At 65.6% G+C, this 55,476-nt stretch carries 55 protein-coding genes (2 of these 55 cut by a window edge); 33 read left to right on the forward strand and 22 right to left on the reverse strand.

What is annotated here, in order from left to right; translation table 11 throughout:
• Positions 1-198, forward strand: the 3' end of a protein-coding gene (locus SIN08_RS18830; protein ID WP_322453137.1) for a thermonuclease family protein. It extends 258 nt beyond the left edge of the window; the window shows 198 of its 456 coding nt (coding positions 259-456); its start codon lies beyond the left edge, outside the window; the stop codon is at positions 196-198.
• Positions 199-265: 67 nt separating this feature from the next.
• Here SIN08_RS18830 and SIN08_RS18835 read toward each other — a convergent pair whose 3' ends face one another.
• Entirely contained in the window at positions 266-967 is a 702-nt protein-coding gene (locus SIN08_RS18835; protein WP_322453138.1) for a DUF1013 domain-containing protein, read from the reverse strand.
• A 218-nt stretch (positions 968-1,185) separates the two neighbouring features.
• Here SIN08_RS18835 and SIN08_RS18840 point away from each other — a divergent pair, with 218 nt between their 5' ends.
• The 3 genes from SIN08_RS18840 to SIN08_RS18850 all read left to right on the forward strand — a co-directional run bounded on the left by SIN08_RS18840 (position 1,186) and on the right by SIN08_RS18850 (position 5,101).
• Complete coding sequence (locus SIN08_RS18840; RefSeq protein WP_322453139.1) at positions 1,186-3,387, forward strand: esterase-like activity of phytase family protein; 2,202 nt, start codon at positions 1,186-1,188, stop codon at positions 3,385-3,387.
• Positions 3,388-3,596: 209 nt separating this feature from the next.
• The gene (locus tag SIN08_RS18845; RefSeq protein ID WP_322453140.1) at positions 3,597-3,782 is read left to right on the forward strand and encodes a DUF1192 domain-containing protein; all 186 of its coding nucleotides are present in this window, start codon (positions 3,597-3,599) and stop codon (positions 3,780-3,782) included.
• A 62-nt stretch (positions 3,783-3,844) separates the two neighbouring features.
• Entirely contained in the window at positions 3,845-5,101 is a 1,257-nt protein-coding gene (locus SIN08_RS18850; protein ID WP_322453141.1) for an MFS transporter, read from the forward strand.
• A 157-nt stretch (positions 5,102-5,258) separates the two neighbouring features.
• Here the strand turns inward: SIN08_RS18850 and SIN08_RS18855 are convergent, their stop codons facing one another.
• Entirely contained in the window at positions 5,259-5,438 is a 180-nt protein-coding gene (locus SIN08_RS18855; protein WP_322453142.1) for a YdcH family protein, read from the reverse strand.
• A 229-nt stretch (positions 5,439-5,667) separates the two neighbouring features.
• Between SIN08_RS18855 and SIN08_RS18860 the strand changes: the two genes are divergently transcribed.
• From SIN08_RS18860 to SIN08_RS18880, 5 genes are all read left to right on the forward strand, one after another.
• Entirely contained in the window at positions 5,668-5,886 is a 219-nt protein-coding gene (locus tag SIN08_RS18860) for a YdcH family protein (RefSeq protein WP_322453143.1), read from the forward strand.
• 65 nt (positions 5,887-5,951) lie between these two features.
• Entirely contained in the window at positions 5,952-6,449 is a 498-nt protein-coding gene (gene purE / locus SIN08_RS18865) for a 5-(carboxyamino)imidazole ribonucleotide mutase (RefSeq protein ID WP_322453144.1), read from the forward strand.
• A 2-nt stretch (positions 6,450-6,451) separates the two neighbouring features.
• Positions 6,452-7,552, forward strand: coding sequence for a 5-(carboxyamino)imidazole ribonucleotide synthase (locus SIN08_RS18870; RefSeq protein ID WP_322453303.1), 1,101 nt, complete (start codon positions 6,452-6,454; stop codon positions 7,550-7,552).
• Positions 7,553-7,778: 226 nt separating this feature from the next.
• The gene (gene ykgO, locus SIN08_RS18875) at positions 7,779-7,904 is read left to right on the forward strand and encodes a type B 50S ribosomal protein L36 (RefSeq protein ID WP_322453145.1); all 126 of its coding nucleotides are present in this window, start codon (positions 7,779-7,781) and stop codon (positions 7,902-7,904) included.
• A 73-nt stretch (positions 7,905-7,977) separates the two neighbouring features.
• The gene (locus SIN08_RS18880; RefSeq protein ID WP_322453146.1) at positions 7,978-8,547 is read left to right on the forward strand and encodes a tetratricopeptide repeat protein; all 570 of its coding nucleotides are present in this window, start codon (positions 7,978-7,980) and stop codon (positions 8,545-8,547) included.
• Between the two features lie 258 nt (positions 8,548-8,805).
• On the opposite strand, the gene pyk is transcribed toward SIN08_RS18880, so the two are convergent.
• The gene (gene pyk / locus SIN08_RS18885) at positions 8,806-10,242 is read right to left on the reverse strand and encodes a pyruvate kinase (protein ID WP_322453147.1); all 1,437 of its coding nucleotides are present in this window, start codon (positions 10,240-10,242) and stop codon (positions 8,806-8,808) included.
• The gene (locus SIN08_RS18890) at positions 10,239-10,715 is read right to left on the reverse strand and encodes a DUF1036 domain-containing protein (protein ID WP_322453148.1); all 477 of its coding nucleotides are present in this window, start codon (positions 10,713-10,715) and stop codon (positions 10,239-10,241) included. Before SIN08_RS18890 ends, pyk begins: the two co-directional genes overlap by 4 nt.
• Before the next feature lie 161 nt (positions 10,716-10,876).
• Here SIN08_RS18890 and SIN08_RS18895 point away from each other — a divergent pair, with 161 nt between their 5' ends.
• The 11 genes from SIN08_RS18895 to SIN08_RS18945 all read left to right on the forward strand — a co-directional run bounded on the left by SIN08_RS18895 (position 10,877) and on the right by SIN08_RS18945 (position 20,305).
• On the forward strand, positions 10,877-11,674 hold the full coding sequence (locus SIN08_RS18895; protein WP_322453149.1) for an N-formylglutamate amidohydrolase: 798 nt from the start codon (positions 10,877-10,879) through the stop codon (positions 11,672-11,674).
• A 13-nt stretch (positions 11,675-11,687) separates the two neighbouring features.
• Positions 11,688-11,996, forward strand: coding sequence for a DUF1244 domain-containing protein (locus tag SIN08_RS18900; protein ID WP_322453150.1), 309 nt, complete (start codon positions 11,688-11,690; stop codon positions 11,994-11,996).
• Between the two features lie 113 nt (positions 11,997-12,109).
• Entirely contained in the window at positions 12,110-12,370 is a 261-nt protein-coding gene (locus SIN08_RS18905; protein WP_322453151.1) for a DUF2312 domain-containing protein, read from the forward strand.
• A 103-nt stretch (positions 12,371-12,473) separates the two neighbouring features.
• Complete coding sequence (locus tag SIN08_RS18910) at positions 12,474-13,463, forward strand: DUF72 domain-containing protein (protein WP_322453152.1); 990 nt, start codon at positions 12,474-12,476, stop codon at positions 13,461-13,463.
• Between the two features lie 57 nt (positions 13,464-13,520).
• Positions 13,521-13,760 carry a hypothetical protein gene (locus SIN08_RS18915; protein ID WP_322453154.1) on the forward strand — a complete coding sequence of 80 codons (240 nt, stop codon included), beginning with the start codon at positions 13,521-13,523 and terminating at the stop codon, positions 13,758-13,760.
• A gap of 239 nt (positions 13,761-13,999) precedes the next feature.
• Positions 14,000-15,427, forward strand: coding sequence for a hypothetical protein (locus SIN08_RS18920; protein WP_322453155.1), 1,428 nt, complete (start codon positions 14,000-14,002; stop codon positions 15,425-15,427).
• Between the two features lie 110 nt (positions 15,428-15,537).
• Positions 15,538-16,839 (forward strand): ABC transporter substrate-binding protein, encoded by a 1,302-nt coding sequence (locus SIN08_RS18925; protein ID WP_322453156.1) that lies wholly within the window; start codon positions 15,538-15,540, stop codon positions 16,837-16,839.
• Positions 16,840-17,033: 194 nt separating this feature from the next.
• Positions 17,034-17,915 carry a branched-chain amino acid ABC transporter permease gene (locus SIN08_RS18930; RefSeq protein WP_322453157.1) on the forward strand — a complete coding sequence of 294 codons (882 nt, stop codon included), beginning with the start codon at positions 17,034-17,036 and terminating at the stop codon, positions 17,913-17,915.
• Entirely contained in the window at positions 17,912-18,871 is a 960-nt protein-coding gene (locus SIN08_RS18935) for a branched-chain amino acid ABC transporter permease (protein ID WP_322453158.1), read from the forward strand. Before SIN08_RS18930 ends, SIN08_RS18935 begins: the two co-directional genes overlap by 4 nt.
• The gene (locus SIN08_RS18940) at positions 18,868-19,596 is read left to right on the forward strand and encodes an ABC transporter ATP-binding protein (protein ID WP_322453304.1); all 729 of its coding nucleotides are present in this window, start codon (positions 18,868-18,870) and stop codon (positions 19,594-19,596) included. The genes SIN08_RS18935 and SIN08_RS18940 overlap by 4 nt, the downstream gene beginning before the upstream one ends.
• A 1-nt stretch (position 19,597) precedes the next feature.
• Positions 19,598-20,305 (forward strand): ABC transporter ATP-binding protein, encoded by a 708-nt coding sequence (locus SIN08_RS18945; RefSeq protein ID WP_322453305.1) that lies wholly within the window; start codon positions 19,598-19,600, stop codon positions 20,303-20,305.
• Between the two features lie 89 nt (positions 20,306-20,394).
• On the opposite strand, the gene SIN08_RS18950 is transcribed toward SIN08_RS18945, so the two are convergent.
• The 7 genes from SIN08_RS18950 to tesB form a co-directional block, all read right to left on the reverse strand.
• Positions 20,395-21,159: a DUF1223 domain-containing protein gene (locus SIN08_RS18950; protein WP_322453159.1), complete on the reverse strand. Its 765-nt coding sequence runs from the start codon at positions 21,157-21,159 to the stop codon at positions 20,395-20,397.
• A gap of 117 nt (positions 21,160-21,276) precedes the next feature.
• Complete coding sequence (gene xth / locus SIN08_RS18955; protein ID WP_322453160.1) at positions 21,277-22,077, reverse strand: exodeoxyribonuclease III; 801 nt, start codon at positions 22,075-22,077, stop codon at positions 21,277-21,279.
• Between the two features lie 91 nt (positions 22,078-22,168).
• Positions 22,169-22,828: an outer-membrane lipoprotein carrier protein LolA gene (locus tag SIN08_RS18960; RefSeq protein WP_322453161.1), complete on the reverse strand. Its 660-nt coding sequence runs from the start codon at positions 22,826-22,828 to the stop codon at positions 22,169-22,171.
• 136 nt (positions 22,829-22,964) lie between these two features.
• Entirely contained in the window at positions 22,965-25,520 is a 2,556-nt protein-coding gene (locus SIN08_RS18965) for a DNA translocase FtsK (RefSeq protein ID WP_322453162.1), read from the reverse strand.
• Between the two features lie 266 nt (positions 25,521-25,786).
• Positions 25,787-27,148, reverse strand: coding sequence for an ammonium transporter (locus SIN08_RS18970; RefSeq protein WP_322453163.1), 1,362 nt, complete (start codon positions 27,146-27,148; stop codon positions 25,787-25,789).
• A 29-nt stretch (positions 27,149-27,177) separates the two neighbouring features.
• Positions 27,178-27,516 carry a P-II family nitrogen regulator gene (locus SIN08_RS18975; RefSeq protein WP_322453164.1) on the reverse strand — a complete coding sequence of 113 codons (339 nt, stop codon included), beginning with the start codon at positions 27,514-27,516 and terminating at the stop codon, positions 27,178-27,180.
• Between the two features lie 214 nt (positions 27,517-27,730).
• Entirely contained in the window at positions 27,731-28,597 is an 867-nt protein-coding gene (gene tesB / locus SIN08_RS18980) for an acyl-CoA thioesterase II (RefSeq protein ID WP_322453165.1), read from the reverse strand.
• A 94-nt stretch (positions 28,598-28,691) separates the two neighbouring features.
• Here tesB and SIN08_RS18985 point away from each other — a divergent pair, with 94 nt between their 5' ends.
• Together SIN08_RS18985 and SIN08_RS18990 are read left to right on the forward strand one after the other, a co-directional pair.
• Complete coding sequence (locus SIN08_RS18985) at positions 28,692-29,939, forward strand: ubiquinone biosynthesis hydroxylase (protein ID WP_322453166.1); 1,248 nt, start codon at positions 28,692-28,694, stop codon at positions 29,937-29,939.
• 42 nt (positions 29,940-29,981) lie between these two features.
• On the forward strand, positions 29,982-30,422 hold the full coding sequence (locus SIN08_RS18990; protein WP_322453167.1) for an OsmC family protein: 441 nt from the start codon (positions 29,982-29,984) through the stop codon (positions 30,420-30,422).
• Between the two features lie 67 nt (positions 30,423-30,489).
• Here the strand turns inward: SIN08_RS18990 and SIN08_RS18995 are convergent, their stop codons facing one another.
• Positions 30,490-31,281, reverse strand: a complete 792-nt coding sequence (locus tag SIN08_RS18995; protein ID WP_322453168.1) for a hypothetical protein — start codon at positions 31,279-31,281, stop codon at positions 30,490-30,492.
• Positions 31,282-31,325: 44 nt separating this feature from the next.
• Positions 31,326-31,682, reverse strand: coding sequence for a hypothetical protein (locus SIN08_RS19000; RefSeq protein ID WP_322453169.1), 357 nt, complete (start codon positions 31,680-31,682; stop codon positions 31,326-31,328).
• Positions 31,683-31,838: 156 nt separating this feature from the next.
• On the opposite strand from SIN08_RS19000, the gene SIN08_RS19005 reads away from it, so the two are divergent.
• The 6 genes from SIN08_RS19005 (at position 31,839) to msrA (ending at position 36,682) form a co-directional block, all read left to right on the forward strand.
• Complete coding sequence (locus tag SIN08_RS19005) at positions 31,839-32,300, forward strand: GNAT family N-acetyltransferase (RefSeq protein ID WP_322453170.1); 462 nt, start codon at positions 31,839-31,841, stop codon at positions 32,298-32,300.
• A 176-nt stretch (positions 32,301-32,476) separates the two neighbouring features.
• Entirely contained in the window at positions 32,477-32,884 is a 408-nt protein-coding gene (gene sdhC, locus SIN08_RS19010) for a succinate dehydrogenase, cytochrome b556 subunit (protein ID WP_322453171.1), read from the forward strand.
• A 1-nt stretch (position 32,885) separates the two neighbouring features.
• The gene (sdhD, locus tag SIN08_RS19015) at positions 32,886-33,269 is read left to right on the forward strand and encodes a succinate dehydrogenase, hydrophobic membrane anchor protein (protein ID WP_322453172.1); all 384 of its coding nucleotides are present in this window, start codon (positions 32,886-32,888) and stop codon (positions 33,267-33,269) included.
• Positions 33,270-33,276: 7 nt separating this feature from the next.
• Positions 33,277-35,109: a succinate dehydrogenase flavoprotein subunit gene (gene sdhA, locus SIN08_RS19020; RefSeq protein ID WP_322453173.1), complete on the forward strand. Its 1,833-nt coding sequence runs from the start codon at positions 33,277-33,279 to the stop codon at positions 35,107-35,109.
• Positions 35,110-35,122: 13 nt separating this feature from the next.
• Positions 35,123-35,902 (forward strand): succinate dehydrogenase iron-sulfur subunit, encoded by a 780-nt coding sequence (locus SIN08_RS19025; protein ID WP_322453174.1) that lies wholly within the window; start codon positions 35,123-35,125, stop codon positions 35,900-35,902.
• A gap of 135 nt (positions 35,903-36,037) precedes the next feature.
• Positions 36,038-36,682, forward strand: coding sequence for a peptide-methionine (S)-S-oxide reductase MsrA (gene msrA / locus SIN08_RS19030; protein ID WP_322453175.1), 645 nt, complete (start codon positions 36,038-36,040; stop codon positions 36,680-36,682).
• Between the two features lie 6 nt (positions 36,683-36,688).
• Here the strand turns inward: msrA and SIN08_RS19035 are convergent, their stop codons facing one another.
• On the reverse strand, positions 36,689-37,813 hold the full coding sequence (locus SIN08_RS19035; protein WP_322453176.1) for a Glu/Leu/Phe/Val family dehydrogenase: 1,125 nt from the start codon (positions 37,811-37,813) through the stop codon (positions 36,689-36,691).
• Positions 37,814-38,023: 210 nt separating this feature from the next.
• Here SIN08_RS19035 and SIN08_RS19040 point away from each other — a divergent pair, with 210 nt between their 5' ends.
• A complete protein-coding gene (locus tag SIN08_RS19040) occupies positions 38,024-38,329 on the forward strand; it encodes a hypothetical protein (RefSeq protein ID WP_322453177.1) in 306 nt (101 codons plus the stop codon).
• 5 nt (positions 38,330-38,334) lie between these two features.
• Here SIN08_RS19040 and SIN08_RS19045 read toward each other — a convergent pair whose 3' ends face one another.
• Together SIN08_RS19045 and SIN08_RS19050 are read right to left on the reverse strand one after the other, a co-directional pair.
• The gene (locus SIN08_RS19045; RefSeq protein WP_322453178.1) at positions 38,335-38,790 is read right to left on the reverse strand and encodes a cyclic nucleotide-binding domain-containing protein; all 456 of its coding nucleotides are present in this window, start codon (positions 38,788-38,790) and stop codon (positions 38,335-38,337) included.
• Positions 38,791-38,843: 53 nt separating this feature from the next.
• The gene (locus tag SIN08_RS19050) at positions 38,844-39,527 is read right to left on the reverse strand and encodes a response regulator transcription factor (RefSeq protein WP_322453179.1); all 684 of its coding nucleotides are present in this window, start codon (positions 39,525-39,527) and stop codon (positions 38,844-38,846) included.
• An 85-nt stretch (positions 39,528-39,612) separates the two neighbouring features.
• On the opposite strand from SIN08_RS19050, the gene SIN08_RS19055 reads away from it, so the two are divergent.
• From SIN08_RS19055 to SIN08_RS19065, 3 genes are all read left to right on the forward strand, one after another.
• Complete coding sequence (locus SIN08_RS19055; RefSeq protein WP_322453180.1) at positions 39,613-40,227, forward strand: L,D-transpeptidase family protein; 615 nt, start codon at positions 39,613-39,615, stop codon at positions 40,225-40,227.
• 137 nt (positions 40,228-40,364) lie between these two features.
• Positions 40,365-45,146, forward strand: a complete 4,782-nt coding sequence (locus SIN08_RS19060) for an NAD-glutamate dehydrogenase (protein ID WP_322453181.1) — start codon at positions 40,365-40,367, stop codon at positions 45,144-45,146.
• Between the two features lie 65 nt (positions 45,147-45,211).
• Positions 45,212-46,537, forward strand: a complete 1,326-nt coding sequence (locus SIN08_RS19065) for an MFS transporter (RefSeq protein WP_322453306.1) — start codon at positions 45,212-45,214, stop codon at positions 46,535-46,537.
• 107 nt (positions 46,538-46,644) lie between these two features.
• On the opposite strand, the gene SIN08_RS19070 is transcribed toward SIN08_RS19065, so the two are convergent.
• Both SIN08_RS19070 and SIN08_RS19075 read right to left on the reverse strand, forming a co-directional pair.
• On the reverse strand, positions 46,645-47,646 hold the full coding sequence (locus SIN08_RS19070) for a 4-hydroxyproline epimerase (RefSeq protein ID WP_322453182.1): 1,002 nt from the start codon (positions 47,644-47,646) through the stop codon (positions 46,645-46,647).
• 1 nt (position 47,647) lies between these two features.
• Positions 47,648-48,898 carry an NAD(P)/FAD-dependent oxidoreductase gene (locus SIN08_RS19075; protein ID WP_322453307.1) on the reverse strand — a complete coding sequence of 417 codons (1,251 nt, stop codon included), beginning with the start codon at positions 48,896-48,898 and terminating at the stop codon, positions 47,648-47,650.
• Positions 48,899-49,394: 496 nt separating this feature from the next.
• Here SIN08_RS19075 and SIN08_RS19080 point away from each other — a divergent pair, with 496 nt between their 5' ends.
• The gene (locus SIN08_RS19080) at positions 49,395-50,054 is read left to right on the forward strand and encodes a GntR family transcriptional regulator (RefSeq protein WP_322453183.1); all 660 of its coding nucleotides are present in this window, start codon (positions 49,395-49,397) and stop codon (positions 50,052-50,054) included.
• A gap of 6 nt (positions 50,055-50,060) precedes the next feature.
• On the opposite strand, the gene SIN08_RS19085 is transcribed toward SIN08_RS19080, so the two are convergent.
• The 4 genes from SIN08_RS19085 to SIN08_RS19100 form a co-directional block, all read right to left on the reverse strand.
• Positions 50,061-50,378, reverse strand: coding sequence for a hypothetical protein (locus SIN08_RS19085; RefSeq protein WP_322453184.1), 318 nt, complete (start codon positions 50,376-50,378; stop codon positions 50,061-50,063).
• Between the two features lie 236 nt (positions 50,379-50,614).
• The gene (typA, locus tag SIN08_RS19090) at positions 50,615-52,438 is read right to left on the reverse strand and encodes a translational GTPase TypA (RefSeq protein WP_322453185.1); all 1,824 of its coding nucleotides are present in this window, start codon (positions 52,436-52,438) and stop codon (positions 50,615-50,617) included.
• A 478-nt stretch (positions 52,439-52,916) separates the two neighbouring features.
• The gene (locus tag SIN08_RS19095) at positions 52,917-53,798 is read right to left on the reverse strand and encodes an MBL fold metallo-hydrolase (RefSeq protein WP_322453186.1); all 882 of its coding nucleotides are present in this window, start codon (positions 53,796-53,798) and stop codon (positions 52,917-52,919) included.
• 217 nt (positions 53,799-54,015) lie between these two features.
• Positions 54,016-55,476, reverse strand: the 3' portion of a protein-coding gene (locus SIN08_RS19100) for an alkaline phosphatase (RefSeq protein ID WP_322453187.1). It continues 102 nt past the right edge of the window; 1,461 of the gene's 1,563 nt are visible here — the last part of the coding sequence; the start codon falls outside the window, past its right edge; the stop codon is at positions 54,016-54,018.

The following is a 55,476-nucleotide window of genomic DNA, read 5'->3' on the forward strand; positions in this document are numbered from 1 at the left end:
TTGCGCTCGCGCGACGCGCTCGAGCGCCTGATCGGCGGCGCTACCGTCGAGATCCGCAACATCACGGGCGGGAAGTACTACGGCCGCGTCCTCGCCGACGTGACGACGTCCCAGGGCGAGTCGGTGGGCGCCAGACTCCTGGAACGCTCCCTCGCCCGCGCCTATGAGGGCGGCCGCCGCCGGAGTGCCTGCGGCTGAGCGCCGCTGACGCGGAGAGGTCCGTGCCAGACCGGTTCCACAGGAACAGCGGTCAAAGGCCGTCGCCTCAGTCCTCGTCGTCGTTGCGCTCCGACTTCAGGGAGGAGAGCTTGGCGAACACCGCGTCGGCGTCGAGTTCCTTCTCCTCCTCTTCCCGAGCCTCCTGTCTGCCCGTCTCGGATACGGGCAGGTCCTCGGTCTCGGAGGCGGGCAGAAGGGTATCGCCGGTAGGCGCTGCAGGCGGCGCATTGCGCGCGGCGCGGCCGACCTCCATGTCGAGGTCGATCTGCGAGCAAAGGCCGAGGGTGACCGGATCCATCGGCACCAGATTGGCCGAGTTCCAGTGCGTGCGGTTGCGGATCTGCTCGATGGTCGACTTGGTGGTGCCGACCAGACGCGAGATCTGCGCATCCTTCAGCTCGGGGTGATGGCGCACCAGCCACAGAATGGCGTTCGGCCGGTCCTGGCGCTTGGACAGTGGCGTATAGCGCGGTCCCTTGCGCTTGGCCTCCGGCACGCGCACCTTCGGCTCCGAAAGCTTGAGCTTGTGGTTCGAGTCCGCCTCGCCCTTGGCGATCTCCTCGCGTGTCAACTGCCCCGTCATTACCGGGTCCATGCCTTTGATGCCCTGCGCCGCGTCGCCGTCGGCGATCGCGCTCACCTCGAGCGGGTGGAGCCTGCAAAATTCGGCGATCTGGTCGAACGTCAGCGCCGTGTTGTCCACCAGCCAGACGGCGGTTGCCTTGGGCATGAGAAGCGTATTGGCCATAGCAAATTATCCTGTCCTCGCCCGCGTCCCGGGCGCGGGCGGTGGTCATGCCACCTATTTTTGGGAATGCCCGCTATATAGGACCATTCGCCTTTCGAGGCAAGGAAAGTGTGGCAAAGCCATGCACAGGAACGGTCACCGAAACGTCATCTATCCGTCATGCGCCTGCAATCCCCCTCGGCCACTAAACGTTGTTCCAGTGATTGAGGGAGACAAGGATGACACGACATTCGCTGCTGTGCGCGCTCGTGGCGGGACTTTCGGCGTCGACGGCGATGCCGGCCCTGGCCGATTCGGCGTTCAGCCGGATCGCGACCTTCGCCGTCGCGGAGAACCTGCCGGCCGACACGGATCCGGCCGCGCAGACCTCCTCCGAGATCATTACGGCGAGCGAGGACGGCAACACGCTGATCTATTCCGACAGCCCGCTGGGCGCCGTCGGCTTCGTCGACATCACCGATCCCGCGGCACCGAAAGGCCTCGGCACCGTCAAGGTCGACGGTGAACCCACCTCGGTCAGCGTGGCCGGGGAAAAGGCCATCGCCGCCATCAATACCTCGGAAAGCTACACCGCCCCCTCCGGCAACCTGCTGGTGATCGACATCGCCACCCGCACGGCCGAGCCCTCCTGCGACCTGGCCGGCCAGCCCGATTCCGTGGCCGTCAGCGGTGACGGCCGCTTCCTCGCCGTCGCCATCGAGAACGAGCGCGACGAAGATCTGAACGATGGCGCCATTCCGCAGATGCCGGCCGGCGCGCTGCAGATCTTCTCGCTCAACGAAGGCGTTCCCGATTGCGACAGCGTCAAGACCGCGGCGCTGACGGGGCTCGCGGAGGTCGCGCCGGAGGATCCCGAACCCGAATTCGTGGACTTCAACAGCCGCGGCGAGATCGTTGTGACCCTGCAGGAGAACAACCACATCGCCATCGTCTCGGCGGAGACGGGCGAGGTGGTGAGCCACTTCTCCGCCGGTGCCGGCAGCGTCGAGAATGTCGACCTGTCCGACGACGGCGCGCTGCGCTTCGACGAGGCGGCCGAAAGCCTTCCGCGCGAGCCCGACACCGTGCAGTGGCTGGACGACGAGCGCCTCGTGATCGCCAACGAGGGCGACTATGAAGGTGGTGCGCGCAGCTTCACGATCTTCTCGCGTGAGGGCGAGGTCCTGTTCGATTCCGGCGCCGCGCTGGAGCATCAGGCAGCCCTCGCCGGCCACTATCCCGACAAGCGCTCCGACGCCAAGGGCGCGGAACCCGAGGGCCTGGAGATGGCCGCCTACGGTGACGAACGCTTCTTCTTCGTCGCTCTGGAGCGTGCTTCTCTGGTGGCCGTCTATCGCGATGCGGGCGAGGAACCCGAACTGGTTCAGGTGCTTGCGTCCGGCATCGGTCCGGAAGGCGTCCTGGCCATCCCCTCGCGCAATCTCCTCGTCACCGCCAACGAGGAAGACCTCATCGAGGACGGCGCCGCCCGCTCGCACGTGATGGTCTATGCGCTTCAGGACGGCGCGCCAGGCTATCCGATGATCCGGTCGGTCATGCAGGACGGAAAGCCCATCGGCTGGGGCGCCCTGTCGGGCCTTGCCGCCGATCCGTCCGAACCGGGCCGCCTCTACGCCGTTTCCGATTCCTTCTACCGCGCGCAGCCGGCCATCTTCGTCATCGATGCCAAGAAGACGCCCGCCGAGATCGGTCGCAAGATCATTGTCTCCCGTGACGGCGCGCCTGCGCAGAAACTCGATCTGGAAGGCATCGTCGGCGACGGCCAGGGCGGCTTCTGGCTCGCCTCCGAAGGCAACAGCGGCAAGCTCGTTCCCCACGCGCTCCTGCATGTGGACGCCGAGGGGCGGATCCAGGAGGAGATCGGCCTGCCGGCGGAACTCCTCGCCCATGAGCAGCGCTACGGCATGGAAGGCGTGACCCTGATTGGTGAAGGCGACGACCGGATGCTGATCATGGCCATCCAGCGCGAATGGAAGGACGACCCCGAGGGCCAGGTCAAGCTCCTCGCCTACAGGCCAGCGACCGAGGAGTGGTCGGCCGTCCGCTATCCCTTGGACAGACCCGAGAAGGGATGGATCGGCCTGTCCGAGATCACCGCCCATGACGGCATGCTCTACATCGTCGAGCGCGACAACCAGATCGGCGCCGACGCCGCCGTCAAGAGGCTCTACGCGGTGGCAATGGACGACTTCCGGCCGGCATCGCTCGGCGGCGATCTGCCCCTGGTCGAAAAGGCGCTCGTCCGCGACCTCCTCGAAGACATGCGTGCAGCAGACAACGGTTACGTGGTCGACAAGATCGAGGGCTTCACCATCGACGCGGGCGGCGAGGCGTATTTCGTCACGGACAATGACGGCGTGGACGATTCGTCCGGCGAGACGATCTTCGTGCACCTCGGAAGCCTCGACGCCCTCAACTGACGGCGATTCTATGAGCACATCGCATGCCCCGGCGCCTGCGCCGGGGCATTTTTTATCCGGTGCCCAAAAAAACACGAAATTCGCACCTTCCAAGCTCGGCGCACGGCATGCGGCGCGCACCTGAATGTTTAACCGTTGCTTGCCGGTACCCGGTTTATGTACTCTTCCCGAGATTGCGATGATGACGAAACGATGGTGGAAAGGGCGTTATGGAGGAAGATGTCCCCAAAGGTCGGTCGCACTATGCGATCGGTCAGGATATTTCAGCACTTTCCGTGGAGGAGTTGAAGGAGACGGTCGCTCTCCTGAAGGAGGAGATCGCCCGGCTCGAACGCGAACTTCAAGCCAAGGACACGACCCGGGCAACCGCCGACGCGCTGTTTCGGCGCAACTAGCACTTGTCTTCGCACACCGCCTGCCATAGGCGGCTGGCTGGCACCACGGCGGACCCGCTTTCATGCTCTCATCCTTCGGCTCCATCATCGCCCTGCTTTGCGGCACGGCGTTCCTGCTGGCCGCGTCCGGCCTTTACGGGCTTCTCCTGCCACTGCGCGGCCAGGTGGAAGGTTTCTCCACCACCGCGCTGGGCCTCCTGGGCACCGCCTGGGCGGGCGGGTTCATCGCCGCCTGCTTCATCGCCCCGCGGCTCGTCCGCCGCGTCGGCCATGTGCGCGCCTTTGCCGCCTTCGCCGCCACCGGCGCCATCGTTTCGCTGATCAGCGGCATGTGGATCGACGTGGTGGCCTGGATCGTCCTGCGGGCCTTCACCGGCTTCACCATGGCCGGCGCCTACATGGTCATCGAAAGCTGGCTCAACGAGCGCTCGACGAACGAGACGCGCGGCACGGTCTTCGGGCTCTACATGATGGTCACCCATGCTTCGCTCATGGTGGGGCAAATGGTGGTGACGCTGAGTGACGTCTCCACCGCCGTCCTCTTCATGGTGACGGGCATCCTATTCTGCCTAGCGCTCCTGCCCACCGCCATTTCGACGGCGGTCACGCCGGCGCCGCTCGCCGATGTCTCGATCGATCTCAAGGGGCTGTTCGCCAACTCCCCCGTGGCGTTCGTCGGATGCACCCTGATCGGTCTTGCCAACGGCGCCTGGGCCACGCTCGGCGCCGTCTACGGGGCGGAGATCGGCATCTCCACCTTCGAGATCGCCGTCATGATGAGCATCGCCGTTTTCGCCGGGGCCGCGGCGCAGATGCCGGCCGGGCGCCTGTCCGACCGCACCGACCGGCGCTTCGTGATCGGCGGCGTGGCTTTCGGCTCGGCGATCGTCGGCCTCGCCATCTTTCTCACCGCGCCGCGCGCGGGCGGCATCATCATCGTCATGACGGGAATTTACGGCCTCCTGTCATACACGCTCTATTCCATCATCGTCGCCCACGCCAACGACCATGCCGCCTCGAACGATTTCGTGAAGATTTCCAGCGGCCTCCTCCTCCTTTACGGAATCGGCACCATGGCCGGCCCACTGGTGGCGGGCACGATGATGCAGTGGCTCAGGCCGGAAAGCCTTTTCCTGGTCACCGCCGCCGCGCATATCGGCCTTGCCGGCTACGCCGCCCTGCGCATCTCCAAGCGTCCCCCTGTGCCGCTCGACGAGAGAGAGGCTTTCAAGACATTGCCCACCGAGCGTGCGGTCACGCCGCAAACGGTTCTCCTCGACCCGCGCACCGATGACGAGGAAAACGAGAACGGCGCATAGGGCCGCGACCCCGCCATGTGCAGGGTCCGACAGGCACCTTCATGCGTCCGAACAGACGCATGAAGCCGGCGGCCGCACGCGGCAGGGATCGACCATTATAGGGGAATTTACGGCGCAGGCAGCGCTTGCCGGGTGTCCGGCAGCGCTTCCTGCTGGATCAGTGCCGTGTCCGCTCGGACTTGATTTTTTCCATCTCGTCCTTGAGAGCCAGCTTGCGTCTCTTGAGTTTGGCAATCTCGAGCGCGTCCACCGAGGGATGCATCATCGCATCGTCGATCTCGCGCTGGAGATCGCCGTGCTTGCGTTGCAACTCTGCAAGATGGGATTCAAGCGACATCGTGGTCTCCATCAGGTTCCTCGCTACCGTCCGGACCGCCCGCCCGTCCATGACGGCACGATGACAGTCTGCCATTGTCTGTCGCCGATGTCGAACACCATTCGAGCAGCGTTTATTACAAGCGCGAAATATGGTATGAAACCGGATTGTTCCCGAGCGGGGAACGGCTTCAACGCCGCCATGTAGGAGGTTTGACGGGTGCATGGGGCGGTGTCCTGCACCGGAGGCTATGCAGACCGTGAACACATCGGAACAGGAACAGGCCGAAATTCGCCTCGAATTCGCCCGTTTGAAGCAGGATCACGCCGATTTCGACGCCGCCATCAACGCCATGATCGCGTCCGGCTGCGACCCGCTGCAGATCCAGCGCATGAAGAAGAAGAAGCTGGCGCTGAAGGACCGGATGCAGGAGCTGGAAGACCGGATCATTCCCGACATCATCGCCTGACCGTCGGCTTGCAGCACGCCGCCCGATTGGCTAGAGCGACCTCAGTATAAAGCCGGGATGGTTCCATGAACGCAAAGCAGCCGGACGTTGCCATCATTATGGGAAGCCAGTCGGACTGGCAGACGATGCGTCATGCCGCCGAGACGCTGGAGGCGCTCGGCGTCGGCCATGACGTGCGTATCGTTTCCGCCCACCGCACGCCGGAAAGGCTCTATGCCTTCGCCAGGGGCGCGCGGGAAGAGGGATTCCGGGTCATCATCGCCGGGGCGGGCGGCGCGGCGCACCTGCCGGGCATGACGGCGGCACTCACCCCGCTGCCGGTCTTCGGCGTTCCGGTGGAATCGCGCGCGCTTTCGGGGCAGGACTCCCTTCTGTCCATCGTGCAGATGCCGGCCGGCATCCCAGTCGGAACGCTGGCCATCGGCCGTGCCGGCGCCGTCAACGCGGCGCTTCTGGCGGCGGCGGTGCTTGCACTTTCCGACCCGGCGCTGGCCGAGCGGCTCGACGCCTGGCGTGCGGCGCAGACGGACAAGGTGGCAGAGCGCCCGGCAGCCGACACATGAAGATGCCTCTTGCGCCCGGCGCGACGATCGGAATCCTCGGCGGCGGCCAGCTCGGGCGCATGCTCGCCATGGCCGCGGCGCGGCTCGGCTACCGCACCGCCGTCCTGGAACCCGACCGGCACTGCCCGGCCGCCCAGGTCACCGGCACGCACATCGCCGCCGCCTACGACGATCCACGGGCGCTGGAACAACTCGCCGCCGCGAGCGACGTGGTGACCTACGAGTTCGAGAACGTGCCGGTCGGCGCCGCCCGCTTCCTCAGCGAGCAGGTGCCGCTGTACCCGCCGCCCGAAGCGCTCGAGGCCGCGCAGGACCGCCTTTCGGAAAAGATCTTCCTGAATTCCACAGGCATATCCACAGCCCCCTTCGTTTCTGTGGATAGTGATGAGGACCTGGTGCGAGGTCTCGCCGGCTTCGGAGGCAGCGGCGTCCTGAAGACCAGGCGCATGGGCTATGACGGCAAGGGGCAGATGGTCTTCCGCCCCGAGCGGCAAAAAGGCGTGAAGGGCAGCTTCTCCCGCATGGGCGCGGTCCCCCTCGTTCTTGAAGGATTGGTCCCATTCAGCCGCGAGATCTCGGTCATCGCCGCGCGCGGGATCGACGGTGCCATGATCGCCTATGATCCGGCCGAGAACGTCCACCGCGACGGCATTCTCTTCCGCTCCACCGTGCCGGCGTCGGTGTCTCCGGCCACGACCCGCGCCGCGCACCAGGCGGCCTTCGCGATTCTGGCGGCGCTCGACTATGTGGGCGTCATCGGCGTCGAGTTCTTCGTGCTCGAGGACGGCGCGCTCCTCGCCAACGAGATCGCTCCACGGGTTCACAATTCCGGCCATTGGACGGAAGCCGCGTGCACGGTATCGCAGTTCGAGCAGCACATCCGCGCAATCTCCGGGCTGCCGCTCGGCGACACGCAACGCCATTCCGACTGCGTGATGACGAACCTTCTCGGCGCGAGCCAGGACAAGGCGCCCGAGCTCCTGCGCCGATCGGACGTGGTGCTGCACCTTTACGGCAAGGTGGACGCCCGGCCGGACCGCAAGATGGGGCACTTCACGAAGCTTTTCCCGCTCGGCGCGGGAGCCGAGGGCCGGAACGGGTAAGGCTGCCGTCCTGGCGGGTCGGAATTCCGCGCAACGCTTCCGTTAGACGAGTCAGTGTCGCCTGGAGTGCAGCGCATCCGGAATCGGCAAGCCGAAACTTGACACGACCGGCTTTCCTCGTCTATGTGCCGCATCGAATTGCGGCGCGCCGGAACGGGCGCGTCTTTCGTTTCGGCCCTCGGGCCGCCACACTTTTCGGGCCTCAAGGCTCGCGACGGGCAAGACAATGAAGATCAAGAATTCGCTCAAAGCACTGAAGAGCCGCCACCGCGAGAACCGTATGGTTCGCCGCAAGGGCCGCGTCTACATCATCAACAAGACGAATCCGCGCTTCAAGGCCCGCCAGGGCTGACACGGGCGCCCACGGCGGCGCGCTCACGCGGATTTCACTTTTCTCGACGGCCGCGGACGGCTAGGTTCGTCCCATGCGGTATCGTCTTTTTCCCGGTCTGCTTTCTTTCGCGCTCCTGACCGCGCCGGTCGCCGCGCAGGAGCCTTCCGACGCGGCCTTCGGGCCGGATCGGCTCGAGCAGCTTTTCACCGAGTTGAAGCAGGAGACCAACGAAGCGGCCGCCCGGCGGATCGCCCGGCGCATCCGCGAGCAGTGGCTGGATTCTGGCGGCGCGACGGCGGATCTCCTGATCGAATGGGCGCGCGACGCCGCTGCCGAGGAAAAATATCACGTTGCCCTCGACCTGCTGGACCAGGCGGTCGTGCTCTATCCCGATTATGTGGAGGGCTGGAGCAACCGTGCCATGGTGTTTCTGCAGATGCAGGACTACGAACGTGCCATGTCCGACCTGGCGCGGACGCTCGCCATCGAGCCGCGCCATTTCGGAGCGCTCAGCGGGCTGGCCGGCATTCTGCGCGCCAGCGGGCACGAGGAGCGCGCACTCGAGGTCTATCGCCGCATGCTGGAAGTCTACCCCATGCAGCGCAGCGCCCAGCGCGCCCTCATGACGCTCGTCGAGGACCAGACCGACGAGCGTCTGTGACGGGTCTTCCTTGTCGCATCTTCACGAGCTCGGCGCTCTCAGCGCCCCGTCTTCTGACTTGAGCGATAGAAAGGCCGAACATGTCCCGCCGCCTTCACGTCATCCCGGAAGCCGCAGCGAAGCGGAGGCTGTCCGGGATTCCATTCCGGAATGTGGACGAGTCACGGAATGGATCCCGGCTCGCGGTCGCTTACGCTCTCTTGGCCGGGATGACGATGTGGAAGCGCGAGGGGCGCCGGCCACGATCGGGAAGAAAACCTACAATCCGCCCAGCCCATCGGAGCCGATATAGGCGATCCGCAGCATGTTCGTGGCGCCGGGCGTCCTGAGCGGCACACCGGCCGTGATGATCACCCGGTCGCCGGGCTTGGCGAATTGCTCCTCATAGGCGATGCGGCAGGCGCGATCGACCATGTCGTCGAGATCGGACGCATCCTCCGAAACCACGCAATGCGTGCCCCATACGAGGCTCAGCCGCCGCGCCGTCTCCACCACGGGCGAGAGCGCGATGATCGGCACGTGCGGCCGCTCGCGGGCCGCACGCAGGCCCGTCGTGCCGGACGAGGTGTAGGTGATGATGGTCGAGAGTTTCAGCGTCTCGGCGATCTGCCGGGAAGCCAGCGAGATCGCGTCCGCGCCGGTCGATTCCGGCTCCGTGCGCTGGGCGGTGATGATGTCGTGATAGGTGGGATCGCGCTCCACCTGCTCGGCGATCGAATTCATCATCGCCACAGCCTCCACCGGATATTGCCCGGCGGCCGATTCGGCCGAAAGCATGACGGCGTCCGCGCCCTCGAAGACGGCCGTCGCCACGTCCGAGACCTCCGCCCGCGTCGGGACCGGCGCCGAGATCATCGATTCCAGCATCTGCGTGGCCACCACCACCGGCTTGCCGGCGCGGCGGCAGGCGCGGGTGATCTGCTTCTGGATGCCGGGAACGGCCTCGAGCGGCATTTCCACGCCGAGATCGCCGCGTGCCACCATCAGCGCGTCGGAAAGCTCGATGATTTCGGCCAGGCGCTTCACGGCCTGGGGCTTTTCGATCTTGGCCATCAGCGCGGCACGCCCGCGGGCGATCTTTCGCGCCTCGGCAAGGTCCTGCGGCCGCTGGATAAAGGACAGCGCCACCCAGTCCACGCCGGTCGCCAGCACCGCGTCGAGGTCCTTGCGGTCCTTCTCCGTCAGCGCGCGCAGCGGCAGTTCCGTATCCGGCAGGCTGACGCCCTTGCGGTCGGAGATCTTGCTGCCGGCGATCACGCGGCAGACGATCGAATGGCCGTCGCTCTTCAGCGCTTCGAGCTGCAGGCGGCCGTCGTCGATCAAAAGCCGGTGCCCCGGCTGCACCGCCTGCAGGATCTCAGGATGCGGCAGGTGCACGCGCGTCGTGTCACCCGGCTCCGGATTGTCGTCGAGCGTGAATTCCTGCCCGACCTTGAGTGCTGCGCTCTTGTCGGCGAACGCGCCGACGCGCAGCTTCGGCCCCTGGAGGTCGGCGAGGATACCGATCGGCCGCCCGACCCGCCGCTCCACACTGCGTATGCGCCCCACCAGTTCCCGCATCAGCGGATGATCGCTGTGGCTCATATTGACGCGGAAGACGTCCGCGCCGGCTTCGTGCAGCTTGGCGATGGTTTCCTCGTCCGAGGAAGCCGGCCCGAGCGTGGCGACGATCTTGACCTTGCGTGTGCGTCTCATGGATTGGCCGCTCCCGTCACGGCCGGGCCGTCGGTTGCGGGGCCGTCGGTAAGCTGCACCATCCAGTTCTCCTGTTCACCCGTATCGTGTTCCTGAAAGCCGGCGCGCTGGAAACCGCGCGCGAAGCAGTCGTTCACGCCGACGATCTTGAATTCCTTGTCGGCCACGCACATCTGCGTCTTCCCTTCCCAGCGTCCCCCGCGCGAGGCGTCCTCGGCGTAAAGGTAATAATAGCGCGACTGGAGCGGACCCTCGATCAGCGTTTTGCAGCTCGAGCCGTCTATATGCCACCAGCCCTCGCTGATCCAGCCCGCGCTGGCACGATAGCCGATGGCCACGCCGACGAGGTTCTGCGTCGCGTTGCAGATGCGCAGATCCGCCTTCGCCGGAGCGGAACCGGCAAAGATCAGCCCGGCCGAGGCGGCCAGCACCATCATGCCCGCCCGCAATGCCGTGTTTGGCTCGAAACGCATGTTCAGGCTTGGCGTCGTGAAATCAGCATGGCGTCTCTTTTCCGCAATGTCGGTGCCCGTGTCAACGGACCCGATGGCGAGCGGCGGCTGGCGCCTTGTGCATTGCACGGCATACGGCTTCATGGGATGACGAGTCCTCTTCCATCGTTGTCCGGTCAGGCATGACACGCAGATCCCTCTTCGCTCCCTTCGAGATCATCGACGGCGACCGCGCACGCGGTCTCGTGCTCGTGGCGGATCACGCCTCCAACCTCCTGCCGGAGGAATATGGCGATCTCGGGCTGCCCGCCGCCGAGTTCACGCGCCACATCGCCTATGACATCGGCGTGGAGCCGGTGACGCGGAAGCTCGCCGCCCTGACCGGTGCGCCCGCCGTCATGGCGCGTTTTTCCCGTCTGCTGGTCGACCCCAACCGCGGACCCCACGACCCGACGCTCATCCGCCAGCTCTATGACGGCACGGTGGTGCCGGGAAACTATCCCATCTCGCCTGAAGAGCGGCAGAAGCGGCTGGACGCCTTCTATACGCCCTATCACGACGCCGTCTCTGCGCTCATCGCCTCGGTCGCCACAGCCCACGGCGGCGCGCCGCTGGTCATCTCCATCCACTCCTTCACGCCCTTCATGCAGGGGCGGGAGCGGCCCTGGCATGTCGGTCTCCTGTGGGACAGGGACGACCGGGCGATCCGTCCCCTGTTCGCGGCGCTCGAGGCCGAACCGGGCGGCCTCGTGGTCGGCGACAACGAGCCCTACGACGGCGCCTTGCGCGGAGATACCATGTATCGCCACTGCACCGCCAACGGCTTCCCCCACGCGCTGATCGAAATCCGCCAGGACCTCATCGCCGCCGAGGCAGGCCAGGCCGAATGGGCCGAGCGTCTGGCCCCCATCCTTGACGCGCTCAACGCTCGGCCTGATATGCATGGGATCAAGATGGCCGGCTCACGCACGGGCCCCTAGCGAGGAGGTAGACATGACCGACCTTTCCCCCGAACAGAAGCGCGATCTCGAAGCGGCCGCCTTCCGCCGCCTTGTCGCGCACCTGCGCGAACGCACCGACGTTCAGAACATCGACCTGATGAATCTCGCCGGATTCTGCCGCAACTGCCTGTCGAACTGGTATCGCGAAGCGGCGGAAGACGCGGGAATCGCGCTTTCCAAGGACGAATCGCGCGAGATCGTCTACGGCATGCCCTATACCGAGTGGCGGGAGAAATACCAAACGGAGGCGAGCGGTGCGCAAAAGGCCGCTTTCGATACGAAACGCCCCGCCGATCACTGATTCTTCTCAGGCCGTTGCGGCGCGCGCAATCTTGACGTTCGCCGCTGGCTGGGGCATCGAACCGCATCATCCGATGCCCCGAGTCGCGGGCGCTTTCCCAGCCGGAGCACAGAATGGCCGAAGACATCACCAACGAGACCGCGCAGACCGTCGCCGCCGGGCAGCTGCGCGCCTTCATCGAGCGCATCGAGCGCCTCGAGGAGGAAAAGCAGACCATCGCCGACGACATCAAGGAAGTCTACGCCGAGATGAAGGGCAACGGCTTCGACACCAAGGCCGTCCGGACCATCGTCCGCCTGCGCAAGAAAGACCAGGCCGAGCGGCAGGAAGAAGAGGCGATGATCGACCTCTACAAGGCCGCCCTGGGCATGTAGCTCCGCCCGCGGCTGTTTTCCCGCGCACGGGCCGCCTTCTTCGGAACGTTCCGGCGGCCCGACCGTTGCCGTGGCAGACAGGTCTGACCATGGGGCCTTGCGGTTGGCTGCTTCGGGAAAGATCCGTATCGGCATCTCGGGCTGGACCTATCCGGCCTGGCGCGGTGTTTTCTATCCCAAGGGACTGCCGCATAAGCGGGAACTCGCCTATGCGGCCGAGCATTTCCGCGCGGTTGAGGTCAACGGCACCTTCTACAGCCTTCAGCGCCCGGAGAGCTTCGCGCGCTGGGCCGAAGAGACGCCGGACGGTTTCGTCTTTGCGGTGAAAGGCTCCCGCTACATCACCCATATGCGCAGGCTGAAGAACGTGGAGACCCCGCTCGCCAATTTCTGGGCCTCGGGGCTGTTGCGCCTCGGCCGCAAGCTGGGACCGGTGCTGTGGCAGTTTCCGCCCCGCATGAAGTTCGATGCCGAACGCTTCGAATCCTTCTTCTCACTGCTGCCGCGCGACACCGACGAGGCCCGGGCGCTGGCGCGCCGGCATGACGAGAGGCTCGAAGGACGTGCCTGGCTCGACGCCGAGCCCGGCCTGCCCATCCGGCACGCGGTCGAAATCCGCAGCGACAGCTTCTGTACACCCGCTTTCATCGACCTGCTGCGGCGCTATCGCGTGGCGCTGGTCTGCGCCGACACGCCCGACTGGCCGCTGTTGATGGACGTCACAGCGGACTTCGTCTATTGCCGCCTGCACGGCTCTGAGCATCTCTACGCCAGCGGTTATGACGACAATGCGCTCGACGATTGGGCGCGGCGTGTGCGTGCCTGGGCGCGCGGGCGCGAGCCAGCCGATGCGCGACGGGTCGGCGACCGCGCGGAACCGGCACCGGCGGGGCGCGAGGTCTTCGTCTTCTTCGACAACGACGCCAAGGTCCACGCGCCCTTCGACGCCGCCGGCCTTGCCGCGCGCCTCGGGGTCGGCGAGGCATTGCCGCGGGCCGATCGCGAGGCCGGGGCGGAGGCGGGCCTCAACCCACGGCCGCACAGTCGCGGATCGCGCAATCGTGACTCTGCCACACCTTCACAGCCTCGTTGACCGGCGATAACGTCTTCCTCGCGCGGCGGTGCCGCGCCGAGATGAGGAGGACACACGATGTTGCGTTCCGTATTGATTGCCTTGTCGCTTATCGCCTTCCCGGCTGCGGCCCTCGCCCACTCCTGTCCCTCGCTGATGGCGGAGATCGATGCCGCGCTGCCCGACGCCAGCCTCTCGGAAGAGGAACGGGCAAGGGTGATGGAGCTGCGCAGCCAGGGTGAGCAGCAGCACCAGGCCGGCGACCACGACGCGTCCATGGCTTCGCTCGAGGAAGCCAAGGGCATCCTGGGCATTTGATCCGTTCATCACCGCGTCATCCCGGCCGGTGAGCCCGTCGAATGGGCTGAGCGGCCGGGATCCTTTCGTGGCTCATCGACGATCCGGAATGGATCCCGGACAAGTCTTCGGCTTTCCGGGATGACGGCCTTCCTGAGCCGGCCTGCAGGAGATGAGTTCAGAAGCCAGCGTTTCGCAAATTCCCGGCGAGCGCGCGCGGGCCGCTTTTCAAAGCCGTGTGCCTCGGCCAGATAGACGGCATGAGTAACGTCGTCCGCATCAAAGCCGTCCCCGTTTCAATCGGTCCGCTTCTCTTCCTGCCGGTTACCAGCCTGCCGGCGCTGGCGCACGCCTCCGAGCGGGGGCATGTCCTTCTTCTGCCGACGCAATATTATGCCCTAGGCGGAGCGGCGGCGGTCGCCTTCAGCTTTCTCGTGCTTGTTCTCCTGCCGCCGGAACCGCTGCTTCGCTTCGGCGCCGGGCGTCTCAGGATCGCGAGTCCACCCTTTGATGGGCGCGCGACAATCAGCTTTCTTTCGTTTCTCGTTTTCGCCCTTCTGCTTTACGCCGGCGCAACCGGCAGCCGCGATCCGCTGGCCAATCCGCTGCCGCTCACGGTCTGGACGCTGGTGTGGGTTGGGCTCACGCTGGCCCACGGCCTCCTCGGCAATCTGTGGGCCTGGCTCAACCCGTGGTATGGGCCATGGCGGCTTGCCGTGCGGCTTGGATTGCCGGAAACGGGCTGGCTGCGCCTGCCGGACGCGCTGGCATACCGCCCTGCGCTGCTGCTCTTCTTCGCCTTCGCCTGGTTCGAGCTGGCCTATCCGGCACCGGACGACCCGGCGCGGCTGGCGGCCGGCGCCCTTGCCTATTGGCTCTTCACCTTTGCCGGCATATGCCTGTTCGGCTTCGCGGGCTGGACAAGCCGCATGGAATTCCTGTCGGTCTTCTATCGCATGCTGGCCAAGCTTTCCGTGTTCGAGGGACGGTCGACGCCGAAGGGCTTCAGCCTCCGCCTCTGCCCGCCCGGCGGCAAGCTTGTGGAGGCGGAGCCGCTGCCGCTGAGCGGCGTCGCCTTCCTGCTGCTCGCCCTCGGCTCGGTCTCCTTCGACGGCTTCATGCGAACTTTCTTCTGGCTTGGTGCAATCGGCGTCAATCCGCTGGAGTTTCCCGGGCGCTCGACCGTCATGACGGAGAATACCTTCGGCCTCGCGGCCGTAGCCCTGACGCTTACCGGCGCCTTCGCACTTGCGGTCTGGACGGGCGAGCGGCTGGCCGGCGGCCGGGATCTCAAACGCGCGGCAGGCCTCCTCGTCTGGTCCATCGTTCCGATCGCGCTCGCCTATCACTTCGCGCACTACCTCACGGCGCTTCTCGTCAACGGCCAGTACGCGCTCGCGGCCATGTCCGATCCGTTCTTCCGCGGCTGGGACCTCTTCGGCACGGCGGCGCCCCATGTGCGAGCCGGTGTGGTGCTCGGCGCCGACGCGGCATGGTGGATCTGGAACGCACAGGCAGCGGCGATCATCGGCGGCCATGTACTGGCGGTCGTCCTCGCGCACGCCATCGCCTTCAGACTGCACGGCTCGGCCCGCCGCGCCGCCCTCAGCCAGTTGCCCATCACGGTCCTCATGATCGGCTACACCGTCTTCGGCCTGTGGCTGCTCTCCACCCCGACCGCCGGCTGAACCCGGACGCTATTGCCAGGGCACGGCGGGTGTTTTAGCTAGTTCACGCATAGGCGGGCGGACCGGCCCGCCATACGCCCGGTTGCAACCAGTGGCGAGAGGGAGCCGGCATGAAAAAGATTTCCAAGATGCGCGTGAGCGGCGGACCCGTCACGCGCAGGAGCACCTTGAAAGGGCTCGGCGCAGCCGCCGGCCTGGCAGCGGCTCCCGGCTTCGTGCGCTATGCGCAGGCGCAATCTTCCGAGCCGATCCGCATCGGCTTCCAGTGCCACCGCACCGGCATCGGCGCCGCCTATGGCCGCTGGTACGAACGCGTGACCAACGCCGCCACCCGGCTGATCAACGAGGAGGGCGGCATCAACGGCCGCCCGCTGGAGATCGTCATCGAGGATGACGGAACCGACCCCGCGCGCGGCTCCGAGGTGGTGCAGAAATTCGCCAACCAGCACCGGGTGGATCTCGTCTACGGAACGCTTTTTTCGCACGTCGTCGTCGGCTCCGCGCCAATGGCTGGGGAACTCAAGATCCCCTATTACGTGGTGAGCGAGGGCTATCACGTGGCCTCGGGCAGGCTGAACCGCTATTGCGTGCAGCCCGGCATCACGGACGTGAAGGCGCAGGTACGCTCGGTGGCGCCATGGATCGCGCAGAACCTCGGCAAGAAGGTCACCCTCGTCTACCCCGACTACGCCTTCGGCCACGACCACCGCGACTTTTTCGAGCCGGCGATCAAGGCCCAGGGCGGCGAGGTGGTCGCCAAGGTGCCGATTCCGCCGACGGAGACCTCGTTCACCCGCTATTTCCCGCAGATTCCGCGCGACACCGAGGTGATCTACCACGTCATGGTCGGTCCGGCGGTGCTCACCTTCGTCAAGGAGATGGGCCAGTTCTTCGGCTCCGGCGGCCCGCAGCTCTTCGGCTTCATCGATTCGCTGGAAGCCGTCGCCATCGACAGCCCCGGGCTGGAATTCCTGGACGGCAGCCACTTCTGGGAGGGCATGCCCCGCTACGCCCAGCCAGACATGCCCGACTATGAAGCCTTCTACCGGGATGCCGTCGGCATCGACGAGAACGGGGCCAGCGTCAACGATCCCAACGACGTCTCCACGGCCGGGCACATGTTCGGTTGCTGGGAGACGCTCTACGTCGTCAAGGCCGCCATGGAAGCGGCCGGCTATCAGGGCCCGCAGGACCGCACGAAGCTGATCGAGGCCACGGAGGCGATGACCGAATTCCCCGCCGGCCGCCGGCACCCGCAAGGCCGGAAGGTCTTCAACGGGAAGATCCATCAGGTTTTTGGAGAGCAGTGCATCAGCCAGGTGAACGGCGGCCGGCTCGACGTCGTGCACCGCACCGCGATCGAGGACAGTCTCTACGAACCGGAGGCCGATTATACGACCATGTCTTTCTAGAGCCGGAGGGAATATGCGGAGCCATCCGCCGCCGCGTCATCCCGGATCCCGATTTCCCCTTCGCAATCGCATGAAAACAAACGGGTGGATCGTTCCATTGTTTCTGTGAGACCGTGAGAACGGTCCAAGGCAGAAAACCCGGCCCATCCACATCCGGCAAGAACTCTCTCGAAACCGCAGCGGACTCGCTCTGAATGGCCTTCGGTCCCTATCTCCTCCTTGCGACGCTGGAAGGTCTGGTGATGGCAGGCGTGCTGGCGCTCACGGCGCTCGGCCTGTCGCTGGTCTTCGGGGTGATGCGCGTGGTCAACGTCGCCCATGGCGAGTTCTACATGCTTGGCGCCGTGCTCGCCTGGTGGTTCGCGAGCCTGGTGGGCGGCCATCCCGCCCTCGGTTTCCTCCTCGCCCTGGTGGCGAGCCCGCTGGTGGTGGCCGGCGTCGCCTTCATCGCCGATCGGCTGGTGCTCAGGCGGCTGGACTATGCGCCGGAAGCCACCATCGTCGCCACGATCGGGCTCCTCTATATCATCCAGCAGCTCGCGCTTACTTTCTACGGCCCAGAGGCACGGCCCGTTCAGGCGCCCTTCGACATGCGGCTGGACCTGCCCTGGTTCGGCTACTCGGCCTACAAGCTCGCCGTCATCGCGGCATCGGCGGTGCTCATGCTGGCGACCTGGTTCGTTCTCACCCGCACGCGGATCGGCCTCGTCATGCGCGCGACGCAGTACGACCGCGAGACGGCGCAGGCCTTCGGCATCCCCGTCGGTCGGGTCTATGCAGGCGTTTTCGCCGCCGGTGCAGCGCTGGCGGCCCTCGCGGCGGTGCTCGTCGTGCCCATCCGCCAGGCACACTACCTGATGGGACTCGACCCACTGCTGCTCTCCTTCATCGTCGTCATCATCGGCGGACTGGGCTCGCTCCGCGGCACGGTGGTCGCCGCCGTGTTCATCGGATTGTCCGACGGCATTATCTCCATGTTCTTTTCACCGACGCTCGCCAAGATGGTGGCCACCCTCCTTGTGGCGCTGGTGCTCGTCTTCCGCCCGCAGGGCCTCTTCGGGACGGCGGCACGATGACGGGCGGAAACACAGGGAGCCTTTGGCTGCATGCCGCCGTCATCCTTCTCCTCTTCACGCTCGGCTTTCTGCTACCGGATTATCACCACGGCGTCTTCGCCCGCGTCATGGTGCTGGCCGTCTTCGCCATGGGCTACAACGTCACCTTCGGCTATGCGGGGCTGTTGAGTCTCGGCCATGCCATGTTCTTCGCCGCTGGCCTCTACGGAGCGGGACTGACCATCTATCACTGGGGCTGGAGCGTGTGGCCGGCCTTTGCAGCCGGACTTCTGGCGGGCGCGCTCCTGGCGCTGGTCGTCGGCTTCCTGGCGCTCAGGACGGCCGGCGTCGCCTTCATGATCGTCACGCTGATGTTCGCGCAGGTCTTCTATCTAGCGGCGCTCTATTTCACGGATTATACGCGCGGCGAGGAGGGCCTCGTGCTGCCGCAGGCCGCGCGCATGCTCGCCTTTCCCGGGGGCGGGTTGAGCCTCACCGACCCGACCGTGCGCTACATGACGGCGCTGGCGCTCTTCACCACGGTGCTCGCCGTCAGCCTTTTCCTCGTCCGCTCCGCCTTCGGCCGTTCGCTTATCGCCATCCGCGAGAACGAGGACCGCACGCGCATGCTGGGCTACGACGTCTTCGCAAACAAGCTGGCGGCCGTGGTCCTTTCCGGCATCATCTGTGCGGCGGCGGGGGCGGCCTATGCCGTCCTCTTCGGCTATGTCGGTGCGGGTTTCGCCACCATCCAGTATTCGATCCTGCCGCTTCTATGGGTGCTGGCCGGCGGCGCGGCGACCACGCTCGGCCCGCTGGTCGGCACGTTGTTCATGTTCTACGCCGTCGATACGGCCTCCGGCTATACGAGCGCCTACATGCTGCTGGTCGGCGTCGCCCTCATCCTGCTCATCCTTTACTTCCCCAAGGGCATCATGGGGACGGTGCGCGAAAGGTGGCTGCCATGGCTGCCGTGACGCCGCTCCTGGCGACCGCCGGGCTGAGCCGCGCCTTCGGCGGGCTGAAGGCCGTCGACAATGTCGATTTCACCCTGCCCGCGGGCGAATCCCACGCCATCATCGGCCCCAACGGCGCCGGCAAGACCACCTTCGTCAATCTCGTCTGCGGCCGCATCCGGCCGGACTCCGGCAGCATCCGCTTCGCCGGCCGGGATGTGACCCACCTGCCCGCGCACAGGCGCGTGCGCGCCGGCATCGCCTACACCTTCCAGATCACCAGCGTCTTTTCCGGCCTTTCCGTCCTCGACAATGTGGTGCTCGCCGTGCAGCGGCACCTGCTCGACCACTCGGCGCGGCCGTCCGTCCGCGCTCTGAGGCAAGGCGCCATGGCGGCGCTCGAAAGGGTGGGCCTGTCCGCCGATGCCGAGAGGCGCGCCGGCGCCCTCGCCTATGGGCACCAGCGCCTGCTCGAACTGGCCATGGCGCTGGCGCTCGAGCCCTGGCTCCTCATCCTCGACGAGCCGACCCAGGGTCTTTCCGATGCCGAGATCGAAGGCTTCGTCGCGCTCGTGCGCGAGGTTGGCCGGGAGAGCACGGTGCTCCTCATCGAGCACAACATGGACGTCGTCATGGCGCTTGCCGCCCGCATCACGGTCATGGATCGGGGGCGCATCCTTTCGCAAGGCACGCCGGTCGAGATCCGTGCCGACAAGTCCGTTCAGGAGGCCTATCTGGGTGGGTGAGATGGCCGTGGCGCTGAAGCTTCAGAACGTGGACTGCTTTTATGGCGGCGTGCAGGTCCTGCACGGCTTTTCGCTCGAATTGCGCCGGGGGGAAGTGCACTGCCTCCTCGGGCGCAACGGTGCCGGCAAGACCACGGCGCTGAAGGCGATCATGGGACTGCAGCCGGCGAGCGCCGGCAGCATCGCCAAGGGCGAAACGGAGCTGACGCACCTTCCACCGCACGCGGTTCCGAAAACGGGCGTGGCGTATGTCCCGCAGGGGCGCCGCCTCTTTGCCGAACTCACTGTCGCCGAAAATCTCGAGATCGGCCTGATGGCGCGAAACAGGGGCGCAGCCACACGCGCGCGCGTGCTCGGCCTGTTTCCCATCCTGCGCGAGCGGCTGAAGCAGCGCTCCGGCACCCTCTCGGGCGGCGAACAGCAGATGCTCGCCATGGCGCGCGCGCTGTGCCTGGAGCCGGACGTGCTGCTGCTGGACGAGCCGACCGAGGGCCTGATGCCCGCCATGATCGCCCGCATCCGCGACACCCTTGCGACCCTACGGGAAGAGGGCGTCTCCACCTTGCTGGTCGAGCAAAGAGTCGATGCGGTGCTGCCCATCGCGGACCGTGTGACCTTCATCGAGAACGGCAGAACCGGCGAGACCGTGGGTGTCGAGCGTCTGCGCCGCGAGCCGGAACTGGTGCACCGGTATGTGGGGATCGGTTGAGGCTGCGCCGGAGGAACACACTTTCCGCCGGCCAGGGTGTTCCAAGCAGCGGAAGACCGCAGATCATTCCATGAAGACGGAACGGCCGGCTACCAGCCGTCCTCGCCCAAACGCGCCGCCCCGAGGATCGGCCCGGGCCGCCCCTGCGCGTCGTGAACCTGCAGCAGGACGGCACAGTGGCCACCCTTCTTCATCATCTCGCTCTTGGGCAATTCGAGCCGCATCGCCTTCCCGTGCCACATACCCACGGTCTGGAAACTGGTGACGATGTTGCGGTAGTCGATCGAGCGGCCCTTGTTCTCGCCCCCACCGATCGTCACGACCTCGCGCGGCCGAAAGTAGACGACGACGATATGCGCACCGGTGGAAGCGGCGGGCGCATCGCCGATATCGACGAAGAAGCTGCCGTCACTGGAGGAAAGCCGGACATCGACTTGCATAGCCTCGCCGTCTTCCCGCCCCTGCTTGATTGCCGCATGGACGTCCTTGCGGCGTGAGCCCACCACGTTCCGGAAGCCGTTGATGATCATCTGCGGCGTATAGACCGAATTGTCGAGACGCTCCCCATAGGAGCGCTGCCGGGCCGTATTCTCCGCCGTCGCCAGCGCGTCCTTCCAGCCGAGATAATCCCAATAGTCCACGTGATAGGCGAGCGCGACGATATCGTTGCGCTCCGCGAGCTCCGCCAGAAGCGCATCCGCCGGCGGACAGGAGCTGCAGCCCTGGCTGGTGAACAGCTCGACCACACCGGCGACCTTCTGCCCGGCAACGGCGTGGAGCGGCATCATGAGTGCGAGCAGCACGAGTGCGAGTCTCAGCGCGCCGTCACGCATCTGCGCAATGCAGGAGTTCATGCCTTTGCCATCCGTCGCTCGATCTGCCTCCGCCGGCGCATCGTGTCATTTTCTCCGGCAAACGTAGCGGTGGTCGCGCTTCAATGAAAAGTCACGTTGCGGTGAAAGCCCGAGGGTTTAGCCGAATTCGGCGATCACCGGCACATGGTCGGACGGCCGCTCCCAGCCGCGCGCATCGCGCAGGACATCCACGCGCGCAAGCGCCGGCGCGAGGTTCGCGGACGACCAGATATGGTCCAGCCGGCGGCCGCGGTCCGAAAGCTCCCAGTCCTTCGCCCGGTAGCTCCACCAGGTAAACAGCTTCTCCTCCGGCGGGACATGCCGGCGCACCAGATCGACCCATCCGCCCTTATCGCGTACCGCGTTCAGACCGTCCGTCTCCACGGGCGTGTGGCTGACCACGTTGAGAAGTTGCTTGTGCGACCAGACATCCGTCTCGAGCGGCGCGATGTTGAGGTCGCCTACCAGAACGGTTGCAGTGTCGGCCACCTCGGCCGGGCGCACGTCGTGCATCTCCTCCAGGAAATCGAGCTTGTGGCGGAACTTGGCGTTCACCTCGGGGTCCGGCTCGTCGCCGCCAGCCGGCACGTAGAAATTATGCAGGAGGATACGCTTGCCCTCGAAATCGACCGAGGTCGAGACGTGACGGCAGTCGCCGATGCCGCAGAAACCGCGTTTTTCCACCAGCGTCATCGGCCTGCGCGAGATCGTCGCCACGCCGTGATAGCCCTTCTGGCCGTGGATCTCGATGTGCCCGTAGCCGAGCTTGCGGAAGGCTGCGAGCGGGAACTGGTCGTCCGGGCACTTCGTCTCCTGCAGGCACAGGACGTCGGGCTGATATTCCTCGAGAAAGCGCTGCACCAACGGCAGGCGCAGGCGCACGGAATTGATGTTCCAGGAGGCGATTTTCAGGGGCATTTGGCGCTGGTTCCGGCTCTTTTGTTCGGTCGAGAGCCGGCAATAGCGCGGGGTAGCCTTCCCTGGCAAGCACGCGTGCCGCGGCGGCCCGTCAGTTGCGGTTGCTGTTGGCGCGGTTGATCTCGTTCACGCGGCGGTAGTCGATGTGGAACACGCTCGGGTCGAACGTCACGCCGCGCTGGACGTTGAACAGCATCACGGTGGTGTCCCGTCCTTGCGCGTCGGTCACCGTCCACTGCCGCAGTTCGTACGAATCGGAATCGAACATCATCGTGATCGTCGTATCGCCGAAGAGCTTCTTGTCGACGAAGCGGATTGTCGTCACGTCCTCCTGGACGTCCACGCTCTGCACCTTGCTCCCGGACAGGTCGATCCTGTCGGCCAGAAGTACTTTCAACGGCGTCTGGCCGAGCGAATAGATGTCGACCGTGTTCATCTTCCTGTTTTCCAGGATCACGCTCGTCCCGTCGGAGACCACCCGGAACCGTGCGTCCCCCTGGTAATCAAAGCGGATCTTGCCCGGCCGCTCGAGATAGAACTTCCCGCCGGTCTGCTCACCGCGCGGACCGAACTGCACGAACTCGCCGGTCATCGTGCGCATGCTGGAAAAATGCTCCGCGATGCGCTGTGCGACGTCCGACTGGGCATGGGCCGCGCCGGCCGCGAGTGCGGCGCACGCGACGACGGCGGCAAACAGGATGTGCCGGACGAAGCCCGAGATCCTGGTGTCGCGGATGGTGGAGATCGTCATGTTGCCTGACTTTCCGGTATCGTTCATCGTTGAGCGGGAACGTTATGCCCGCAAGGGGGCCGAAATTGGGCTTCTGAACAGAACGCCCGCCGCGCTCCTTGACGGTCTGCCGGCGAGGGCGGCGGTCTTTCCCGCCTCAGACCTCCTCGTTCTCCGTGGGCACCAGGATCTCGCGCTTGCCGGCATGGTTTGCCGGTCCGACGATGCCTTCCTGCTCCATGCGCTCGATGATGGAGGCAGCGCGGTTGTAGCCGATGCCGAGGCGGCGCTGGATGTAGCTGGTGGACGCCTTGCCGTCGCGCAGCACCACGGCGACCGCCTGGTCGTAAGGGTCGGCCGAATCCGAGAGGTTGCCGCTCGAGCCGCCGTCGCCGCCCGAATCGGACTCGTCTTCCTGCGTCACCGCCTCCAAATAGGCCGGTGCGCCCTGCATCTTCAGATGCGCCACGATCTCCTCGACCTCCGTGTCGGAGACGAAGGCACCGTGCACGCGCTGGATGCGCCCGCCCCCGGCCATGTAGAGCATGTCGCCCATGCCGAGAAGCTGCTCCGCGCCCTGCTCGCCGAGGATCGTCCGGCTGTCGATCTTGGAGGTCACCTGGAAGGAGATGCGGGTCGGGAAGTTGGCCTTGATCGTGCCGGTGATCACGTCCACCGACGGGCGCTGCGTGGCCATGATGACGTGGATGCCTGCCGCACGGGCCATCTGCGCCAGGCGCTGCACCGCGCCTTCGATGTCCTTGCCGGCGACCATCATCAGGTCCGCCATCTCGTCGATGATGACGACGATGAAGGGCATCGGCTCGAGATCCAGATCCTCCGTTTCGTAGATGGCCTCCCCCGTCTCCCGGTCGAACCCGGTCTGGACGGTGCGGGTGATGGTTTCGCCCTTCTTCTTCGCGGCGGCCACGCGCTGGTTGAAGCCCTCGATGTTGCGCACACCCACCTTGGACATCTTGCGGTAGCGGTCCTCCATCTCCCGCACGGTCCATTTGAGCGCCACCACGGCCTTCTTCGGGTCCGTGACGACGGGGCTGAGGAGATGGGGAATGCCGTCGTAGACGGACAATTCCAGCATCTTGGGATCGATCATGATCAGCCGGCACTGCTCCGGGTTCATGCGGTAAAGCAGCGACAGGATCATGGTGTTGATGGCCACCGACTTGCCCGAGCCGGTGGTGCCGGCCACCAGGAGGTGCGGCATCTTGGCGAGATCGGCGATCACGGATTCGCCGCCGATCGTCTTTCCGAGCGTCAGCGCCAGGCGCGTCCTTGTCGTCTCGAACTCGCGGCTGGCCAGGAGCTCGCGCAGATAGACCGTCTCGCGGCTGGAGTTGGGCAGCTCGATGCCGATCGCGTTGCGTCCCGGCACCACCGCCACGCGGGCGGCGATGGCGCTCATGGAGCGGGCGATATCGTCGGCGAGGCCGATGACACGCGAGGACTTGATGCCCGGCGCCGGCTCCAGTTCGTAGAGCGTGACCACCGGACCGGGCCGCACATGGATGATCTCGCCCTTGACGCCGAAATCCTCCAGCACGCCCTCCAGAAGCCGCGCATTCTGCTCCAGAGCGTCCTTGGACAGGCTGGAATCCTTGCTCCGCGCCTTCGGCTCGGCGAGCAGATGCAGCGGGGGGAGGGTGAACTCGCCCGTTTCGAGAAAGGTCGGCTGCGCCTCCCGGCGCACCCGTGCGCCGGGCGCGGGACGGGGTGCAGGGTTTTCCACGCGCGCGGCGGGCTGCTGAACCGGAGCAGCCGGCGGGGCGGCGGACTCCGCATGATACGGCGCCGGGCTGCGCTCCGCGCGCGGCGAGACATCGGCGAAGGCCTCCGCCCCCAGCCCGTCCTCGTGGAAGTCCGGCTCGATCCGCCCGTCTTCACAGGGCTCCTGAACCATGGCAGCGCCCTGCGGCAAGGGCACGTCGAACTCCTCCGGCAGGTCCGCTTCATGGGCGGAGAAGCGCCGGCGCCAGAAGGCGCGGGCCGAAAGCCACCAATGGACGAGGATGCCAAGGGCGACATAGCCGCCGCCTCCTTCGTCCTCCTCGTCTTCTTCCTCCGCCTCCGCGTAATCGTCGAACGCCTCCGATTCCGTTTCGGCCATGACCGGCACAACACTCCGGCCGAGCGCACCGGAACCATAAAGGGTTAGCCACACGGCCGGACCGAGAAGCAGCGCCGCCACCAGCATACCGAACCAGCCGGTCGGATAATTGCCGCTGACCACCGCCGGTGCGGCCAAAACCATATCGCCGAAAACGCCGCCGAGGCCGGTGGGCAAGGGCCAGGTCTGTGGCGGCGTAAGGCATCCCGCCACGCCCGCAGAAAGCACCGCGCCGGTGAGCCACGCCCCTACACGCCGCCAGGGCCGGTCGACGCCGCGGGCGGTGGTGAGGAAGATGCCCCAGAAAACCGCCGGTACGAGCCCCGCGACCGAGGCGAGCCCGAAGAACTGCATGGCGATGTCTGAGAAAACCGCCCCCGGAAAGCCCATCGCGTTGGTTACCGGATTGTCCGTCGCGTAGCTGAGGCTGGGGTCGGCGACGTTCCACGTGGCGAGGCTGGCCAGGCCGAAGGCGACCAGCACGAGCAGCGCGACGCCCAGGCCGCGCGCGGCCTGCCGCCGCAGGAAGGATTGCAACCCGAAACCGCCCTCATACATGGAAAATGTCGCGGAAGACCCGGAACTCATTCACTTAATCCCCGTCCATACGTCGTTCTTGGCGCGCTGAGACGGGCCCACCCTAGCCCCGTGAAGGTTAAGGCGGCATTAACCATGCAGGTAGGGCTTTGCGGCGGACTGCGCTGCATTCTGGGCGCTGTCAGGGCGATGGATGGAAATGAAAAAAGGCCCGGATCGCTCCGGGCCAAGGTTGCAGCAGCGGCCAAAGTGGCGGTGCTGCGACGGGAAGTGTTGCACCCGGCCGGTGCCGGCCGGGTGATTCGCATACGCCGGGGTCAGCGGACCCTGGAGGCGATGAACTCCGGGTAAGCCTCGACGCCGACCTCGCCCACGTCGAGCCCGCTCTGCTCTTCCTCGGGGCTGACCCTGAGACCCATCACGGCCTTGAGGATCATCCAGACGACAAGCGAGGCGACGAAGGTGAAGACGCCGTAGGCAAGGATGCCGACGATCTGCACCCCGAAGCTGGTGTCCGCATTCGTCAGCGGCACGGCGAGCGTGCCCCAGATGCCGGCAATGAGGTGCACGGGAATGGCGCCCACCACGTCGTCGATCTTGAACTTGTCGAGGAGCGGTACCGTGAAGACCACGATGACGCCGCCGATGGCACCGATGACGATCGCCATGAAGGGACTCGGCGTCAGCGGCTCGGCGGTGATGGAGACGAGACCGGCCAGCGCGCCGTTGAGCACGAAGGTGATGTCCACCTTCTTGTAGACGATCTGCGTCAGGATCAGCGCCGCAACGACGCCGCCCGCAGCGGCCAGATTGGTGTTGGCGAAGATGCGGCTCACGTCGGAGGCGTCGGCATTCGATCCGAGCGCGAGCTGCGAGGCGCCGTTGAAGCCAAACCAGCCGAGCCACAGGATGAAGGTGCCGAGCGTGGCGAGCGCCATGTTGGAGCCCGGGATCGGCTGCACCTCGCCCTTCAGCCCGTACTTGCCTTCGCGCGCACCGAGCAGGATGGCGCCGGCAAGCGCCGCCCAGCCGCCGACCGAGTGGACGAGCGTGGAGCCGGCGAAATCGGAAAAGCCCATCTCCGACAGCCAGCCGCCGCCCCATTGCCAGGAGCCGGCGATCGGGTAGATGAAGCCGGTCAGCACGACGACGAAGATCAGGAACGGCCACAGTTTGATGCGCTCGGCGAGCGTGCCCGAGACGATCGAGGCCGCGGTGGCTACGAAAACCATCTGGAAGAACCAGTCGGAAGCGACCGCATAGTCGCCTTCATTGGCCGTGCCGGCATCCGGCCAGCTATAGGGCCACAGCGTACCCATGAAGCTATTCACGTCGACATACATGAGCGAATAGCCGACGGCCCAGTACATCAGCCCGGCGATCGAATAGAGCGATATGTTCTTCAGAAGCTGCATGGAGACGTTCTTGGAACGCACCATGCCGGCCTCCAGCATGGCGAAGCCGGCCGCCATCCACATGACGAGAAAGCCGCCCATGAGGAACAGGAGCGTATTGAAGACGAAGGCCGTCTCGCCGCTTACGCCGGCGGCTGCGGTCGCCGCCTCGGCGGCCTCCTCGGCCGCTTCCTGTGCGAAAGCGGGCAGGGATGTGAAAGCCGTGAGCGCAAGGGCGCCCAACACGGGGCCGCGCGCCCCGAAGCCAATATTCGGAAATCTCATCTCATTCTCCCTGGAAAACCGGATGCGGCTCAAAGCGCGTCGGTGTCGGTTTCGCCGGTGCGGATGCGCACGGCCTTTTCGATGTTGTGGACGAAGATCTTGCCGTCACCGATCTGGCCGGTCTTGGCGGCGGTGGCGATCGCGTCCACCGCCTGGTCGACGAGGTCGGAATCGACCACGACCTCCACCTTGACCTTGGGCAGGAAGCTCACCGCGTATTCGGCGCCGCGATAGATTTCCGTGTGCCCCTTCTGCCGCCCGTAGCCTTTGACTTCGGTGACGGTCAGCCCCTGTATGCCGAGGTCGGTCAGCGCCTCGCGCACCGCCTCCAGCTTGAACGGCTTTACGATTGCCATCACGAGTTTCATCAGGTTTCACCCTTTGCCATTGCGGTCGAGCCGCGTTGCGTGCCGCCAGCCCCAGCGCCTGCCGACATGCCCAGGGTGATTCAAGTGCCGTGCCAACTGCGCGGCAAAGCATTTAACCTATTGATTTCGTTCGTGGAATGAGTCTGATCCGGGAAGCGCGAAAGGCGCCCTACCGCGGGAGTCGATCAATAACTAGGCAAATATGAAAGATTGCCTATTTTTTGCGCAGCCGCACAAGGCCCTCCTGGGCCACCGACGCGATCAGCCGTCCGTCGCGTGCATAGATGCTGCCGCGCGAGAGACCCCGCGCACCGCCGGACGACGGGCTGTCCTGCGTATAGAGCAGCCAGTCGTCGAGCGCATGCGGCCGATGAAACCACATGGCGTGGTCGAGGCTGGCCATCTGCAACTCCGGATCGAAGACCGAGCGCCCATGGGCGAAAGTGGCGGTGTCGAGCAGGGTCATGTCCGACAGGTAAGCGAGCACGGCCGCCTGTACGGCGCGGTCGTCCGGCACCGGGCCCGTGGCGCGCAGCCAGACCTGCTGGAAGGGAGGCAGCTTGTTTTTCGTCGTGTAGTGCTCGACGTTGACCGGGCGGATCTCCAGCGGGCGCTCGCGCGCCCAGTAGCGGCGGATGTTTTCCGGCACGCGGTCGCCGAAGGCGGCGAGGAACTCTCGTTGCGGCCGCAGCGTTTCCGGTGCGGGAACACCGTCGGGCATAGGCAGTTGATGCTCCAGCCCTCCTTCGTCGATCTGGAAGGAGGCGGAAAGGGAAAAGATGGCATGGCCGTGCTGAATGGCGACGACGCGCCGGGTTGTGAAGCTGCCGCCGTCGCGGATACGGTCCACCTCGTAGATGATGGGTACGGCCGGGTCGCCGGGCCGCATGAAATAGCAATGCAGCGAATGGACATGGCGGTCCGCCGCCACCGTGCGCTGGGCCGCCGTAAGGGCCTGCCCGATCACCTGGCCGCCAAAGACACGCTGCCAGCCCGACTGCGGGCTGCGGCCTCGAAACAGGTTGTGTTCCAGCGCCTCGAGATTAAGAATGTCGAGAAGCGCCTGCATGGCCGACGACATGTCCTGAGCCCCTTGAGCCAGCGTTGCTCCGGCGCCGACAAACCGGACGGCGGCTGCAAAGTCAAGGCGGCCGCGAAAAACGGAGAACCCCTCGATGGCCGAAGAAAAAACGCATGAGCGCCTGCCCGAGCTCTTCGACATCGTCATCGCCGGCGCCGGCTATGTCGGTCTTCTGATCGCCGTTTCCATCGGCCAGGCCCGGCCAGGACTGAAGGTGCTGGTCGTCGACGCCGCGCCCGAGGACGCATGGCAGCGCGACGGGCGTGCCTCGGCCATCGCCGCCGCCGCGGCGCGCATGCTGCGCCAACTCGGCTGCTGGGAGGAGATCGCGCCGGAGGCGCAGCCCATCGTCGATATGGTGATCACCGATTCGCGCACGTCCGACCCCGTGCGCCCGGTGTTTCTGACCTTCGGCGGCGAGGCCGCCCCGGGCGAGCCCTTCGCCCACATGGTCATGAACCGCGACCTGACCGGCGCGCTGCGCCGCCGCGCCGCCGAGCTCGGCATCGAGGTCCGGCAGAACACGGCAGTGGAAAGCTTCGAGGTGGACCCCGTGGCCGTCAGGCTGCGGTTCGGCGACGGCACCACGCACGCCACGCGCCTGCTTATCGCCGCGGACGGGGTAAAATCGCGGCTGCGTGAGATGGCCGGCATCCGCACGGTGAAATGGGAGTACGGCCAGTCCGGCATCGTTTGCACGGTCGCCCACGAACGTCCGCATCACGGCCGCGCGGAAGAACATTTCCTGCCCGCCGGTCCCTTCGCAACCCTGCCGCTCAAGGGCAACCGCTCATCGATCGTGTGGACGGAGCGGACGGAAGCTGCCGAACGGCTGGTGGCGGAAGACGAGATCATCTTCGAGCACGAGTTGGAGCGGCGGTTCGGCCTCAAGCTGGGCGAAATCCGCGTCGAGGGCCCGCGCCGCGCCTGGCCGCTGGGGCTGACACTGGCGCGCGACTTCGTGCGCCCGCGCTTGGCGCTTGCCGGCGACGCCGCCCACGGCATCCACCCGATCGCCGGGCAGGGCCTCAATCTCGGCTTCAAGGATGCCGCCGCCCTAGCCCAAGTACTGGTGGAGGCGGACCGGCTGGGCGAGGACATCGGCGCACTCGACATATTGCAGCGCTACGAGCGCTGGCGCCGCTTCGACACCGTGCAGATGGGCATGACCACGGATGTGCTCAACCGCCTCTTCTCCAACGATTTCGCGCCGCTGCGCGCGGTCCGCGACGTCGGCCTCGGCCTCGTCGACCGCATGCCCGGCATGAAGAGCTTCTTCGTCCGGCAGGCTTCCGGCCTGACCGGCACGGCACCGCGCCTGCTCCAGGGTCAGGCGATCTGAAATCGCACGCACAACGCAACAGCCACAGCAAAGGAGACCGGCATGAAACGCTACGCAAACGTCATCTGGAACGGATCGCTCACCAAGGGCTCCGGCACCCTCCTCGAGACACAGAGCCAGGCCCTGCGCGACCTGCCGCTGAGTTTCAAGGCGCGCTTCGAGGACGAATCCGGCCGCGCCGGCACCAACCCCGAGGAACTCATCGCCGCCGCCCACGCAAGCTGCATCGCCATGCAGCTCGCCCATCTCCTGGCGGAAAACGGCACGCCGGCCGAATCCCTGGAATCCAAGGCCGAGATCGACCTGCAGCCGGCCGAAGGCGGCGGCTTCCAAATTCGCGGCAGCGCCATCACCATGGTCGGCAAGGTGGCTGGCCTTGACGAGGACCAGTTCAAGGAGATCGCCGCCAAGGCGAAGGAGATCTGCCCGGTTTCCAAGGCGCTCGGCGCCATCGACGTCACACTCGACGCCCGCTTCTCCTGACCGACCCCGGGGCGGTCAGCCCCGCTACCATCTCCAGGCGCCCGCGCTGATGGCCGGGCGCCTGCTTCTATTTGGGCGCTATATGCGGAGCGGTTGTCAGGCGATAGGCGCTGAGTTCCTTGCGGCTGAGGTGGTAGAGTGAGCGCGGCGGCGTGTCGAGCGCATGCAGCCAAAGGGCCGGATCGACCCCCATTCGTTCCAGATGCCGCGCAATGCGCGCCGTGGTCAGCTGCGTATCAGCCATCACGCGATCCGGTTCCGCCTCGCTCTTGCCGGCCGGCGAAAACTGATGAAGACCGATCACGGCGCCGGGGCCGGCCCTGCGTGTCACGCCGCCGGCCAGCACCAGCGGGCAGGAGGAGGCGCACAGGGCGCCGTCCTCGACCACCGCGCCGAGGCGCCTCTCCCGCAGGAGGCGGCCCATGACAATGGCCTCGTCAAGGGCACCGCCCGGCGAATCGAGGCTGACACGCCGCAGCCGTGTACCGTGGGCGTTAAGTACCGCGCGCAGGCGAAGGGCAGCGCCCGCATCGATATCGCCGACGGCGTGCAGCGTACCGTCGTCGCCGGGCGTAAATGCGATGGGGCGCCTGCCACCCGCTTCCCCGGCCGGAAAGCGCGGAGCCGGCAACGGCATGGGGCGCGCAACCTCCGGACCGTCCGGGACGCCCAGGATTTGCAAAGACCGCTCCAGCACCGCCGCGCTGCTGCGCCACGGGCCGCCATGCGCGTCGACAAGTTCGCGCAGCATCGCCCCGAAGAGACCGGCGCCACACAGCACCAGGACGACCGTGCTCCACCGCAACCACTCGCCGAGCCAGGCCGTCGGACCGTTCGTGCTGGAGGTGTGTGCGTTCATCGTCTCTTCCCGCAAGTGTCCGGAAGGGAAGGGTTGGAGAAGACCTAGCGACAGGCGGCCGTCGGCACGGGCACCACATTGTCCGGCAGGCCGTACATGTAGCTGCGCCCGTGAAGCAGCACGCCGTGCCGGCAACCCGGCCGCCGCTCGCGCAGGTAGAGCGCACCGTCCTCTTCTTCGAGATAGACCCGCTTTGGCTGCCGGTCATGATAAGCCAGCCGGTCGGCGTGGTGGCCCTTGCCGACCAGGATGCGCTTGAAGCCGGCCGGGCTGTGGATCACCAGGTTGCCGTAGCTGTCGCCGTAGGTCCGCTCGCCGCCGGCGGAAGCGGGAACGGCCATCGCTGCCAAGGCGGCGGCAAGCACCAGGCAACCGGCGGATGGAAAGACTCGTCCAAGCATGCGAAAGGCTCCCTCGATTGTCGCGGGCCTCCTCGCAAACGAGCTTAACGCTTTCTTAACCCTTGTCACGCCGTCGCGGGCACTTCTTCACGGCGTTCGCCGGACGTGGTTAATTCCGAAACGGGAATCGGAATGCGGCAAAGGGAGCCGAGTACCATGGGCGAAAACCACAAGGTCGAGATTGCACAACTCCGGCTGAAGGACGCGCACGCGCTGGCGCCGCTCCTGGCGGCGCATACCCAGTCGCTCAAGCGCGGCGCCCCGCGCCGGCCGGACGAATTTTACGCGGAAACACTGCTGCAGGATCGGGTGGCGGAGATCGTCGGCGCCCGCATGGACGGGGCGCTTGTGGCCTTCGCGGTCTTCTACGACCTTCCAGACCCGGTCTCGGGGCTGCGCTACGGGCTCCTAGAGCATCTTTATGTCCACCACGACCATCGCGGCAAGGGCATCGCCAAGGCACTGATCGACCTGGTCGCCGACCAGGCGGAGGAGCGCGGATGGACGAGCCTCGTGCTCAACACCCCGCGCCAGCCCGCGGAGGGCCGCAAGCTCTATGAACGGGTCGCCGTGCCGGCCGACTGGATCAGCTATGTGATTCGCTTCGATGCCCGCTGAGCGCGCATCGCTTCCCTTTAGCGGCTTCAATCGATTGAAGTTTACGGCGTTTTCTGCGGCTTTGACGCACTGCAAAAAGCGCATTAAAAAGCCAGCCGCCGGAGGCTTGGGACGAATGCGGCTGCACGACGGCGGCCTTTCAGCCATGGCCGGCCGGCGATTGAGACAGGGAAGCCATGAGCAAATCCACAGCCACCCGTGCGAGACCGCTCTCGCCGCACCTGCAGATTTATCGCTTCACGCCCACCATGGCGATGTCGATCCTGCACCGCATCACCGGCGCGGCGCTGTATTTCGGCACGCTGCTTTTCGCGCTCTGGCTGCTGGCGGCGGCAGGACCGCGGGAGCAGTTCGACTTCATCAACGGACTCTTCGGCTCGATCCTCGGCCGGCTGGTGCTCTTCGGCTACACGTGGGCGCTCCTGCACCACATGCTGGGCGGCATCCGCCACCTCATCTGGGACACCGGCCACGGCCTTGAGAAGGACACGTCGCGCAGGATCGCCTGGGGAACGTTGATCGGCTCGGTTACGCTCACCGTCATCGTCTGGATCTTGGGATACGTCGTCAGGGGGGCATTCTGATATGGCCGACATGCGCACGCCCCTGAACCGCGTCCGCGGTCTCGGCTCGGCAAGAGAAGGCACGGAGCACTTCTGGCGCCAGCGACTGACGGCGATTTCAAACCTGCCGCTCATCATCTTCTTCATCGGCTTCGTCGTCGCCTATAGCGGCGCGCCCTATGAAGAGGTGCGCGCCGCGCTCGCCCATCCGATAGTGGCGCTGCTGATCGGCTTTGCCTTTCTATCGGTGCTCTACCATATGCGGATCGGCATGCAGGTCATCATCGAAGACTATGTGCACGGCGAGGGGATGAAGCTCGCCCTCATCGTGCTCAATACCTTCTTCCCCCTGGTCGTCGGCGCGATCGCGCTCTTCGCCCTTTTCAGAATCGCCTTCGGAGGCTGAATCCCTGATGTCTGAAGCATCGCACAAAAAGGCTGGCCCGGCCTACGACTATGTCGACCATGCTTTCGACGTGGTGGTGGTGGGGGCCGGCGGTGCCGGTCTGCGCGCAACGCTCGGCATGGCCGAACAGGGATTGAAGACGGCCTGCATCACAAAGGTCTTCCCCACGCGCTCGCACACGGTGGCCGCCCAGGGCGGCATCGCAGCCTCGCTGCAGAACATGGGGCCGGACAACTGGCAGTGGCACCTTTACGACACGATCAAGGGCTCTGACTGGCTGGGCGACGTCGACGCCATGGAGTATCTGGCGCGCGAGGCGCCGGCGGCCGTCTACGAGCTGGAGCATTACGGCGTGCCCTTTTCGCGCACGGAGGAGGGCAAGATCTACCAGCGCCCCTTCGGCGGCCACATGCAGAATTTCGGTGACGGCCCGCCCGTCCAGCGCACCTGCGCCGCCGCCGACCGCACGGGTCACGCCATCCTGCACACGCTCTACGGCCAATCGGTGAAGAACCACGCGCAATTCTTCAACGAGTATTTCGCGCTCGACCTCATCATGACCGACGGCGCCTGCACCGGCGTGGTGGCCTGGAACCTCGACGACGGCACCATCCACCGCTTCGCCGCCAAGATGGTGGTGCTGGCCACCGGCGGCTATGGCCGCGCCTATTTCTCCTGCACCTCGGCCCACACCTGCACCGGCGACGGCAACGGCATGATCGCGCGTGCCGGCCTGCCCTTGCAGGACATGGAATTCGTGCAGTTCCACCCGACGGGCATCTATGGCGCCGGCTGCCTCATCACCGAGGGGGTGCGCGGCGAGGGCGGTTATCTCGTCAATTCCGAGGGCGAGCGTTTCATGGAGCGCTACGCACCGTCGGCCAAGGACCTCGCCTCGCGCGACGTCGTCTCGCGCTGCATGATGATGGAAATCCGCGAGGGCCGCGGTGTGGGCAAGGACAAGGACCACATCTACCTGCATCTCGACCATCTTGACCCGGCGGTGATCCACGAGCGCCTGCCCGGCATCGCCGAATCGGCGCGCATCTTCGCTGGCGTCGACGTGACGCGCGAGCCGATCCCCGTGCTGCCAACCGTGCACTACAATATGGGCGGCATCCCCACCAACCACTGGGGCGAGGTCTTGAACCCCACCGCCGACGACCCGGACGCCGTGGCGCCCGGCCTGATGGCCGTCGGCGAGGCGGCGTGCGCATCCGTGCACGGAGCCAACCGGCTCGGCTCCAACTCGCTCATCGATCTCGTGGTCTTCGGCCGCGCGGCGGCGATCCGCGCGGGCAAGGTCGTTGACCGCGATTCCAAGGTGCCGTCGCTGAACCTCTCCGCCTGTGAGCAGATCATGGATCGCTTCGACCGCCTCCGCCATGCGAACGGCAGCGTGCCGACTGCGGATCTGCGCGAGAAAATGCAGCGCGCCATGCAGGAGGATGCCGCCGTCTTCCGCACCCAGGAGACGCTGGAGCAGGGCTGCGAGCGGATTTCCGCGCTCTGGAAGGAGCTTCCCGACATCAAGGTCTACGACCGCTCGATGATCTGGAACTCGGACCTGGTCGAGACACTGGAATTGGGAAACCTTATGGCCAATGCCGTCACCACGGTCTATTCGGCCGTGGCGCGCAAGGAGAGCCGCGGGGCGCACGCCCGCGAGGACTTTACCGAGCGCGACGATGAGAACTGGCGCCATCACACGCTCTCGTGGGTGGACGAGACCGGCAAGGTGCGGCTCGACTACCGCCCGGTCCACACGGAACCGATGCTCGGCCACAACGAGGGCGGCATCGACCCCGCCAAGATCGCGCCCAAGGCGCGGGTGTATTGATCAGAGGGACACAATGGTCCAACTCACGCTTCCCAAGAACTCTAAGGTCACAGAGGGCAAGGTCTGGCCGAAGCCGGAGGGCGCCACGAATCTGCGCGAATACCGGGTCTACCGCTGGTCGCCCGACGGCACGGAGAACCCGCGCGTCGACACCTATTATGTCGACCTCGACGATTGCGGGCCGATGGTGCTCGACGGCTTGATCTGGATCAAGAACAAGGTCGATCCGACGCTGACCTTCCGCCGCTCCTGCCGGGAAGGCATCTGCGGCTCCTGCGCCATGAATATCGACGGCGCCAACACGCTCGCCTGCACCAAGGGCATGGACGACATCGACGACGCGGTGAAGATCTATCCCCTGCCGCACATGCCGGTGGTCAAGGATCTGGTGCCGGACCTCTCGGTGCCCTATGCGCAGCTTTCCTCCATCGAGCCCTGGCTGCAGACGGTGACGCCGGAGCCGGCGAGCGAGTGGCGGCAGAGCCATGAGGACCGGGCCAAGCTCGATGGGCTCTACGAGTGCATCCTGTGCTTCTGCTGCCAGACCTCGTGCCCCAGCTACTGGTGGAACGGTGAACGCTATCTCGGCCCAGCCGTGCTTCTGCAGGCCTATCGCTGGCTGATCGATTCGCGCGACGAGGCGACGGGGGAGCGGCTCGACAACCTGGAAGACCCGTTTCGGCTCTACCGCTGCCACACCATCATGAACTGCACCCAGACCTGCCCCAAGGGCCTCAATCCCGCCAAGGCGATTGCGGAAATCAAGAAGATGATGGTCGAGCGACGGGTCTGAGGCACCGCGTATCCGCCTCGGGTCCGGCAGCGCATCTCGGGCGGTTCCGGCGCTTGCTCACGCAACCGTGTAGCGGATTGAGTTTGCCCGAACGCGTCGAGACGATAGGTGTCGTCCGGTAACGGAGGTTCGCCCATGACCCGTCTTTACGCTGCTTTTACCGCTGTCGCGCTGACGGCGGTCCTCGCCCTTCTCCATCCCGCCGCCGCGGAGGAAAGAACGGCGGTCTTCGCCGGCGGCTGCTTCTGGTGCGTGGAGGCTGATTTCGACAAGGTCCCGGGTGTCGTCTCCACCGTTTCCGGCTACACCGGCGGGGAGACGGACAATCCCAGCTATCGCAACTATTCTTCGGGCGGGCACCGGGAGGCGGTGGAGATCACCTTCGACGACGAACGGGTGAGCTATGAAAAGCTGCTCGACGTGTTCCTCCACTCGGTCGATCCCACGGATGCGGGCGGCCAGTTCTGCGACAGGGGCCACGGTTACACGACGGCGATCTACGCCCTCGACGAGACGCAGAGAAGAAAGGCGGAAGAAGCCAAGAAAGCCGCCGAGGCCGAACTGGGCCAGTCGGTGGTCACGCCCATCGTGGCGGCTTCCGAATTCTGGCCAGCGGAGGACTATCACCAGAACTACTACCAGAGCGACGAGCGCATCCTCACCCGCTTCGGCTACATCACCAAGGCCGACGCCTACGAGGGCTACCGGAACGGCTGCCGGCGCGATCAGCGGCTGCGCGAGGTCTGGGGCGAGACGGCCCTGCGCGGCATCGCCAAGTAGCACTCTTCACCGTGTAAACGCGGCCGTAATCCGGTCCATGGCGATTTCGGCGGCGATATCGCTGGTCGGCCGTCCTTGTCTTTCGGAACGGGTGAAGATGTCGCGCAAGGTCTCGGGAATCCTTGCCACCCTTTCCATGGCCGCTTCCCGGTCGTAGCCGCCGGGGCCAAGCTCCGCCGCCGCGTTGATGAGCCCGCCGGCATTGATCACGTAATCCGGCGCGTAGAGCACCCCTTTTTCCATCAGAAGCCGCGCGTCCTCGTGACGCGCCAGCTGGTTGTTCGCCGAGCCGGCGACGATTTCCGCCTTGAGCTGGGGGATCGTCGCCCGGGATATCACGCCGCCCAGGGCGCAGGGCACGATAACATCGACATCGGTGCCAACGATATCCGCGGCCGCAACGATTTCGGCGCCGAAGGCCTCCTGCGCACGCGCAGCCCGCCCCGCATCGATATCGGCGACCGCCAGCCGCGCACCCGCATCGTGGAGTTTTTCGCACAGCGCCCAGCCGACGGCGCCAAGCCCCTGGACCGCCACGCCTACTTTATCGAGCCGATCCGTGCCGCGGCGATGCGCGAGTGCGGCCTTCAGCCCCAGGAAGACGCCGTGCGCGGTCACCGGCGAGGGATTGCCGCTGCCGCCGCGTGTCGTACCCACCACATTGGCGGTGTGCACCCGCAGGAAATCGGCGTCGGCGAGCGTCAGGCCCACATCCTCGGCGGTAAAGAACTGCCCTTCGAGAACCGAGAGCATTTCGGCATAGGCCGAAAGCAATGCCGGCGTCTTGCCGGTCTTCGGATCGGCGATGATGACGGCCTTGCCACCGCCGAAGGGCGTGCCGGCGATCGCCGACTTGTACGTCATCCCGCGCGACAGCCGCAGCGCATCGGTCAGCGCCGCTTCGAAACTTTCGTGCGGCCAGACCCGTGTGCCGCCCAGTGCCGGCCCGAGGGCCGTGTTGTGGATGGCGACAATGGCGGTGAGCCCCCGCGCCTCGTCGCGCCCGCACCAGACGCGCTCGTGGCCGTCATAGGCCGGAAGCCCGGCGGCATCGGCGGTAATGTCGAGGATTTCCAGAGCGGACGCGCCGACTGGCTTCTTCAGCGTCCTCGGCTCGCGGATATGCAGCATGGCATCATTCCTCCCGAATGGACCATCTATCCCTCTAAATGTAGGAGCGCTGGCAGATTTTTGGTTGCGAAGACGGGCGGCGCCAAGACCGTCCGTTGCGCCTGGGGCGCCGATTCATCGCGAAACTTTCAGGGCCCCGCCGGTTGCGGCCGCGCAGGAACAAGGCGGCCCCCACCCGCGTTGAGAGACGAAGCAATGGCGGAGCGTTCCATGGCCGACACGAAGACACTGACCGATCACGACGCCATCCGCGACTGGGCCGCCGCGCGGGCGGGCCAGCCGGCCCTGAGCGACCCCGCCCAGGGGATGAGCGAGGCCGAACCGGTGCTATGCTTCGCCTTCGGCCAGCACGCCTACCAGGACACCGACCAGGGCTGGGACGAGATCGGCGAGGTCGACATCATCGAATGGGACGAATGGTTCAGGATCTTCGAGGAGCGCCAGCTCGCCCTTGTCGTCAGCGAAGACGTCCCGGGCCAGCGCGAAGAGTTCCACCAGTTCGTGCGCCGGCCCTGAGCTTCCTATTCCGTGAGCCGCGAGGCGACCGCGGTAATGCGCGCCAGCATAGCCTCGAGCCGGGCGGCGATGCGCCGGTGCAGGTCGACGGCCGTTTCGGGGAACTCCTCCAGGATGCGCCGGAACATGGAGCGGCTCAGCCGAATCACCTTCACATCCGTCTGGGCGATGGCTCCGGTCAGCCGCTCGTTCTCGGCGATCAGGGCCAGTTCGCCCAGGATGGCGCCCGGGCCGTGCACCGAGAGGATCTCGCGCTTGTCGCCGTTCTGCCGGTAGAGCGCCACCTCGCCCGAGGCCACGACGAAGGCGCAGTCGGCCGGTACGCCCTCGGAATAGAGCTTCCGCCCGGCCCCCAGGGAGAGTGTCTCTGCGCCGAAGGCCATAAGGCGTAGCTGCTCGTGCGTGAAGCCCTTGAAGAGTTCCACGCCGGATAGAACACGGATGTCGTCATCCAGCGCCATTACGGTCGTCCCCGCTCATCCCCGGTTGTTGGCGAGTGCCCCACCGCTCGGTTTCAGGGGACGAGCTTGTATCCGCCGCTTTCTGTCACAAGAATTTCAGCTTTGGAAGGATCGCGTTCGATCTTTTGCCGAAGCCGGTAGACGTGAGTCTCGAGCGTATGGGTCGTCACGCCCGAATTGTAACCCCACACTTCTTCCAGAAGAATGTCGCGGGTGACCACCTTCTGCTCGGCTCGGTAGAGGTATTTTATGATGGCCGCTTCCTTCTCGGTCAGCCGGATCTTGCCGCCGCGCTCGTCGACCAGGAGCTTGTGGCTCGGCTTGAACATGTAAGGGCCGACGGTGAACTTGGCATCCTCGCTCTGTTCGTGCTGGCGCATCTGCGCGCGGATGCGCGCCAGAAGCACGGCGAAGCGGAACGGCTTGGTGACATAGTCGTTGGCGCCGGCCTCCAGCCCGAGGATCGTGTCCGAATCGGTGTCTTGGGCGGTCAGCATGATGATGGGTGCCCGAAAACCGCTCTTGCGCAGGAGCTTGACCGCCTCGCGGCCGTCCATGTCGGGCAGTCCGACATCCATGATGATCAAGTCGACCATCCCGTTGCGGGCGGCGTGGATGGCCTTGGTGGCCGTCGCCTCCTGCAAAAGGTCGAACTCCTCGTAGAGCGCCAACTGCTCCACGAGCGTGGCCCGCAGGTCGTCATCATCATCGACAATTAGGATGGTGCGTGGCGTCATATATCAATCCGTTGATTCGTAAGCAGATACCATTGACCCCGCCCCCGTTTTCGCGGAACGTTCGTTTATGCGCAACAAGGCTGGCATGAAAGGCCGAAGCGAATATTTGTTCCACGACCCGATTATACTCCAGAAACGCAGGCAGGCCACCATACAGGAGAAGCGCCGCCGTGGCGCCCCGCAGATCAGTGTGCGTACCCGGCCGGGAAACCCCACTGAGGGGATCCTCGAAATCGAGGGAAAGACCTTCTCCTGCGCCCTCGGCCGCACCGGAACGAGCGCCTTCAAGCGCGAGGGGGACGGCGCCACGCCGATCGGGGTCATGCGGCCTCTCCTTGCCTATTACCGCGGCGACAGGAAACCCGCGGGGATGGCCCGAACGCCCCTGCCGAAGCGGGCGATAGGGCCCGGTCTCGGCTGGTGCGACGATCCCCGCGACGCCAACTACAATCGCCCGGTGCGCCTGCCATACCCGGCAAGCCACGAGGCGATGCTGCGCAAGGACCTGCTTTACGACGCCTGCATCGTGCTGGACTGGAACATGCGTCCGCGGCGGCTGGGGCGCGGCAGCGCCATTTTCCTGCATCTTGCCGCGCAGGGCATGAAACCCACCGACGGCTGCATCGCCGTCGGCCCGCGCACGATGGCGAGGCTGCTGCCGCTGCTGGAACGCGGAACGCGGATTCGCGTATGGCGATGAGACCCTGTTCGATTGCCATGATTCCTATACGTTTCCATGCCACAATGACTTCATTAGGCTCGCGACACCCCACCGGGGGTCGTCAAACGGGCACCATGCGCATACGATAGCCACGATTACCAGGAGGGGCCGCTCCGATGACCGCCAAGGCGAAACTTGCAAAATCCACTGCTCACCCGGTCAAAAAAAAGGAGTTGGACCTCGCCGGCCTGCGCGAATACCTGGTTTCCCGAGCGCCCGCCGAAGACCTTGAGCGCTACGACCGCGCTGCGATCGACCGGACGACGGAACTGGCTTTTGCCGCCTTGAAGCAGCACAAAAGCGGCGAAAGTCTGGTCGAGATCGAGAGCGCCTCGGGCATCGAGCATGCCGGGCGCGCCGTCACGGCCCTGACCATCGTCAACGACAATATGCCCTTTCTGTTCGATTCGCTCCTCGGAGAGATCACCGCTTCGGTGGGCGAGCCGACCCTCGTTCTGCATCCCGTGCTTCTCGTGCGCCACGACGAGACGGGCGTTAGCGAAATCCTCGGCGACGCGGCCTCGCGGGCGATTCGCGATGCCGAGCAGGTCAGCCTGATCCATGTTCACCTGCCGCGGCTCTCGCCGGAGCAGTGCCAGGCGCTGAAAGGCCGGCTCGAGCACATCCTCGCCCAGGTACGCGCGGCCGTCACCGACTGGAAACCGATGCTGGCCCGGCTGGACCAGGAGATCACCCGGCTGCGCTATGCGCCGGTGCCGCTCGAGGCCGACGCCGTGGCCGAGGCGATCGCCTTCCTGGAATGGCTGCGCGACGACAATTTCACGTTTCTCGGCATGCGCGAGTTCCGTTACACCGGGGGCGAGAAGGACGGCACGCTGGAGCGCGCCGACAAGAAGGGCCTCGGCATTCTGGCCGATCCCGATGTCCTCGTCTTGCGGCGCGGCGGCCAACCGGTGTCCACCACGCCGGAGATCCGCGCCTTCCTGCACGGCCCGGAGCCGCTGATCGTCACCAAGGCGAACGCCAAATCGATGGTCCATCGCCGCGCCTATCTCGACTATATCGGCGTCAAGACCTTCAGCGAGGACGGCAAGCTGACGGGCGAACTGCGCATCGTCGGCCTGTTCACCTCCACCGCCTACACGCGCTCGGTGATGAAGATCCCCTATCTGCGCTCCAAGGCGGAAGCCGTGGTCGCGCGCACCGGCTTCGCCCCCACCGACCATTCCGGCAAGGCGCTCATCAACGTCCTGGAATCCTACCCGCGCGACGAATTCTTCCAGATCAGCGTGCATCGGCTGCGCAAGCATGCCGAGGCGATCCTGGCGCTGGGTGAGCGGCCGCGCGTGCGCGTTCTCTACCGCATCGACCAGTTCGACCGCTTCGTCTCGGCCATCGTCTTCGTGCCGCGCGACCGCTACGATTCGCGCGTGCGCGCCGAGATCGGCGAATTCCTGAAGACCGTCTTCGACGGGCACCTTTCGGCCTATTATCCGGCCTTCCCGGAGGGCTCTCTGGCGCGCGTCCACTTCATCATCGGCCGTTCGGGCGGTCGGACCCCGCGCGTTCAGACGGAAGAGCTGGAAACGGGCGTGCGCGACATCGTCCGCACCTGGGACGACGCGCTGCGCGAAGCGGTGGAGGACACGGGCGCCGAGGACGAGGTCGCGGCGATCGCGGCGGGCTTTCCCGAAAGCTACCGCAACAGCTTTGCGCCAGCGACGGCGCTCAACGATGCGCGCCGCATCGCGGGCCTTTCCGCCGCCGAAACGATCGCTATCGACTTCCACCGGCCCGCGGACCTGCCGGCCGACCAGGCGGCCCTGAAGATCTATCATTTCGGCAGCCCGGTGGCGCTCAGCCGGCGCGTGCCGCTTCTGGAGCACATGGGCTTCCGCGTCATCAGCGAACGGACGTTCGAAATCGGCGAGGAAGGCGAGAACCCGGTTTTCATTCACGACATGGAGCTTGAAAACGCCTTCGACGGCGCAATCGATCTTTCCGACAACGGCGCACTGTTCGAGGAACTGTTCCTTGCCGTCTGGTACAGCGACCACGACAATGACGGCCTCAACGCACTCGCCCAGACGGCCGGTCTTCGCGCCACCGAGATCGCGGTTCTTCGCGCCTACAGCCGCTATCTGCACCAGGCCAACATCCCGCAGAGCCAGGGCTTCATCGCCGCCACCCTCAACCGCTATCCGCAGATCGCGGCAAACCTCTTCCGCCTTTTCGTCGCGCGTTTCGATGCAGCACGTGACGACGACGAGGCCGCGGCGGCACGGGAAAAGGAAATCGAGAAGGAAATCGTTCACGCGCTCGACAAGGTGCCGAGCCTCGACGACGATACGATCATTCGACGCTTTCTCAACCTGATCCAGGCGACGCTGCGCACCAACTATTTCGCCGACGTGAAAGCGCCGGGCCACCGATCGTTGGCGCTGAAATTCGATTCCCGCGCCGTCGAGGGCCTGCCCAAACCGCGTCCCTGGCGCGAGATCTTCGTCTACGGCCCGGAGGTAGAAGGTGTGCATCTGCGTTTCGGCCCCGTCGCTCGCGGCGGCCTGCGCTGGTCCGACCGCGCGCAGGATTACCGCACCGAGGTGCTGGGGCTGGTCAAGGCGCAGCAGGTGAAGAACGGCGTCATCGTGCCGGTGGGCGCCAAGGGCGGCTTCTATCCGCGGTGGTTGCCGGCGGGCGGCTCGCGCCAGGAGGTCTTCGAGGCCGGGCGCAGCGCCTACATCAATTTCATCTCCAGCCTGCTGTCGATCACCGACAACCTGCAGGGCGACGAGGTCGTGCCGCCCGAAGGCGTCGTGCGCCACGACGGCAACGACCCCTATTTCGTAGTGGCGGCCGACAAGGGCACGGCGACTTTCTCCGATACCGCCAACGAGATCAGCCAGGCGCATGATTTCTGGCTGGACGATGCCTTCGCTTCCGGCGGCTCGGCCGGTTACGACCACAAGAAGATGGGCATTACGGCGCGCGGCGCCTGGGAGGCGGTGAAGCGCCATTTCCAGGAGATGAACCGCGACATCCAGACCGAGCCCTTCACGGTCGTCGGGGTGGGCGACATGTCGGGCGACGTGTTCGGCAACGGGATGCTCTTGTCCCGCGCCACCAGACTGGTCGCCGCCTTCGACCACCGCGATATCTTCATCGACCCCGATCCGGATCCGGAGATCTCCTACGAGGAGCGCAAGCGGCTCTTCGACATCGGCCGGTCGAGTTGGCAGGACTACGACCGGTCGAAGCTCTCCACCGGCGGCGTCATCGCCTCGCGCTCGGAGAAGCAGATCACCCTTTCGCCCGAAGCGGCCGCGGCCATTGGCCTGGAAGGCACCACCGGCTCGCCCGCGGAAATCATCCGTGCGATCCTGAAGGCGCCCGTCGATCTTTTGTGGTTCGGCGGCATCGGCACCTATGTACGCGCGAGCGGGGAGCAGAACCAGGAGGTCGGCGACCGGGGCAACGATTCGGTGCGCATCACTGCGGCCGAGGTCGGCGCCAAGGTGATCGGCGAAGGTGCCAATCTTGGCGTCACCCAGCGCGGGCGGATCGAGTTCAACCTCAACGGCGGGCGCTGCAACTCCGATGCCATCGACAATTCCGGCGGCGTCAACTCCTCCGACCTCGAGGTCAACATCAAGATCGCGCTGGCCGCGGCCATGCGCAACGGGTCTCTCACCCGACCGGCGCGCAACAAGCTGCTTTCGGCCATGACGGAGGAAGTGGCCGGGCTCGTTCTGCAGAACAACTACCGCCAGACGCTCGCCATCTCGCTGGTGGAAAAGCGCGGCCTCGCCGACATGCCGCATCAGGCACGCATGATGACCATCCTGGAGAACCAGGGCCATCTTCACCGCGACGTGGAGTTCCTGCCCGGTCCGCAGGAGCTCGCCGACCGCGAAGCGCGCCGCCAGCCGCTGACCCGGGCAGAGATCGGCGTGCTGCTGGCCTATGGCAAGATCGTTCTCTTCGACGAGCTGGTGGCGAGCCCGGTTCCGGACGAGGCTCACTTCGAGGCCGATCTCTTCGCCTACTTTCCGGAGCGGATGCGCAGGAAGTATGCCGCCGAGATCCGCGGCCATCGCTTGCGCCGGGAGATCATCGCGACCGAGCTCGCCAATGACGTGATCGACCGCGGCGGTCCGACGTTCATCACGCGGCTGCAGGATTTGACGGGGCGCCCGGCGCACGACATCGTTGCCGCCTACGCCGTCGTGCGCGACGGTTTCGACCTGCGGGCGCTTCACGCGGCCATCGACGAACTGGACAACAGGATCGACGGACAGATCCAGCTTGCGCTCTACCAGCGGGTCTGGAAGCTCGTCGTCTCCGCCACGGCCTGGCAGTTGAAGAACGAGGGCGGTGACGTGAATGTCGCCCGCCGCATAGAGCGTCTGAAGAAGGCGCGCGAGACTCTGGAGCCGCAGCTCCGGCCGATCCTGCCTGCCTTCCTCGCCGACCGGATCACAACAGAAGCGGCACGGCTGGAGGCCGAAGGCACGCCGGCCGATCTCGTAGAGCGGCTGGCCTTCCTCGATGTTTCGACCCTGGTGCCGGACATCGATCTGGCCGCCGAGGCGGCCGGAGCGGACCTTGCCAATGCGGCCGGCGCCTTCTTCGCCATCACCGAAGCCTTCCGCATCAGCCGTATCGAGGCGGCGGCGGGATCGATAGCGCCCTCGGACTATTATGACGGGCTGGCACTTACACGCGCGCTCGACACGATCGACGCGGCGCGACGCAGCCTCACTGTCGCCGCCCTCAGCCAGTATGGCAGCAGCACGGACGCGGTCGCCCAGTGGACGGAAGCCGGCGGCGAGCAGGTGGTGCGCGTGCGCGAAAGGCTCCAGTCGCTGACCGACGGAGACATCACCGTCTCGCGCCTTACCGTCGCCTCCGGCCTTCTGGCGGATTTGAGCGCTTGAACCAGGTGCAAGCGTCGACGGAGGCCGCCGACGGGCGCGCCAGCCGCTCCGCGATCTGGGGCTGGATGCTCTTCGACTGGGCGCAGCAGCCTTTTCACACGCTGATCATCACTTTCGTTTTTGCCCCCTATTTCGCCGCGGCCGTCGCACCCGATGCCGCGCGCGGGCAGGAACTTTGGGGCTATGCAACGGGGATCGGCGGGCTGATGATCGCGCTCTCGTCACCGGTGCTGGGCGCCATCGCCGACGCCTCCGGCCCGCGCAAGCCCTGGATCTTCGGCTTCTCCACCATCGGTGTGCTCGCCTGCGCCGCGCTCTGGTTCGCCGTTCCCGGCATGGCACCGCTCTGGCCCGTGCTCGTCGTCGTGGCGCTCGCCTTCTTCGGAATGGAATTTGCCGCAGTCTTCAACAACGCGATGATGCCAACCCTGGTGCCACGCTCCGAGCTCGGGCGGCTGTCCGGCTCTGCATGGGGTCTCGGCTATCTCGGCGGTCTCGTCTCGCTGGTCCTGGTGCTGGGGTTCATGTCCACTACGTCGGGAACCAGCCATACGCTTCTTGGTGTGGAGCCCATATTCGGCCTCGACCCGCTGCAGAGGGAGGGCGACCGTGCGGCGGGACCGCTGACGGCGCTGTGGTACGTCGTCTTCGTGCTGCCGATGTTTCTCCTCACTCCCGATCAGCCCCGCCGCAGCGTGACGGGCGCGGTGCGCCAAGGATTGCGGCAGCTGGGCAGCACACTCTACCGCCTGCCCTCCGAGCGCAGTTATTTCAGCTTCCTCGCCTCCTCCATGTTCTACCGCGACGCTCTCAACGCCCTCTACACCTTCGGTGGCATCTATGCCGCAGGCGTTCTGAACTGGTCGATCACGCAGATCGGTTTGTTCGGCATCCTGGCGAACGTCACCGGTGCACTGGGCGCCTGGGCAGGCGGCCGCATGGACCAGGCCTTCGGACCCAAGGCGGTCGTCAGCACATCGATCCTCACCTTGAGCTTCTGCTGTCTGCTCGTCATTTCCACCACGCGTAGCGACGTCCTGTTCCTGCCGGTCGGAGGGGCGGCGGCTCTCCCGGACATCGTCTTCTTCCTCGCCGGTGCGCTGATCGGGGCCGCCGGCGGGGCGGTCCAGGCCGCATCTCGCACGCTGCTCGTCGACCAGGCGCCGCGCGCCCAGGTGACGGAAGCCTTCGGCCTCTACGCCCTGTCCGGCAAGGCGACCACCTTCATCGGCCCGTTCTCGGTGGCAGTGGCCACGGCCTACTTCTCAAGCGAGGCCCTGGCGCTGGCACCCGAAACCGCACAGCGCCTCGGCGTGACGCCGATTCTCGTGTTGTTCCTTTTGGGGCTGATACTATTGCCGATGGTGAGAAGCAGGCAGCCGGCGGGCTGACGCATGCCCGCGCTGTTCAATCCAGATAGGCACGGCGACCCCTCGCACGCGCCTCTGTCTTGAGCTTGCCGAAAGACCATGCTGCAGGCGCCGGATCCGCCACGGGACTACCGCACGGTAAACCCGTGCGCGAACGGGTCGCGATTGTCGATGAAGATCGTGTTGAGGCCCGTCATACGCGCCCAGCCGCCGATGGAAGGCACCACCGCCTTGCGCCCGCCCACCTGCACCTTCTCCTCGATCCGGCCGTTGAAGAGCGAGCCGATGATGGATTCGTGGACGAAGGCCTCGCCGGGCTTCAAGCGGCCTTTTGCGTGGAGCTGGGCCATGCGGGCCGAGGTGCCGGTGCCGCAGGGCGAGCGGTCGATGGCCTTCTCGCCGTAAAAGACGGCGTTGCGGGCATGCGCGCCCTCCTGGGTCGGCGCACCCGTCCACAGAATGTGTGTGAGGCCTGAGATCGAGGATTGCTCGGGATGGACGAACCGATGCGCCTCGTTGAGCCGCCGCCGCAGCACCGGGCTCCAGCGCACCAGGTCCGAGGCCGCGTGGTCGGCCATGTCGCGGAATCGCTCCTGCGGCTCGACGATCGCATAGAAATTGCCGCCATAAGCGACGTCGACCCGAAGGAGCCCGAGGTCCGGACATTCCACTTCGATATCCGTCGCATGAAGGAAGGCGGGGACGTTCGTGATCCGCACCTCCTCCACGTAGGCGCCCTCCTGCCGGTATTCCGCCACGACCAGCCCGGCCGGCGTGTCGAGACGGAGCACGCCCGGCGTCTTCGGCTGCACCAGGCCGTGCTCGATGGCAAAGGTGACGGTGCCGATCGTGCCGTGCCCGCACATCGGCAGGCACCCGGTCGTCTCGATGAAAAGGATTGCGACGTCGCAGTCCGTGCGCGTCGGCGGGTAGAGTATGGAGCCCGACATCATGTCGTGCCCGCGCGGCTCGAACATCAGGCCGGTGCGGATCCAGTCGTATTCGGCCATGAAGTGCGCCCGCTTTTCCAGCATGGTCGCGCCCTCCAGTCGCGGCCCACCGCCGGCGACCAGCCGCACCGGGTTCCCGCAAGTGTGCCCGTCGATGCAGAAGAAACTGTGCCTTGCCATTTCAATCACGTTCCCTGAAGCGCCCGGCCCGGAAGGGGCGAAGGTCGATCGGCGGAGATTGCTCCAGCACGAGGTCGCGGATCAAGCGGCCCGTCGCCGCAGCCTGCGTTAATCCCAGATGCCCGTGGCCGAAGGCATAGAAGACCCGCCGCTCCCTCCCGGCCTGTCCAACGATCGGCAGGGAATCGGGCAGGGACGGCCGATAGCCCATCCACGCCCGGCCTCCCTCGGTCTTCAGCCCCGGCAGGAAGCGCGCCGCCTTTTCCAGCATGGCGCGCGAGCGCCTGTAGTCGGGTGCGCGCTTGAGTCCGGCCAGTTCCACCGCGCCGCCGATGCGCAAGCCGGTCTCGAGCGGGGTGACGACGAAGCCGTGCCGCGGAAAGATGAGCTGCCGCTTCACCGCGAACGCGTCGGCCGGCAGGGTCGTATTGTAGCCACGCTCCGTCTCCAGCGGCACCCGATCTCCGAAGCCGGCGGCGAACGGCCGCGACCAGGAGCCGGCGGCGATCACCACGCTTGCGCACTTCAGAACCTCGCCACCGGAAAGCACCACGCGGACCGCGCCCTCCTCCGCCTTTACCGAAGCCACGGTGGCCGGCATGAAGCGGGCCCCGTGGCGCTCGGCATAGGTCCAGACCGCCTGGCCCAGCCGTTGCGGATCCGAAACGGTCTTCCAGCCCGGTACGAAGGTGGCGCGCACGAAGCGTTCCGAAAGCCCCGGCTGCAGTTCGGCGATCTGGTCCTTTTCAAGATGCCGGAACGGGATGTGGTAGCGCCGCCGCAGCTTCCATCCGGGCTCGGTGGCATGGAACTCCGCCTCGCTCTCGTAAAGCTCGAGCGAGCCGTCTTCGCGCAGCATGTGCTTCGTGCCGCTGCGCCCCATCAGGCTGCTCCACTCGCGCTCGGCGAGCGCCATCATCGATGCCTGCGCCGAAACGGCTGCCTCGAACTTCGCCGGATGACCGGCACGCATAAAGCGCCAGAGCCATGGCAGCAGCCGCGGCAGGTAGCTAGGCGGAATGGAAAGCGGCCCCAGCGGGTCCATCAGCCAGCGTGGCACCTGGGACAGCATGTCCTTGTGGGCGAGGGGCAGGATGTCGGAGAAGGCAAGCGCACCGGCATTGCCGGAACTGGTTTCCTCGCAGACGCCGGAGCGGTCGAGCACCAGGACGTCCCGGCCGGCTTCGGCCAGATAGGCGGCCACGGCGATGCCGATAATGCCGCCGCCGACGATCGCCACCTGGGCGTCCATGCCATTGCGCCCCGCCACTGCGGTCACTCCCTAAAACTGCCGGCAGGCTGGCGCCGGCCGTACCTCCACCACCACGCCTGGCGACCTCTCAGCCGTCCTCTGCTGCTGGCGCCACATTCCTGCATTTCGGATTGCGTCCCGTAAATTTAGCCCTTTTTACCCCGCAACGAATCGCCGTCACCGTGGCGGCTCCGCCGGGCAAGGCGCCGCGCGGCGGCCTCGATGACGAGAAAACCTGGACCATCACGCGCTTTCCTCTGGATAACCGGACGCTGACGAGACCAGCTTGTTCCGCTTCGATTCTCCGCCTGATATATCGCTGCATCCCTTCTGGTGGGCCATGCACAGGCCTGCATCCGGCCGCACGGACCCTCCAATAGGCCGTTTTGAACCGAGTTGATTCGCCTTTTAATATATCACTGATATATTATGACACCAGCCAAGCAGCGGATTATCGTTCAGGATTGATATATCTATAATATATCTGAGGCGGTTCATGGTGGTAAATTTCAACGGCCATTCGGGGCAGCAGGCAGCCGAAAAAGCCTATCGCACCCTGGAGCGCATGCTGGTAACACTGGAGCTCGCGCCGGGCAGCGTCACCACCGAAGGGCAGCTCATCGACCGTCTCGGAATGGGGCGCACCCCGGTCCGCGAGGCGATCCAGCGGCTTGCCTGGGAGGGGCTGATGGAAGTGCGGCCCCGTGCCGGCATCGCCGTGAGACCCCTCAACGCCAGTGATTGGCTGAAGGTGATCGAGGCACGTCGCGGCATCGAGGTTGCCATGGCACGCGCCGCCGCGCGCTTCATCACCGGCGATACCGCCGCCCGGTTTCGCGACGCAGCGGTCCAGATCCAGAAGGCCGTCGTCGCCGGCAACATCGTCGCCTTCCTCGAAGCCGACAAGAACGTCGACGAAACGATGGCGGCTGCCGCCGACAATCCCTTTGCTGCCAGCATGGCTGCACCGCTGCAGACCCACTGCCGCCGTTTCTGGTACCGCTACCAGGCAGACTCCGGACTTGCCTACGCCGCCGAGCAGCACGTTCGGGTCATTCGCGCTGTCCTGGATGAGGACGAGAAGGCGGCCATGCGCGAGGCCGAGGCGCTGATGCGCCTTCTGCGCAAGCACGCCGAAGCCGCCTCGCGCCTGTAGGACCCGTCAAACGCCCTGGCCCACATTCTGGGCGAAAACGTCGTCCCAGCCTTCGCCTGCCGCGACGATGCAGCTATTGCCTTCGATGTCGGTGGTCAGAATGGTCCAACTGCCCTGATCGGAGGTAAAGACCTCCATTACGGCCCGATCTCCGAGCAGTCCGATCGCCTTCTGGCTTTCATTGAACTGGTTACCGAGCTGCGACACCAGGTCTTCGCGCGGCGCGCAGATGCTGGATTCACTGGTGGCGCTGTCTGCTCCGGTGAAGAGCACCACGGACGCCAGCGCCGTCAAGCCGAATGCGGCTTTCCTGGCCTTCTTCATGACTTTGCCTCCTGCGTCCCCAAGCGTCATCTGCCGCTTTCGGGGGCGCTCCGGTTTCCCGTTCTGTCACGCATCCTTTTCGATGAAGGTAACGGAAAAGAGGTAAAGCCGTTCCATGGAATCGGCGGCACGACGTATTAATCGCCCGCTCGGTGAAGCCGCAGCCGGCGGTACCCGCAGATGGGGTGCACAAAGCAAAAACCGGTGTTCCGGCCGGTAGACCGCTGATAGCCGCCTCAGGCGACCGCGGCCTTCTGCTTTTCGAAGCGCTTGCGCTCGTGCGGGTCCAGATAGAGCTTGCGCAGGCGGATGGCCTTCGGCGTGACCTCCACCAGTTCATCATCCTGGATCCAGGAGAGCGCGCGCTCCAGCGTCATGCGCACGGGCGGCGTGAGCTTCACTGCATCGTCCTTGCCAGCAGCGCGCACATTGGACAGCTTCTTGCCCTTCAGCACGTTCACTTCCAGATCGTTGTCTCGCGTATGAATGCCAACGATCATGCCCTGGTAGACCTTCACGCCGGGATCGATGACCATCGGCCCGCGATCCTCCAGGTTCCACAAGGCATAGGCAACGGCCTCGCCCGGCTCGTTGGCGATCAGCACGCCGTTGACGCGGCCGCCGATCTCGCCCTTGTAGGGCTGATATGCGTGAAAGAGCCGGTTCATCACCGCCGTGCCGCGCGTATCGGTCAGAAGCTCGGACTGGTACCCGATCAACCCGCGCGTCGGTGCGTGGAAGACGAGGCGCTGGCGGTCGCCGCCGGACGGCTTCAGTTCCACCATCTCCGCCTTTCGCTCCGACATCTTCTGCACGACGATGCCGGCATGCTCCTCGTCCACGTCGACGACGACCTCCTCGACGGGTTCGAGAAGCTGTCCGCCCTCGCCCTTGTTCATGACGACGCGGGGACGGGAGACGGCGAGCTCGAAACCCTCGCGGCGCATGGTCTCGATGAGTACGGAGAGCTGAAGCTCGCCGCGGCCGGAGACGAAAAAGGAATCTTTATCCGCCGATTCCTCGATTTTCAGCGCCACATTGCCCTCCGCTTCCTTCAACAGGCGGTCGCGGATCACGCGGCTCGTCACCTTGTCGCCCTCGGTGCCGGCGAGCGGAGAGTCGTTGACGATGAAGCTCATGGTGACCGTCGGCGGGTCGATCGGCTGGGCCTCCATGGCCTGCGTGACGGACGGATCGCAGAACGTATCGGCCACCGTACCTTTCGAGAGGCCGGCGATGGCGACAATATCCCCGGCCTGCGCCTCCTCCACGGCCGAACGCTCCAGTCCCCGGAAGGCCAGGATCTTGGAGATGCGGCCCTGCTCCAGGAGGGTGCCGTCGCGGGCAAGTACCTTTACCGCCTGATTAGGTTTCACCGCACCGGAAGCGACGCGCCCGGTGACGATCCGGCCGAGGAACGGATTGGCCTCCAGGATCGTGCCGATCATGCGGAAAGGGCCTTCCTCCACCGTCGGCTCGGGCACGTGGTCGAGCACGAGGTCGAACAGCGGCGCAAGCCCTTCCTCCTTGGGGCCGGAGGGGGCATAATTCATCCAGCCGTCGCGGCCGGAGCCGTAGAGGATCGGAAAATCGAGCTGCTCGTCCGTGGCATCGAGCGCGGCGAAAAGGTCGAAGACCTCGTTGATCACCTCGTCGGCACGGGCATCCGGCCTGTCGATCTTGTTGACGGCGACGATGGGCTTCAGCCCAACCTTCAGCGCCTTGCCGACCACGAACTTGGTCTGCGGCATCGGCCCTTCCGCGGCATCGACCAGGAGCACCGCGCCGTCCACCATATTGAGGATGCGCTCCACCTCGCCACCGAAATCGGCGTGGCCGGGCGTGTCGACGATGTTGATGCGCACGTCCTTCCAGACCACCGAGGTGGCCTTGGCCAGGATGGTGATCCCGCGCTCCTTCTCCAGGTCGTTGGAGTCCATGGCACGCTCGTCCACGCGCTGGTTCTCGCGCACGGAGCCCGACTGCTTCAAGAGGGCGTCCACAAGCGTGGTTTTCCCATGATCGACATGGGCGATGATCGCGATATTGCGGAGTTTCATGTTTCTCTTCGAGGGGTCGCCAGACGCGACAATACACGCGCCGGAATCTTCCGTTGGCGCGCTCATACAGGTTTTTTCGCAGTTGCGAAAGGGGCCGTGTGCAGCCGCGTTGGCGCATATAGGGTGGAGCGGCGCCCAACGGTAGGCCGCTCCCATGAGAAAATCGCACTCGTCAGGGGCGGCGCAGGCACCGGTAGAATGGATCGCAATCCCAGTGCTTAAAACGAGGATCGAGGAGTCGCTCCTGCCGCTCCGCAACACTGTCGCGCCCCATCTCGTCCTCATTCACCATGTCAGGCCCGCCAATGGGCGCATCGGGCATGGAAGCCTGCCGGCAATTGTTGTGAAGGCTGGCCGATGTGCCATCGGCATAGCATCCGGTCAGAAGAAGTATCATGAGAAGAACCAAGGAATGCAGGGGGAGAACATGCCATAAAGCGCGCTCCATGCTGTTCCAATGGAGGCGCTGTCCACTGCGTTAAGAGAACCGGTCGAGCGCGTTCAGGGGAAATTTGAGGTAGCGCCTTCCATTCGGCTCAGGTTCGGGAAGCCGGCCGCCATTCATGTTCACCTGCAGCGCGTGGAGGATGAGCCGAGGCATGGGGAGCGTGCGATCGCGCGCCTCACGCACGCGAACGAATTCCTCCGCCGTGCGGCATCTCGAAATATGCGTGTTGTACGCCTTCTGCTCGGCCACCGTGCTTTCCCAGCGTGGCTCGCGTCCGCAGGGCTGGTAGTCGTGGCCGGTGAAGAGACGTGTCTCGGCCGGAAGCGAAAGGATTTCCTGGATCGAACCCCACAGCCGCTCGGCGCTCCCGCCGGGAAAGTCCGCCCGCGCGGTACCGCCGTCCGGCATGAAAAGCGTGTCGTGCACGAAGGCCGCGTCTCCCACCACATAGGTGATGGAGGCCAGCGTGTGGCCGGGCGAGAAAAGCACGCTCGCCGGCAGGCTTCCGATGCTGAACCGCTCTCCGGCCGCGAAGAGCTTGTCCCACTGCGAGCCGTCGGCGGGAAACTCCGGCATGTTGTAGATGTCCTTCCAAAGCAGCTGGACGTCCACGACCCGTTCCCCGATCGCCGTCGGCGCGCCGGTCTTTTCCTTGAGATAGGCGGCGGCCGACAGGTGGTCGGCATGGGGATGGGTGTCGAGGATCCATTCGACCGACAACCCCGCCTCCTCGATATAGGAGAGAATGCGCTCGGCATTGCGCGTGGCCGTTGCCCCGGACTTCTCGTCGAAATCGAGAACCGGATCGATGATGGCGCATTTTCCGCTTGCCGTATCGGCCACCACATATTGCAGCGACGACGTCCGTTCGTCGTAGAATGCCCTCACCTCGGCCCGAATGCGCCCCGTCATCGATGTCTCCGCAATCAGGTTTAGCCCGCGTGCCTTAAAAAGGAACGCGGCAATCAAGTGGAGAAGATGATACAGCGCCTACGTACCGGATGAAAACAAATTTCCCCTCCGGCGGCCAAGGAGGGTAAAATTTGCCCGTGAATTGCAATCAGGAAGAATGTCCGCGTTTCCCCGGGACAGAAAGCCGGGGAGAGCGCCTCCCCGGCTTCCTCACGACTCAGGCCGAACGCACGGGATCAAGCGTGACCTTGTAGAGTTCGCTGTCGTCGCGGTCCATCAGGCGCACGGTCATCTGTTCCGTGGCGCCGTCAATGTCCACCAGCCCGAAGAACTGCAACCCAGCCGAGGGCGGCAGGTTTGCTCCCTGCTCCTCGCTCGGCGCCTTCACGTAGCGCAGCTCGGGGCCGAAGGTCGGGTCGAGGTCGTTGGGCCCGAAGGTCCCGGCATGGAGCGGGCCGGACACGAACTCCCAGAACGGATTGAAATCCTGGAAGACCGCCTTGTCGGGGTTGTAATAATGGGCGGCCGTGTAGTGGACGTCGGCCGTCAGCCACACCGTGTTCTCGATGCCGGCATTGCGGATGAAGCGCAGCAGGTCGGCGATTTCCAGCTCGCGCCCCTTGGCCGCACCGCCGTCGCCATTGGCGATGGCCTCGATCCGGTCGCCGTCGGGAACGACGAGGCCGATCGGCATGTCGGAGGCGATCACCTTCCAGGTGGCGCGCGAAGCGGCCAGTTCCCGCTTCAGCCACTGCACCTGCTCTTCGCCCATGATCCGGGCGGCGTCGGTCAGTTCCTCCTCCATGGAATCGCCGTTCGCCCCGCGATAGCTGCGCAGGTCGAGGAAGAAGACGTCGAGCAGCGGTCCGTAGGCGATCTTGCGGTAGACACGGCCCGGCTCGGCGGGGGTGAAGCGGATCGGCGTCATCTCGTGGAAGGCGCGGGCCGCGCGCGCCTGCAGAAGTCCGATGGATTTGACGGTGTAGCGGTCGTCGCTCTCGAGGTCCTTCGAAGAGGACCAGTTGTTGACGACCTCATGGTCGTCCCACTGGAAGAAGGTGGGGCAGACGGCGTTGAGCGCAAGGCAATGCTCGTCCATCATGTTGTATTTCCACTGGCCACGAAACTCGTCCAGCGTCTCGGCAACCTTGCGCTTCTCGTCGATCAGCACCTTGTTGACCCATTTGGTGCCGTCGGCAAGGTCGACCTCGTCGGCCATCGGGCCGTCGGCATAGATCGTGTCGCCGGAGTGTAGGAAGAAGTTCGGCGTGTGCCTGGCCATCGTCGCATAGGTCAGCATGCCCGTCTCGTCGATGCCCCAGCCTTGGCCGGCCGTGTCGCCCGACCAGGCAAAGCGGATGTCGCGCCGCGAGGCGGGAGCGGTGCGGAAGCGGCCGACGATCGGCTCCGAAACTGCGTTGGTGTCCGAAAGATCGGCAAGCCGCATGCGGTAGAAGATGTCCTGATCCGAGGGGAGGCCGGCAAGAAGCCGCTTCACGGCGAAATCGCTCTCCGGCAGTGCGTCGAGCGGCGGCAGCCTGCGGGCATTTGCGAAGCTCTCGGTCGTCGAGACCTCGAACGTGACTCGCGAGGGCCTGTCGGCCCGCGTCCAGATCATGCCCGACGTGGCGTCCACGTCGCCGGACTGCACGCCATGGGTGAAGGCGGGGCGGGTGTT

The sequence above is a fragment of the Chelativorans sp. M5D2P16 genome, assembly GCF_034427935.1.
In the GTDB taxonomy this organism is placed as follows: domain Bacteria; phylum Pseudomonadota; class Alphaproteobacteria; order Rhizobiales; family Rhizobiaceae; genus Chelativorans.

What these genes read in the sequence shown, in the direction of transcription:
- SIN08_RS18835 (WP_322453138.1), bottom strand. Translation starts at nt 967, where the DNA reads ATGGCCAATACGCTTCTCATGCCCAAGGCAACCGCCGTCTGGCTGGTG.
- SIN08_RS18840 (WP_322453139.1), top strand. Translation starts at nt 1,186, where the DNA reads ATGACACGACATTCGCTGCTGTGCGCGCTCGTGGCGGGACTTTCGGCG.
- SIN08_RS18845 (WP_322453140.1), top strand. Translation starts at nt 3,597, where the DNA reads ATGGAGGAAGATGTCCCCAAAGGTCGGTCGCACTATGCGATCGGTCAG.
- SIN08_RS18850 (WP_322453141.1), top strand. Translation starts at nt 3,845, where the DNA reads ATGCTCTCATCCTTCGGCTCCATCATCGCCCTGCTTTGCGGCACGGCG.
- SIN08_RS18855 (WP_322453142.1), bottom strand. Translation starts at nt 5,438, where the DNA reads ATGTCGCTTGAATCCCATCTTGCAGAGTTGCAACGCAAGCACGGCGAT.
- SIN08_RS18860 (WP_322453143.1), top strand. Translation starts at nt 5,668, where the DNA reads ATGCAGACCGTGAACACATCGGAACAGGAACAGGCCGAAATTCGCCTC.
- purE (WP_322453144.1), top strand. Translation starts at nt 5,952, where the DNA reads ATGAACGCAAAGCAGCCGGACGTTGCCATCATTATGGGAAGCCAGTCG.
- SIN08_RS18870 (WP_322453303.1), top strand. Translation starts at nt 6,452, where the DNA reads ATGCCTCTTGCGCCCGGCGCGACGATCGGAATCCTCGGCGGCGGCCAG.
- ykgO (WP_322453145.1), top strand. Translation starts at nt 7,779, where the DNA reads ATGAAGATCAAGAATTCGCTCAAAGCACTGAAGAGCCGCCACCGCGAG.
- SIN08_RS18880 (WP_322453146.1), top strand. Translation starts at nt 7,978, where the DNA reads ATGCGGTATCGTCTTTTTCCCGGTCTGCTTTCTTTCGCGCTCCTGACC.
- pyk (WP_322453147.1), bottom strand. Translation starts at nt 10,242, where the DNA reads ATGAGACGCACACGCAAGGTCAAGATCGTCGCCACGCTCGGGCCGGCT.
- SIN08_RS18890 (WP_322453148.1), bottom strand. Translation starts at nt 10,715, where the DNA reads ATGCGTTTCGAGCCAAACACGGCATTGCGGGCGGGCATGATGGTGCTG.
- SIN08_RS18895 (WP_322453149.1), top strand. Translation starts at nt 10,877, where the DNA reads ATGACACGCAGATCCCTCTTCGCTCCCTTCGAGATCATCGACGGCGAC.
- SIN08_RS18900 (WP_322453150.1), top strand. Translation starts at nt 11,688, where the DNA reads ATGACCGACCTTTCCCCCGAACAGAAGCGCGATCTCGAAGCGGCCGCC.
- SIN08_RS18905 (WP_322453151.1), top strand. Translation starts at nt 12,110, where the DNA reads ATGGCCGAAGACATCACCAACGAGACCGCGCAGACCGTCGCCGCCGGG.
- SIN08_RS18915 (WP_322453154.1), top strand. Translation starts at nt 13,521, where the DNA reads ATGTTGCGTTCCGTATTGATTGCCTTGTCGCTTATCGCCTTCCCGGCT.
- SIN08_RS18920 (WP_322453155.1), top strand. Translation starts at nt 14,000, where the DNA reads ATGAGTAACGTCGTCCGCATCAAAGCCGTCCCCGTTTCAATCGGTCCG.
- SIN08_RS18925 (WP_322453156.1), top strand. Translation starts at nt 15,538, where the DNA reads ATGAAAAAGATTTCCAAGATGCGCGTGAGCGGCGGACCCGTCACGCGC.
- SIN08_RS18930 (WP_322453157.1), top strand. Translation starts at nt 17,034, where the DNA reads ATGGCCTTCGGTCCCTATCTCCTCCTTGCGACGCTGGAAGGTCTGGTG.
- SIN08_RS18935 (WP_322453158.1), top strand. Translation starts at nt 17,912, where the DNA reads ATGACGGGCGGAAACACAGGGAGCCTTTGGCTGCATGCCGCCGTCATC.
- SIN08_RS18945 (WP_322453305.1), top strand. Translation starts at nt 19,598, where the DNA reads ATGGCCGTGGCGCTGAAGCTTCAGAACGTGGACTGCTTTTATGGCGGC.
- SIN08_RS18950 (WP_322453159.1), bottom strand. Translation starts at nt 21,159, where the DNA reads ATGAACTCCTGCATTGCGCAGATGCGTGACGGCGCGCTGAGACTCGCA.
- xth (WP_322453160.1), bottom strand. Translation starts at nt 22,077, where the DNA reads ATGCCCCTGAAAATCGCCTCCTGGAACATCAATTCCGTGCGCCTGCGC.
- SIN08_RS18960 (WP_322453161.1), bottom strand. Translation starts at nt 22,828, where the DNA reads ATGACGATCTCCACCATCCGCGACACCAGGATCTCGGGCTTCGTCCGG.
- SIN08_RS18965 (WP_322453162.1), bottom strand. Translation starts at nt 25,520, where the DNA reads ATGAGTTCCGGGTCTTCCGCGACATTTTCCATGTATGAGGGCGGTTTC.
- SIN08_RS18970 (WP_322453163.1), bottom strand. Translation starts at nt 27,148, where the DNA reads ATGAGATTTCCGAATATTGGCTTCGGGGCGCGCGGCCCCGTGTTGGGC.
- SIN08_RS18975 (WP_322453164.1), bottom strand. Translation starts at nt 27,516, where the DNA reads ATGAAACTCGTGATGGCAATCGTAAAGCCGTTCAAGCTGGAGGCGGTG.
- tesB (WP_322453165.1), bottom strand. Translation starts at nt 28,597, where the DNA reads ATGTCGTCGGCCATGCAGGCGCTTCTCGACATTCTTAATCTCGAGGCG.
- SIN08_RS18985 (WP_322453166.1), top strand. Translation starts at nt 28,692, where the DNA reads ATGGCCGAAGAAAAAACGCATGAGCGCCTGCCCGAGCTCTTCGACATC.
- SIN08_RS18990 (WP_322453167.1), top strand. Translation starts at nt 29,982, where the DNA reads ATGAAACGCTACGCAAACGTCATCTGGAACGGATCGCTCACCAAGGGC.
- SIN08_RS18995 (WP_322453168.1), bottom strand. Translation starts at nt 31,281, where the DNA reads ATGAACGCACACACCTCCAGCACGAACGGTCCGACGGCCTGGCTCGGC.
- SIN08_RS19000 (WP_322453169.1), bottom strand. Translation starts at nt 31,682, where the DNA reads ATGCTTGGACGAGTCTTTCCATCCGCCGGTTGCCTGGTGCTTGCCGCC.
- SIN08_RS19005 (WP_322453170.1), top strand. Translation starts at nt 31,839, where the DNA reads ATGGGCGAAAACCACAAGGTCGAGATTGCACAACTCCGGCTGAAGGAC.
- sdhC (WP_322453171.1), top strand. Translation starts at nt 32,477, where the DNA reads ATGAGCAAATCCACAGCCACCCGTGCGAGACCGCTCTCGCCGCACCTG.
- sdhD (WP_322453172.1), top strand. Translation starts at nt 32,886, where the DNA reads ATGGCCGACATGCGCACGCCCCTGAACCGCGTCCGCGGTCTCGGCTCG.
- sdhA (WP_322453173.1), top strand. Translation starts at nt 33,277, where the DNA reads ATGTCTGAAGCATCGCACAAAAAGGCTGGCCCGGCCTACGACTATGTC.
- SIN08_RS19025 (WP_322453174.1), top strand. Translation starts at nt 35,123, where the DNA reads ATGGTCCAACTCACGCTTCCCAAGAACTCTAAGGTCACAGAGGGCAAG.
- msrA (WP_322453175.1), top strand. Translation starts at nt 36,038, where the DNA reads ATGACCCGTCTTTACGCTGCTTTTACCGCTGTCGCGCTGACGGCGGTC.
- SIN08_RS19035 (WP_322453176.1), bottom strand. Translation starts at nt 37,813, where the DNA reads ATGCTGCATATCCGCGAGCCGAGGACGCTGAAGAAGCCAGTCGGCGCG.
- SIN08_RS19040 (WP_322453177.1), top strand. Translation starts at nt 38,024, where the DNA reads ATGGCCGACACGAAGACACTGACCGATCACGACGCCATCCGCGACTGG.
- SIN08_RS19045 (WP_322453178.1), bottom strand. Translation starts at nt 38,790, where the DNA reads ATGGCGCTGGATGACGACATCCGTGTTCTATCCGGCGTGGAACTCTTC.
- SIN08_RS19050 (WP_322453179.1), bottom strand. Translation starts at nt 39,527, where the DNA reads ATGACGCCACGCACCATCCTAATTGTCGATGATGATGACGACCTGCGG.
- SIN08_RS19055 (WP_322453180.1), top strand. Translation starts at nt 39,613, where the DNA reads ATGAAAGGCCGAAGCGAATATTTGTTCCACGACCCGATTATACTCCAG.
- SIN08_RS19060 (WP_322453181.1), top strand. Translation starts at nt 40,365, where the DNA reads ATGACCGCCAAGGCGAAACTTGCAAAATCCACTGCTCACCCGGTCAAA.
- SIN08_RS19065 (WP_322453306.1), top strand. Translation starts at nt 45,212, where the DNA reads ATGCTCTTCGACTGGGCGCAGCAGCCTTTTCACACGCTGATCATCACT.
- SIN08_RS19070 (WP_322453182.1), bottom strand. Translation starts at nt 47,646, where the DNA reads ATGGCAAGGCACAGTTTCTTCTGCATCGACGGGCACACTTGCGGGAAC.
- SIN08_RS19075 (WP_322453307.1), bottom strand. Translation starts at nt 48,898, where the DNA reads ATGGACGCCCAGGTGGCGATCGTCGGCGGCGGCATTATCGGCATCGCC.
- SIN08_RS19080 (WP_322453183.1), top strand. Translation starts at nt 49,395, where the DNA reads ATGGTGGTAAATTTCAACGGCCATTCGGGGCAGCAGGCAGCCGAAAAA.
- SIN08_RS19085 (WP_322453184.1), bottom strand. Translation starts at nt 50,378, where the DNA reads ATGAAGAAGGCCAGGAAAGCCGCATTCGGCTTGACGGCGCTGGCGTCC.
- typA (WP_322453185.1), bottom strand. Translation starts at nt 52,438, where the DNA reads ATGAAACTCCGCAATATCGCGATCATCGCCCATGTCGATCATGGGAAA.
- SIN08_RS19095 (WP_322453186.1), bottom strand. Translation starts at nt 53,798, where the DNA reads ATGACGGGGCGCATTCGGGCCGAGGTGAGGGCATTCTACGACGAACGG.